The organism is Streptomyces sp. NPDC003077 (genome assembly GCF_040611095.1).
Classification (GTDB): Bacteria; Actinomycetota; Actinomycetes; order Streptomycetales; family Streptomycetaceae; genus Streptomyces.
Map to the genome: position 1 here is coordinate 1 of NZ_JBEXNM010000062.1, position 54,262 is coordinate 54,262.

A 54,262-nucleotide genomic window follows, 5' to 3' on the forward strand; every position below is an offset into this window, starting at 1 on the left:
GCGGCCCCCCCCCCCCCCCCGCCCCCGCCTCCCGCCGCCCCCCCCCACCCCGGGAGCGCGCGTGCGGGCTCGTGGGGTGGGTGGCGGGTGATCTTGAGGGCCCGGTGAACGCCGGGGGCGTTGTCCTCAATCGCCGGACGGGCTTGATTTTGCCGGGCCGCCGTCCTTCGGCAGCGGACGGCTTGGTGGACGGGCCCACCGGCTACCACCGGGCCGGGTGGGGCTGGATATGGCGGCCCACTGACCACCAGCCAGCCGGGTGGGGCTGGAAATGGCGGTCCACCGGCCATCAGCGAGCCGGAAGGGGCCAGAAATGGCGGCCCACGGTCATCGGCGAGCCGGGCGGAGATCGAGATGGCGGCCCGCCGGCCATCAGTGAGCCGGAAGGGCCCCCGGCCCGCTCCCGATGCGAGCGCCCGCAGGGAAGGGCATGGTGGGAGGACCCGTGCGTCCGGCGAGGACCGGGCCGGGGCCCGCCGGGCGGGAACGCCGGGCCCGCGGCCGGGAAGGAGGCAGCCGTGAGCGAGAAGGACGCACTGCGGACCTACCGGCGGAAACGCGACTTCGGCAGGACCGCCGAGCCCCGCGGCGAGGACACCGCCCCCGGGAACGCCCCCCGCTTCGTGGTGCAGATCCACGACGCGAGCCGGATGCACTTCGACTTCCGGCTGGAGGTCGACGGCGTCCTGAAGTCGTGGTCCGTCCCGAAGGGGCCCTCCACCGACCCGCACGACAAGCGGCTCGCCGTTCCCACCGAGGACCACCCCTTGGAATACCGCGAGTTCGAAGGCGTCATCCCGAAGGGCGAGTACGGCGGCGGCACCGTGATCGTCTGGGACCAGGGCACCTATCAGCCGCTGAGCCACGACCGCCGGGGCCGGGCCGTCCCCTTCGCCCGGTCGCTGGAGCAGGGACACGCCACCTTCCGGCTGGACGGGACGAAGCTCCACGGCGGCTACGCGCTCACCCGCTTCCGCGGCGGCGGACGCTCCGGTGGCGGACGAGCGGGCGAGGAGGCGTGGCTGCTGGTCAAGTCCGGCGACGACACGGCGACCCACGACGGCCACGGCACACCGGACCCCCACCGCGCCCGTTCCGCCCGCACCGGCCGCACCTTGCGGCAGGTCGCCGAGGAGTCCGGGAACGGCGGGGGCGAGGCGTAGTCGGCACGGGGCGCCCCCGGCCCCCGGCGCCCCCGGCCCCCGGCGCCCGTGAGCCCCCGGCCGCGGCGCAGCACCACGAGCCCCCGGCCCGTGACCGGCACGACGAACCCCCGCCCCGTACCCCGCGGGACGAACCCCGGCCGACGCCCAAGCCCCCCGACCGCGACAGGCGACGCGACCCCAGGGCCGTCACCCGCAGGCGACGCGACCCCGGGGCCGTCACCCGCAGGCGGCACCAGCCCCCCGGCCCGCAGCACAAGGAGCGCCCCTCATGCCCCACCGGACGCAGGACCACGCCCCGGCGGGCGACGACCCGCCGATCGCCTACCCGCCCCGGCCCCTGCGCGAGTACGCGCTGCTCGCGGACGGGCAGCGGGGGGCGCTGGTCGGGTCGCGGGGCGAGATGGCCTGGATGTGCGCGCCCCGGTGGGACGCCGACGCGGTGCTGTCCACGCTGATCGGGGGCTCCGGGGTGTACGCCGTGACGCCCGTCGAACGGTCGGTGTGGGGCGGGTTCTACGAGGAGGCCACGCTGATCTGGCGGAGCCGCTGGGTCACCGACGACGGCGGGGTGGTGGAGTGCCGGGAGGCCCTGGCCTTCCCCGGGGACCCGCACCGCGCGGTGGTGCTGCGCCGGGTGCTGGCCCGGGACGTCCCCGCCCGGCTCACCGTCCTCCTGGAACCGAGCGCCGGATTCGGCGCCCACCCGCTGACGGAACTCCACCGCGACGAGCGCGGCGTGTGGACCGGGCGGACCGGTGACCTGCGGCTGCGCTGGTCCGGCGGCGCGCGGGCGCACCCGGCCGGTGCTCGGGACCAGCGGCTGCTGCTCGACCTGACGGTGTCACCCGGACGGCCCCACGACCTGGTGCTCGAACTGTCCGACCGGCCCCTCCCGGGCGGCCCGCCACCGGCGGAGCGCGTCTGGCGCGCCACCGAGAGCGCCTGGCGCCACGCCGTACCGGACCTGGAGAACACCATCGCCCCCCGGGACGCCCGGCACTCGTACGCCGTCCTGCGCGGGCTGACCAGCGCCCGGGGCGGCATGGTCGCGGCCACCACGACCAGCCTTCCCGAACGCGCCGAGGAGGGGCGCGACTACGACTACCGGTACGCGTGGATCCGGGACCAGTGCTACGCGGGCCAGGGCATCGCCGCGGCCGGCCCCCACCCGCTGCTGGACGACGCCGTCCGGTTCATCACCGCGCGGCTGCACGAGGACGGCCCGGCCCTCGCCCCCGCCTACACCGCCGACGGCGGCCCCGTCCCGGACCAGCGGCAACTGGCCCTGCCCGGCTACCCGGGCGGCTCGGACCGGGTCGGCAACCACATCGGCACCCAGTTCCAGCTCGACGCCCTCGGGGAGGCGCTGCTGCTCCTCGCGGCGGCGGCCGGGCACGACCGGCTGGACGCCGAAGGCTGGCAGGCCGCCCGGATCGCCGCCGACGCCATCGCCGAACGGTGGCACGAACCCGACACCGGCGTGTGGGAACTGAAGCCCAAGCCCTGGGCACACAGCCGCCTGACCTGCGCCGCCGGGCTGCGGGCCGTCGCGCGGGCGGGCGGGCCCGCGGCCCGGTCCGCCCAGTGGGCCGCGCTGGCCGACACCCTCGTCGCCGACACCGCCGACCGCTGCGTGCACCCGTCCGGCCGCTGGCAGCGGGCCCCGGACGATCCTCGGCTGGACGGGGCGCTGCTGCTCCCGGCGATCCGCGGCGCCGTCCCGGCGGACGACCCGCGGACCGTGCGAACCCTGCGCGCGTACGTCGCCGAGCTCACCGACGACCATTACGCGTACCGGTTCCGGCACGACGAACGGCCGCTGGCGGAGGCCGAGGGCGCCTTCCTGCTGTGCGGGTTCTTCGCGGCGCTGGCCGAGCACCAGCAGGGCAACACGGTCGCAGCGCACCGCTGGTTCGAACGCAACCGCGCCGCGTGCGGGCCGTCCGGCCTCTACTCGGAGGAGTACGACATCGCGCAGCGGCAACTGCGCGGCAACCTCCCGCAGGCGTTCGTCCACGCGCTGATGGTGGAGAGCGCGGCCCGGCTGTCGACGGGCTGACGTTCGATGGCGGGCTGACTTCGCCTGGCGACGGGTTGATCGGCGGGACCAGGGCGGTGCGCTGCGGGGGAGAGCGCGGCGGCGATGATCACGCCCGCGTCCGGCGTCCGGCCGGGTTTGGAACGGCGGCATCGCGGTCACCTGGTACCCGCGTATCCGTACGGGCCCCAGGAGACGCACGGCGGGAGGCCCCGCCGCCCGGTCGGACCCCGGCCGCTCCACGGCGCGCGGCCCGCACGAGGACAACCCAACCGAGGAGGGGCGCACCCATGAGCACGCCACAGGTCGTGGTCGTCACCGGCGCCAGCGGCGGGATCGGCCGCGCGGTGGCGCGGGCGTTCGGGCGGCGCGGCGCGCACGTCGGGCTGCTGGCCCGGGGACGGGCGGGGCTGGACGGCGCCGTGGAGGACGTCGAGCGGGCCGGCGGACGGGCGCTGGCCCTCCCCACGGACGTCGCCGAACCGGCCCAGGTGGAGGCGGCGGCCACCCGTGTGGAGGAGGAGTTCGGCCCCATCGACGTGTGGGTCAACGCCGCCTTCAGTTCGGTCTTCGCCACCTTCTGGGACGTCAGCGCCGAGGAGTACGCCCGCGCGACGCAGGTGACGTACCTCGGTTTCGTCAACGGGACCCGCTCCGCCCTGACCCGGATGCGCCCGCGCGACCGCGGCACCATCGTCCAGGTGGGCTCCGCCCTCGGCTTCCGCAGCATCCCGCTCCAGGCCGTGTACTGCGGCGCGAAGCACGCCATCAACGGCTTCACCTCCAGCGTCCGCACGGAACTGCTGCACGAGAAGAGCAACGTGCACATCACGGTGGCGCAGATGCCGGGCGTCAACACGCCCCAGTTCTCCTGGGTCCTGACCAAGCTCCCCCGGCACCCGCAGCCGGTCGCCCCCGTCTATCAGCCCGAGGTCGCCGCGCGGGGCGTCCTCTACGCGGCCGATCACCCCCGGCGCAAACAGCACTGGGTCGGCGGTTCGACGGTCGCCACGATCACCGCGAACAAGTTCGCCGGCCCGCTGCTGGACCGCTATCTGGCCCGCACCGGCTTCGACTCCCAGCAGACGGACGAACCCGTCGGCCCCGACCGGCCGCACAACCTCTGGGAACCGGTGGACGGCGAGGACGGCCGCGACCACGGCGCCCACGGAATCTTCGACAACAAGGCCCACACCCACTCGGTGCAGCTTTGGCTGGCCCACCATCCGTCCGTGCCCCTGCTGGCCGGGGCGGGGCTGGTGGCTGCGGTGGTGGGTGTGGTGCGGTCCGGTCGACGGTGACGGGGGCGGGGGCGCGGGTGATTTTTGGGGCCCGGTGAACGCCGGTGGCGTTGTCCTCAATCGCCGGACGGGCTTGTTTTGGCCGGGCCGCCGTCCAATGAGCGAGCCGACAGCTCACCTTGGCAATCCGAGCCTGCCACTCGCTGGTCGGCAGTTTGGCAATCCGTGCCTGCCGCTCGCTGGTCGGCAGTTTGGCAATTTGTGCCTGCCACTTGCTGGTCGGCAGTTTGGCAATCCGTGCCTGTCACTTGCTGGTCGGCAGTTTGGCAATCCGTACCCGTCACCTACTGGGCGATGGCCCGCCATTTCCAGCCCGTCCGGCGTTTGAGGACAACGCCCCCGGCGTTCACCGGGCCCGAAGATCACCCGCCACCCACCCCACGAGCCCGCACGCGCGCTCCCGGGGTGTCCTCAATCGCCGGACGGGCTGAAATATGCGGGCTCGGCCCAAGATGCGCGGCTGGCCCTGCCCCGTGACGCCATCGGGCAAAGGCGACTCGTCGCTGGTTCCGTCACCGCGTCCTCAATCGCCGGACGGGCTGGAAGCGGCGGGCCGGGCCTCAAAGGCACCCCCTGCCCCCTCCACCCGGTACCCCCGCTTCGGCACCGTACGGACCAGATCGGCATACGGCCCGAGGGCCGCCCGCAGGCGGCCGACCGCCGTTTCGACCGCGTGGGCGTCGGAGGCGGCGGACGCCCACGGCCAGGCATCGCGCAGGAGTTGCGCGCGGCTCACCACGCGCCCGGGGTGAACGGCGAGCGCACGCAGCACGGCCGCGCCCTGCGGCGAGAGCCAGCGGACCCCCGTCTCCGTCAGCACGGCATCGCCTTGGAGCACCAGCCGCTCCCCCCGGAAGGACAGGGCACGCCCACCCCGCCCGGGAAGCGTGTCGGTCAGCGTCCGCACCATCGCCCCGAGCCGCCCGCGTGACGGCCACACGACCGGCAGCCCGAGGTCGGTCAGCGGCCGGGCGCAGAGCGGGCCGATGGACACCGACAGGACATCCGCGCGCAGGGCGGCCAGCACGTCGTCATGCCGCCCGTCCTCCGAGGCGGCGCGCAGGAACGCGGTGATCGCCGGCGCGCTGGTGAACGTCAGCGCGTGCACCTGGCGGCGCCCGGTCCGCTCGGCCAGCCGCCGCAGGGGCGCCGGGTCGTCCGGTGGCGCCCAGCGGTAGACGGGGACGGACACGACCTCGGCGCCACGCGCACGCAGCGCGGCCGTGAACGATTCCAGCGGGACGCCGTGCTCCTGCACGGCGATCCGGCGTCCGTCCAGCGGCCGGTCCAGTAGCCAAGCCAGGAGCTCGTCGGTGGACTCGGAGGCCGGCGACCAGCCTTCCTGAAGGCCGCCGGCCCGGACGGCACCGGTCGCCTTCGGGCCTCGGGTGAGGACGACGGCCGCGCGGCAGGCGGCGGTCAGGGCCGCCCCGCGGCCCCAGCCGTCCGCCGCGCTCAGCCAGCCGCGCCAGCCGATGCCGGTGGTGGCGACCACGTAGTCCAGGGGCGCGGCCAGGCACCGTTCGGTGGCGCGGCGCAGTTCCGCGTCGTCCTCCAGGGGCAGCAGGCGCAGGGCGGGCGCCTGGACCACGCGGGCGCCGCGCCGGGTGAGCAGCGCGGTCAGCTCGTCGCGGCGGCGCGCGGCGGTCACGCCGATGGTGAAGCCGGTCAGCGGCCCGGGCCGCCCGGTGACGGCGGACACCGGTCCATCGGCGGCGGACTCCGGTCCATCGGCGGTGGACTCCGGTCCTTCGGCGGTGGCGGACATGGCGGCGGACTCCCGTCCTGTGACGGCGGTGTGCATGGCGGCAGGCTCCGGCCCCCGCGTTTCCGGAACGTTGCCCGATCATCTCGCGCATGTAAGCGAATTCGCGTGCCCTGTTACGGCGGCCTCACGCCCACTTCACCTCCGCTCCCCGGGGACGTGAACGACGCGTAGCGCCCGGGCAACACGGCGGACCCGGCCGCGAAACGCCCGGCGACCAGGGTCGGACACATGACGAACACGGTGACCGACACCCACTGCCCGTACTGCGCGCTCCAGTGCGGCATGCGGCTGCGGGCCACGGACACGGGGACGGTGGAGGTGGCGGAGCGGCCCGCCTTCCCGGTGAACCGGGGCGCGCTGTGCGGCAAGGGGCGGACGGCCGCCGCCGTGCTGTCCCCGGCCGCCCGGCTGACCGAGCCGCTGGTCCGCGACGCGCCCGGCGGGCGGCTGCGCCCGGCGGGGTGGCCGGAGGCGCTGGACCGGGCCGCGCGCGGGCTGGCGGCGGTGCGGGAGCGGTACGGGGCCGACGCGGTGGGCGTGTTCGGCGGGGGCGGGCTGACCAACGAGAAGGCGTACCAGCTCGGCAAGTTCGCCCGCGTCGTCCTGGGCACCCCGCACATCGACTACAACGGCCGGTTCTGCATGTCCTCGGCCGCCACCGCGCACCGCCGCGCCTTCGGTCTGGACCGCGGCCTGCCCTTCCCCCTGGAGGACGTCCCCGGCACCGGCTGCCTGATCCTGGTCGGCGCCAACCCGGCCGAGACCATGCCGCCCGCCCTGCGCTACGTCCGCGAGCTGCGGGAGCGCGGCGGCACCCTGATCGTCGTCGATCCCCGCCGCACCCGTACGGCCGAACAGGCGGACCTGCACCTCCAGCCCCGGCCCGGCGGGGACCTGGCGCTGGCGCTGGGCCTGCTGCACCTGATCGTGGCGGACGGTCACGTGGACGAGGAGTTCGTCGCCACCCGCACCACCGGCTGGGAACGGGCGCGGGCCACCGCGATGGCGCACTGGCCCGAGCGGGTGGAGGGGCTGACCGGGGTTCCGGTACCCCAACTGCGGGAGGCGGCCCGGCTGTTCGGGACGGCGCGGACCGGGATGGTCCTCACCGCGCGCGGCGCGGAGCAGCACAGCAAGGGCACCGACACCGTCGGCGCGTGGATCGACCTGTGCCTGGCCACCGGCAAGGCCGGCCGCCCGTACTCCGGCTACGGCTGCCTGACCGGCCAGGGCAACGGCCAGGGCGGCCGGGAACACGGCCAGAAGGCCGACCAGCTCCCCGGCTACCGCTCGATCACCGACCCGGCGGCCCGCGCCCACGTCGCCGGGGTGTGGGGCGTGGACCCCGACTCCCTGCCCGGACCGGGCCGTTCGGCGTACGAACTGCTCGACGGCCTCGGCCGGGACGGCGGCGCCCGCGCCCTGCTGCTGATGGGCTCCAACCCGGTGGTCTCCGCGCCGCGCGCCGCCCACGTCACCGAACGGCTCCGGGCCCTGGACCTGCTGGTCGTCTGCGACCTGGTGCTCTCCGAGACCGCGCGACTGGCGGACGTGGTGCTGCCGACGGCCCAGTGGGCGGAGGAGACCGGCACCACCACCAACCTGGAGGGCCGCGTCATCCTGCGCCACCGCGCCCTGGCCCCGCCGGACGGAGTGCGCACCGACCTGTGGGTGCTGCGCGAACTGGCCGCCCGCCTCGGGGTGACGCACGGCTTCCCGGACGACCCGGAGGAGGTCTTCGCCGAACTCGCCCGCGCCTCGGCGGGCGGCCCCGCCGACTACGCCGGCATCGACCACCGGCGGCTGCGGTCCGGCACCGGCGTCTTCTGGCCGTGCCCGGCCCCGGACCACCCGGGGACCCCGCGCCTGTTCCTGGACCGGTTCGCCACCCCGGACGGCCGCGCCCGCTTCGCCGCCGTCACGCACCGCCCCGCCGCCGAGGAACCGGACGCGGGCCACCCGCTCCACCTGACGACCGGCCGGGTGCTCGCCCAGTACCAGAGCGGCGCCCAGACCCGCCGCGTCCCCGAACTCAACGCGGCGGCCCCCGGCCCGTTCGTCGAACTGCACCCCCGCTTGGCCCGCCGGCTGGCCGTCGCCGAAGGCGACCCGCTGGCCGTCACCAGCCGCCGCGGCCGGGCCGTCGCCCCCGCCCGGATCACCGACACCATCCGCCCCGACACCGTCTTCATGCCCTTCCACTGGCCGGGCGAGGGCCGCGCCAACACCCTCACCAACCCGGCGCTGGACCCGGCCTCGCGGATGCCGGAGTTCAAGGTGTGCGCGGTGCGGGTGGAGCGGGTGGGGGAGGCGCCGCGGTTCGGTGACGAGGCCGGTGCCGGGGCGCCGCTCGGCGAAAGTCCGCCGACCGGTACCCCGGCCCCCGTCGACCAGGCGGGCCACCGATGACCCGCGCCGGGCGGATCGCCGTGGTCGGGGCGGGGATGGCCGCCGCCCGGTTCGCCGAGCGGTACGCGGCGTTCGGCGGCACCGGAACCGTCACCCTCTACGGAGCCGAGCCGCACCCCCCGTACAACCGGGTCCTCCTCACGGACGTGCTGACCGGCCGCTACGACCCCGCCGCCCTCACCCTCCCGGCCGGTCCGGCGCGGCTGCGCCCGGCGATAGAGGTCCGGGCCGTCGACCCGGCCGCGCGCACCCTCGCCCTCGCCGACGGCACCGAGGAGGAGTGGGACGCGCTGGTGCTGGCCACCGGCGCCAACCCCGTCCTGCCGCCCGTCCGCGGGGTGCGCCGCCCCGGCGGCCTGATCGCGGGCGTGCACGTGCTGCGCTCGCTCGCCGACTGCGCCCGGCTCGCCGCGGACGCGGCCGGGGCGCGGCGCGCCGTGGTGATCGGCGGCGGGGTCCTGGGCGTGGGCACCGCCCGCGCGCTGACCGCGCTCGGCATCGCCGTCGAGATCGTGCACCAAGGGCCGCACCTCGTCGAGCGCCACCTCGATCCGGGCGCCGCCGAGGTCCTGCGGGCCGGGCTGCGGGAGCTGGGCGTGGTCACGTACGCGGGCAACCGGGCGCGCGCGGTGTACGGCGCGGGGCGGGTCGAGGGCGTCCGGCTGGCGAGCGGTTTCCGCCTCGACTGCGACCTCGTCGTCCTCGCCTGCGGCGTCCGACCGCGCACCGCGCTCGCGTACGCGGCGGGGCTCGCGGTCGGCACCGGCGTGCTCGTGGACGACGCGCTGGCCACGTCCGCGCCGGGTGTGCACGCCATCGGCGACTGCGCGGAACACGCCGGAACCGTCCACGGCCTCGCCGGACCGGCCTGGGAACAGGCGGACGTCCTGGCGGCCCGGCTCTCCGGCGCCGATCCCGCGGCCCGCTACACCGGGTCGCGCCCGCCGGCCCGGCTGTCGGCGGGGCCGCTGGAATACGCGGCGTTCGGCGAGGTCGACGAGGCCGCCGACCCGGAACTGGACGTCCTGCGCCTGACCGACGCCACCCGCGCCAGCTACAAGAAGCTGCTGCTGCGCGGCGACCGGCTGGCCGGCGCCGTGCTCGTCGGCGACCTGACGGCGGTGGGCACGCTGGCCGACGCGTACGCACGGGACGAACGGGTGCGGGGGGACCCGCTGGAGCTGCTGGTGTCCGGGTGATCAGCCCCGCCCCGCCCCGTCCGTCTCCGTCCCGTCCGCCCCGCCCTTCCCCACCGCCCAGCCCTCAGCCCCCACCCCTCACGCCTCGGAGCCCCCATGACCACACCCCGCACCACTCCGCCCCCGCCGGACACCCCCGCCGACCCCCGCCCCCACCTCGTCCTCATCGGCCACGGCATGGTCGGCCAGCGTTTCCTGGAAGTGCTGGCCGAGCAGCCGGGCGCGACCGGCCGACGCGTCACCGTGCTTGCGGAGGAGCCCCGGCCCGCCTACGACCGGGTCCACCTGACCTCCTGGTTCTCCGGGACCAGCACCGACGAACTGTCCCTGTGCGACCCGGACTTCCTCACCGCCCACGGCATCGACCTGCGCCTGGGCGACCCGGCCACCGCGATCGACCGCGCCGCGCACACGGTCACCACCGCCGCCGGGCACACCCTGCGCTACGACGCGCTGGTGCTGGCCACCGGCTCGTACCCGTTCGTCCCGCCCGTCCCCGGACACGACGCCGAGGGCTGTCACGTCTACCGCACCATCGAGGACCTGGAGGCGATCCGCGCCGACGCCGGCCGGGCGCGGGCGGGCGTGGTGGTCGGCGGCGGCCTGCTGGGCCTGGAGGCCGCGGGCGCGCTCCAGGCGCTGGTGCTGGAGACGCACGTCGTGGAGTTCGCCCCGCGCCTGATGGCCCTCCAGGTGGACGACGGCGGCGGCGCCCTGCTGCGGCGCAAGATCGAGGACCTGGGCGTGCGGGTGCACACCGGCGCGGGCACCCGGGCGATCCTGACCGGGGACGACGGCCGGGTGCGCGCCATGGCGCTCTCGGACGGCCGGGAACTCCCCGTCGACCTGGTGGTCTTCGCGGCCGGGGTGCGCCCGCGCGACGGGCTGGCCCGGGACTGCGGGCTGCCGGTCGGCGAGCGCGGCGGCATCGTCGTCGACGCGCGCTGCCGCACCGCCGATCCGGACGTGTACGCCATCGGCGAGTGCGCCCTGGCCGCCGACGGACGGGTGTACGGGCTGGTCGCGCCCGGGTACGCGATGGCCGAGACGGCGGCCCGCGCGCTGACCGGCGGCGACCCGGAACCGTTCACCGGCGCCGACACCTCCACCCGGCTCAAGCTGCTGGGCGTGGACGTGGCCAGCTTCGGCGACGCGCACGGCACCGCCGACGGCGCGCTGGACGTCCTCTACAGCGACAGCCGGGCGGGCGTCTACAAGAAGCTGGTCATCGGCCGTGACGGTGCGCTGCTCGGTGGCGTCCTCGTCGGCGACACCGAGGCGTACGGCCTGCTGCGCCCGCTGGCCGCCGCGGGCAAGCCGCTGACCACGCCACCCGAAAACCTGGTGCTGCCCGCCGCGGCCGGCGCCCCGGCCGGACCCGTCACGCTCCCCGACGAGGCGGTGGTCTGCTCCTGCCACCACGTCACCAAGGGCGCGATCCGGACGGCCGTCGGCGAGGGCGGCTGCACCACCGTCCCCGAGATCAAGAAGTGCACCAAGGCCGGTACCGGCTGCGGCAGTTGCGTCAAGACGCTCGGCGCGATCCTCACCGAGGAACTCACGGCCGGGGGCACCGCCCCTGCCCCCGGCCTGTGCGAGCACTTCGCGCACACCCGCGCCGAGCTGTACGACATCGTCCGCGTCAAGGGCATCACCACCTTCTCGCGGCTGATCGAGGAGCACGGCACCGGCGAGGGCTGCGCCGTGTGCAAACCCGTCGTGGCGTCGATCCTGGCGGGCCTGGCGGGCGGCCACCTTCTGGACGGTGAGCAGGCCGCCCTCCAGGACACCAACGACCACGTCCTGGCCAACCTCCAGCGCAACGGCTCCTACTCCGTCGTCCCGCGCGTCCCCGGCGGCGAGATCACCCCGGAAGGACTCATCACCATCGGGGAGATCGCCCGCGACCACGGCCTCTACACGAAGATCACCGGCGGGCAGCGGATCGACCTGTTCGGCGCGCGCCTGGACCAGCTCCCCACCATCTGGCGGCGGCTGGTGGACGCCGGCTTCGAGTCGGGGCACGCGTACGGGAAGGCGCTGCGCACGGTCAAGTCCTGCGTGGGGGAGACCTGGTGCCGCTACGGCGTACAGGACTCGGTGGCCCTGGCCATCGAACTCGAACTGCGCTACCGCGGCCTGCGCGCCCCGCACAAGATCAAAGCCGCCGTCTCCGGCTGCGCCCGCGAGTGCGCGGAGGCCCAGGGCAAGGACTTCGGCGTCATCGCCACCTCCACCGGCTGGAACCTGTACGTCGGCGGCAACGGCGGCATGACACCCCGGCACGCCGACCTGCTCGCCGCCGACCTCGACCGCGAGACGCTGATCACCACCATCGACCGGTTCCTGATGTTCTACATCCGCACCGCCGACCGGCTGGAACGCACCGCCGCCTGGCTGGAGCGCGTCGAAGGCGGCCTGGACCACGTACGGGCGGTCGTCGTCGAGGACGCGCTCGGCATCTGCGCCGACCTGGACCACCTGATGGCCCGGCACATCGACACCTACGAGGACGAGTGGGCGGCCACCCTCTCCGACCCGGACCGGCTGCGCCGCTTCGTCTCGTTCGTCAACGCGCCCGGCACCCCCGACCCGGCCGTCACCTTCGTCCCCGAACGCCGCCAGATCCGCCCGGCCCGCCCCGGCGAATCCGGACGCCCGCTGCCCACCCCCGAGCCCCACGTCCTGATCGGCGGCTCCCGGCTGGAGGTGCGGACGGCATGAGGACGCACGAGCGCGCGGAAGCGAAGGACGGAGCGGTGGGGGCCGCGGACGGCGTACGGACGCACGGCGAGGAAACGGCGGCCGGGAGGGCCGGGCCGGACCGGACGGCACCGGCACCCGCCGGCACGGACACCGTCGAACTGCACGACGGCACCCGCTGGCGCCTCGTGTGCGCGTACGCGGACCTGCCGCCCGGCCGCGGGGTGGCCGCGCTGCTCGACGGCGAGCAGATCGCGCTCTTCCGGGACCGGGCGGGCGCCCTGTGGGCCGTCGGCAACCGGGACCCGTTCAGCGGCGCGTACGTACTCGCCCGCGGCCTGCTCGGCAGCCGCGGCACCGCCCCGACCCTCGCCTCGCCCATGTACCACCACGTCTTCGACCTGCGGGACGGCCGCTGCCTGGACGAGGACACCGCGCCCGACGGCACCCCGGCGGTGCTCCGCGTCTGGCCGGTCCGCAGCCGTCCCCGGCCCGAGGATGCCGACGGCCCCGACGATGCCGACGCTCCGAAGGATGCCGACGGCCCCGAGGACGCCGACGACCTTGAGGACGCTGACCAGCCGGAAGTGGCCGCATGAGCACCGTCACCCGCCCCCGGCAGCGCCCTCCGCTCCCCACCCCACCGCGCCCCCGGACGCTCACCCACTGGGACCCGGAAGACGCGGAGTTCTGGGCCCGGAGCGGCGCCCGGATCGCCCGGCGCAACCTCGTCCACTCGGTGCTCACCGAGCACATCGGCTTCGCGGTGTGGAGCCTGTGGTCGGTGCTGGTGCTCTTCCTGGGGCCCGAGTACGGCATCGACGCGGCCGGGAAGTTCACCCTCACCGCGCTGCCGACGGCGCTCGGCGCGGCGCTGCGGCTGCCGTACGCCGCCGCGGTGGCCCGGTTCGGCGGCCGGAACTGGACGGTGTGCAGCGCCCTGCTCCTCCTCGTCCCGACCGTCCTGGCCGGTCTGCTGCTGCGGCCCGGCGTGTCCTACGGCACCCTGCTGGCCGTCGCCTGCCTCGCCGGGGTCGGCGGCGGCAACTTCGCCTCGTCCATGGCCAACATCAACGCCTTCTACCCGCGACGGCTCAAGGGCTGGGCGCTGGGCGTCAACGCGGGCGGCGGCAATCTGGGCGTGCCGGTCGTGCAGCTGGCGGGGCTGCTGGTGCTCGCGACGGCGGGCGCCGGGCATCCGCGGCTGCTGCCGCTGGTGTGCGTGCCGCTGATCGTGCTCGCGGCGCTGGCCGCCGCTTGGCGCATGGACAACCTGGCCGTGCCGCGCGGGGAGCGGGGCGCGCTGCGGGCGGTGGCGGCGCAGCCGCACGGCTGGGCGCTGTGCGCGCTCTACCTCGGCACCTTCGGCTCGTTCATCGGCTTCGGCTTCGCCTTCGGGCAGGTGTTGCAGGTGCAGTTCCCCGACCGGTTCGACACCCCGGTCAAGGCCGCCTGCCTGACCTTCCTCGGTCCGCTGCTGGGCTCGCTGGCCCGCCCGGTGGGCGGCAGGATGGCGGACCGGTGGGGCGGGGCCCGGGTGACGCTGTGGACGTTCGCGGGGATGGCGGCCGGCGCGGGAACGGTGCTGGCCGCCTCGCGGGCCGGGTCGCTCGCGCTGTTCCTGGTCGGGTTCGTGGCGCTCTTCCTGCTCAGCGGCCTGGGGAACGGCTCGACGTACAAGATGATCCCGGCCGTCTGCCATGCCCGGGCGCGGGCAGGGGCGGCGGGAGGGCACCTCGGAGCCGAGGCAGCCGCGCGCGCCGAGAGGACCGCGCGCAGCCACGCGACCGCGCTGATCGGGTTGGCGGGCGCGGTCGGCGCGGCCGGCGGCGTGCTGGTCAACCTCGCCTTCCGGGAGGTCTTCCGCACCAGCCACGGCGGCGACGCGGCCTACGCCGCCTTCCTCCTGGTCTACGCCCTGTGCGCGGCGCTGACCTGGGCGCTGTACGCCCGTCCGGCGGCGGCCGAACGGCTGCCGGGCGTATGAGAACAACGGCGCGGTCGCGAACCCCGATGGTCCGCGACCGCGCCGTCCGTCATGAGGGACTGAGGAGGGCTCAGTGCCCCGCGGGCGCCTGAGCGGCGGCCTCCGACTCCTCCTCGGCCCGGCGCTCCAGCCCGCTCGTGGTCTTGAGCGGCTTCTCCTTGATGAAGATCACCACGAACAGGACGACGGCGGCGAACGGCGCGGCGATCAGGAAGAGGTCACCGGTGGCGACGCCGTAGGCGTGCTCGACGATGTCGCGGATCGGGCCGGTCAGCTTGGACATGTCCGGGACACCGCCCTCGGAGCCCCCGCCGCCCGAGACGGGCACCCCGGCGCTCGCCAGGCCCTTGGTCATCTCGTCGGCGACCCGGTTGGCCAGGATGGCGCCCAGGACGCTGGTGCCGACGGTGCCGCCGAGGCTGCGGAAGAAGGACAGCGTGGAGGTGGCCGCGCCCAGTTCGTGGGCGGGCACGTCGTTCTGGGCGGCCAGGACGAGGTTCTGCATCAGCAGGCCCACGCCGATGCCCATGACCGCCATGTAGACGCTGAGCAGGCCGAAGCCGGTGTCGGCGTCGATGGTGGACAGCAGGGCCAGGCCCGCCGTCATGATCGCGGCGCCGGAGACGAGGTAGACCTTCCACTTGCCGGTGGCGCTGATGATCTGGCCGGCGACCGTCGAGGACACCAGGAGACCGCCGATCATGGGCAGGCTCATCAGGCCGGCCACGGTGGGGGTCTTGCCCAGCGAGATCTGGAAGTACTGCGACAGGAACACGGTGCCCGCGAACATCGCCAGGCCCACGAAGAAGCTCGCGAGGGTCGTCAGCGACACCGTGCGGTTGCGGAAGATCGACAGCGGGATGACGGGCTCGGCGGCCCGCGTCTCCACGAACACCGCCAGGCCGAGCAGGATGACGCCGCCCGCCACCAGCGCGGCGGTCTGCCAGGAAGCCCAGTCGAACTGGTTGCCGGCCAGGGAGGTCCAGATCAGCAGGGCGCAGACACCGGCGACGATGAGGAACGCGCCCAGCCAGTCGATCTTCACCTCGCGGCGGACGGTGGGCAGCCGCAGCGTGCGCTGCAGCAGCGCGATGGCCAGCAGCGCGAACGGCACGCCGATGAAGAAGCACCAGCGCCACCCCAGCCAGGAGGTGTCCACCAGGACGCCGCCGATCAGCGGGCCGGCGACGGTGCCCACGGCGAAGACCGCGCCGAAGATGCCCGCGAACTTGCCCAGCCGGCGCGGCGGGATGACCGCCGCCATCACGACCTGCGCCAGCGCGGTCAGACCGCCGGCGCCGATGCCCTGGATGACGCGGCTGACGATGAGGACGGCGACGTTGTGGGAGAACCCGGCCACCAGGGAGCCGACCACGAACAGCCCCAGCGAGGACTGGAGCAGCAGCTTCTGGTTGAACAGGTCGGCGAGCTTGCCCCACAGCGGCACGGTCGCCGTCATGGCCAGCAGCTCGGCGGTGACGACCCAGGTGTACGAGGACTGGCTCGCCCCCAGGTCGGCGATGATGCGCGGCAGCGCGTTGGAGACCACCGTTCCGGCCAGGATGGCGACGAACATGCCCGCCATGAGACCGGACATGGCCTGGAGTATCTGCCGGTTGTTCATCGAGGTCGGCGCTCTTTCGGGCACCTGGGTTGCGCTCACGCGGGTCGTCCTTACGAGAGGAGGGCGGAAATGACGGACAAGCGGGTGGAACGAAGCGGGGACGCCCGCGCACGGCTGCCGGGAGGGCGGCCGTGCGGCGGGTTTCCACGGGCCGCCGCCGTCGGGACCGGTGCGGTCCGGGCGGCGCGCCCGTGGGGAGCGGTCTTTCAGGCCGCCGTGCTTGACGGCCGGTCCGGGAAGAGGCGGCCGGTCCTAGGCGGTACGACGGCCGGTCTCGGGTGAGGTGACGGCCGGTCTCAGGGACGGGCGGCCTTCGGCGCGGCCCCGGCGGCGGGTTCGCCGGGACGTTCCCGGGATGGCTCGCCCGCACCGGGGGAGGAGGCCGGTGTGTCGGCGCCACCCGTACGGTCCGCCGGATCGGGGACGGGACCAGGGGCGGGGGCGCCGAGCCCCGCGGCCAGCTGGTCGAAAACCCGCCGGAACACCGTCAGGAACCCGACCTTCGGGGTCCGCGCGGACCAGTGCGTCACGGACACGCGGATGGCGGTGCCGGTGACCGCGGCCAGCAGTTCGGTGTAGAGGTCGATGTCACCGTGCGCGGCCGATTCCTGCCGCCGCAGCCGATCGGCGAGGGCGCGGGCGAGCGCCGCCTCCTCGTCCGCCTGCGTCGTCAGGAAACGCGCCGTCAGCTCGGGCGAACGGGAGAGCACCAGGGCCATCAGGTTCCACAGCTCGGGCTTCTCCTCGACCTGGGTCAGCTCCGCGGCCATCGTCTCCCGCACGACTTCCAGGGCGGAGAGGTGGGCGGGGGCCTCCCGGACGGCGCGCCGGATCCGTTTCCCGGCTTCCGGGTCGGCCATCACGAACGCCTCTTCGCGCGTCTTGAAGTAGTTGAAGAACGTCCGCGCCGAGACCCCGGCTTCCTCGCTGATCGCCTCGACCGTGACGTGCTCGAACCCCAGGCGGGCGGCGAGCCGGATCGCTGCCTCGGACAGGGCGAGCCGGGTGGCCCGCTTCTTCCGTTCGCGCAGTCCGGGGCCCTCGTTCACCATGTGTTGCACGGTACTGCAAACGTGCAGAGAGGTGCAAAATTAAGCCATTGGGGGAGACGGGGCCCACGCCGTCCCGTATCGCCGTTCCCGCCGCCTCAGGAGCGGACTGCCTCAAGAGGAGCTGCCTCCACAGCAAGCCGCCTCAAGGGCGACAGGCCCGGTCCAGCACGGCCGCCACCCGGTCGAGCACCGGCATAGGAGGAGTGAAGGGAACCCGCAGATGCCGGCTGAGCGTGGCATCGGCGGCGAACCGTCCGCTGGGGGAGAGGGCGGCCCCCTCCGCCAGGGCCTGCTCCGCCACCGCCCCGGCCCGGGCCCCGGTCAGCCGCTGCCGCAGCTCGGCCCGGCGCCGCCGCACCACCTCGTCCGGATCCCCCAGCAGTTCGGCCGCGGCCAGCTGCTGCATCGGCGCCGCCGACAGCGGGCCGTACAGCGGATGCCTGCCCAGTGCGCCGATCAGCGACACCGGCTCGCGGATCCAGCCCACCCGCAGCCCGCCCCACACCGCCTTGCCGGCGGAGTCGATCAGGACGGACCGGCGGACGCGGGGCGCCGGTCGCGCAGGTCCAGCTCCCGCATGGGCTCGTCCACCACGACCGTGACCTCGTACCGCGCGGCCAAGGCGGCGACGCTCCGGCGGTCCGCCCCGGTCATCAGCGCGCTCCGGTACGAGGTAGGCCAACCGTCCCGGGCGGCGGCGAAGGCTCCGGCGAGCTGGTCCGGGTCCCAGTCCTTCGTGGTGACCCGGCAGCCGGCCGTGCGCACCCCCGACGCCCGCAGCAGGTCGAGCGCGTCGAAGTGCATGGGCAACTCGACGGCCGCCACGCGCGGGCGCAGATGCGCGCACAGCAGGGCGAGCGCCGCCTGCTGGAGGCGACCGGTACCTGCTCGGGCCGGCTGAGCAGGCCCTCCCGGGGGTAACGCGCGGCGAGCGGCGCCCGCAGGACCAGCAGCCCCGGGCCCGGCTCGCCGTCCTCGGCCAGCAGCGGACCGGCGCGCTCCGCGGCCCGCCGGGTGGCGGCCAGGTACGCCGCGGCGGGGCGGCGGCCACCGCCCGGCGCAGGTCGATGACGGGGTCCCGCAGCCGCCCTTTCCCCGTGGCCGAGAGCGGTGCAATCCGCTCGGCGGCGGTGGCCGGAAGCCGCAGCGTGCTCGCGCTACCGTGCCGGGTGCGCACCCAGCCCCCCGCCGCGCAGGTCCGCCAGCGCGGCGGCCACCGTGCCCCGGCTGACGCCCAGCACGGCGGCGGTTCGCCGGCAGCGTACTCCCGCTGCGCACCCGGCCGTCAAGCACCACTTTCCGCACCGTCCCGGCCAGCGCCCGGCGCGCCACCGCCCCTCCAGTCGCCCAGCGCTGTGATCAACTGCTCCCCGCCCACCCGCACGGGGCCACTTTCCCACGATTGGACCAGGCCGCCGGGTGGCCACCGTGGATAGCGTCGCCCCGTCCCGGTGCTGATGCGACGGGCCGCCCCGTCCCTGTCGTACGGATGCGAACGGAACCCCATGCAGCCCCACTTTTCCGCCGACCTCGACCGCCTGCCCGTGCTGCTGGAGGACATCCGGCGGCGCGCCGCGGCGTTGCTCGGTGGCCTCGCGGCCGGCCGGTCCGCCCCGTGGTGGTGCCGCCGGACGCTGCGCCGCTGCCCGTGCGCGCGGCGGGGCTGGACGCGGCGCTGCGGGAGTTCGCCGAGCGGTGGGAGCCCCGGCTGTTGGGTGGGGCGGGGCCGCGTTACCTCGGGTTCGTTAGCGGGGGCGCGACGCCCGCCGCGCTGGGCGGGGACTGGCTGACGGCGGTGGCCGACCAGAACTCCTTCTCGTCGCTGGACGCCGCCGGGCAGCACCTCGAACACAAGACGGTGCGCTGGCTGCGCGACCTCTTCGGCCTGACCGCGCGCCATGAAGGGACTTTCGTCAGCGGGGCGACCATATCCAACACCGTAGGCATGGCCGTCGCCCGGGAGCGGCTCGGGTAGCGGCTCGGCGTCTCTCCGGCCGACGCGGGGGCCGGGGCGCTGGGACCGGTATGGGTGCTGTCGGGCAGTCCGCACTCCAGCGCGGCCAAGGCGCTGTCCTGCTGGGACTCGACCGGGACGTCCTGGTCACGGTGCCGACCCTGCCGGGCCGGGAGGCGGTGAACCCGGACGCGCGGGAACGCGCCTCGCGGGAGACGGACCGGCCCTGCGTCGTCGTGGCCAACGCAGGCGCCGTCAACACCGCCGACTTCGACGACCTGCGAGCCCTGGCTGCGCTCCGCGACCAGTACGGCTTCTGGCTGCACTCCGATGCCGCGTTCGGCGGCTTCGCCGCCCTCTCCCCGGACCACGCCCACTTGGTCGCGGGCCTGGACGCGGCCGTCTCAGTCTGCGTCGACCTGCACAAGTGGCTCAATGTGCCGTACGACAGCACGGTCCAGTGCACCCGCCGACGGGACCTCCAGGCCCGGGTGTTCCGCAACGCGGCCGACTACCTCGGCCCGCTCGGCGGCATCCCCGACCTCGTCCGCCTCACCCCGGAGAACTCCTGGCAGCTGTGCCCCCCTCGCGGCCTGGTTTACCCTGCGCGCCTACGGACGCGACGGCCACCGGGAGATCGTTCGAACGGAACGCCGCCTGCGCGCGCCTGATGGGCCAGGCTGTCGCCGCCCTCCCCGGCCTCCGGCTGCTGGCCCCGGTCCGGCTGAACGTCGTGTGCTTCCCCCTCGCCGACGACCCCACGTCCGACAGGCTTGCCGCCTTGACCACACGCTGGCAGGGGAGGCCCTCCTCACGCCCACGGTGTACGCCGGGGTGCTGGCGCTGCGCGCTGCGTTCAGCAACTGGCGGACGACGGTGGCGGGCACCCGGTGGGTCGTCCGCGCCCTGGAGGCCACCGTGCGCCCGCACGTCTGACGGACCCCGGCCCACCCCCTGTCAGCCGCGAGCCCGCACCCGCAGCAGTACACCGGCGAGTATCAGCGCGAAGGCGCCGCCGACGAGGAGCAGGATCCATGCCGGGGACAGGCCCAGGCCGGTGGCGGCCAGCGCGCCGCCCCCCGCTCCGAGGGTGGGACCGGTGAGCGGCTTTCCGTACATGCGGTTTTCCCGTTCTTAAAATGGGCGGAGTTGCATCTGGTTCGGCATTCCGCACGGTGCGAGAGATGAGCGTAAGGCTAATGGATGGCGCGCCCTACGGAGTCCCCATCCCCGGCGCGCGGCAGGTCGCCAACGCTGCGCATGATGGCGCATTTGCACCGCACGTGCAACGGCGGGCCCCCGAAAGCGCCATGATGCCTACTCGTTGTCATGCCCCCACTCGTCCGGGATCTCCGCGGCCAGATCCTCTCCTCCGTAGCCGACGAACACTTTCTTCAGGACACCGAGCAGATCACGGCGATTCTCTACGCTGAGCCCGGAAAGAAACATCTCCGTCAGGCGCGCGACGTGCACCCAGCGGCTATCGTTGCTCCACATGCTGGCCTGTCCAACGAGGTCGAGCCAGGTCCCCTCATCCGCGATCTCCGACGTTGGACTCCTGAGCAGCCAGTGCAGGCGAGCATTCACGGGATCACGGAGTATCTCCTCTCTCATGAAGGCGACTTGGGCCGAGCTTTGCTGGCGGTTCAGGTTGTCCAGTTCCAACTGGCGCCGCATGGCCAAGCGCCTTTCTGCCTGTTCCAGGACACCTTCCTCGACGTCCAGGGTGACGCTAGCTCTCAGCACCCTTACCGGGCCGTCTTCGTGAGGCAGTCGAATTGCCAATTCGTGATTGATCGCATTCTCCGTGGCTTCTCTCCGGAGAACTGTGGCCTCACCGGCCATCTTCTCGGCGATCATTTGAGTCCACATCGAGGCGGCAACTCGAGAGTCAGCCCCGGCGAAATCTCCCAGAATCTCCCACTCAATACGAACGGACGCCCGAAAGTGTAGCTCGCTGTCCCGGCTTGGCCAGAGATCCTGGAACTCCCACCCCCATTTCCTGGGGGTGGGAGCAGGCTTTTCAACGACATCATCCTGGGCGCTCCGCCGTTGTCTCCTACCGATCATCCCGCTCAACTTCCACTCCCTCGCGGGAGTCCAGGCATTGCGTCTGCGGGAGAAGGTCAAGCGCGCGGGCCTTATCGGAGTGCACTGCATCTTCTATCTCGCGTCGGAGATCTTCCCGCCGCCGCTGCTCTTCTGTCTTGGGGAACGGAGGTTGCCAGATGTTCATTCGGTCAATCAGCCTGTGCCTCGGGCGAGCCTGCCGCGTATCTTCAGGTTCGTCTTGAACTGCCTTGCGTAGTACTCTCACCGCGGTCTCGCGGATCTCCGTATCTTCCAGTGCTGCGTTCAACCAGAGATCCAGTGCGCCACGGCATTGTTCCTCATCGACGCTCGGGTCAAGGGCGGCCCGCCAGCCTGTGGCGAGGTCGTCTCTTGCCGGTATCCAACCCATGGAATCATGTGCAGCGAGAAGAGCGGGGAGCGGCGCCCCTTGCTCGTCCACTGCAAGTTCGGCCAGCGCGACGAAACTTCGACGGCCAGCTGCCTGGCGGCTTTCATCGGTCGAAGCGCACCATTTGATCACTTCGCTGAAGAGTGTGCTGCGTACCGAGTCTTCTTCCCAGAGCTTCTGGACAGCCGTGTTCACTGCCTGGATGACGTCCGGATCCGACGAGGTAGCTACATGACGCAAACGCACCAGAGCCTTGCCCGGATAGGTAATTCCAAATTCTCCGGCACATGCGTCGGCCACGGCTGCTTTCAACGAAGCATCCTCGTTGGGCTTCCGCGCCCAATCGTAGAGAACTTGGTGGGTGTCACGACCGATCACAGGATGGAGCGCGGCTGCTGTGACCAAGCGCACAGCGGCCTGCTCCAGTGTCTTGTCCTTGCGCCAGGCAGTAACGATCGTTGACAGATTCTCCGGTGTACCATGACGCGCAGCCCACCGAAGGGTGAAGAACGCCATGCGCTCTGCCAGAAGAGCGCGCTCATCAGAGTTGAATTCCTTGACACCTTGAGTGGTGGACCGCAAAGGCGCCTTCGCCATCCATTTCAAGAACCCTTCCCGCCCGAGCGGCCGATCTCGCCAGAAATAATCCAGGACGGCCTCATCCCACCCGGGCTTGGAGAATTCGACATAATCACCACTCAAGCGGGCATCGACAGAATCGACGAGCTGGATCACGCCGATATCGTCCTGCCCCTGCAGCTCGGGCTTTTGCCCTCCGATCATTTCTGCCAGCGCACCAGTCTGACTGTAGATATGGCCGATCGGCGCCCCGCGCAAGGCGGCTGCAACCACAAGGAAGTTGCGCTCAAATCCTGTGCGCTGAGGATTCTTGTGCCATTTGAGAAGTTGCGAGAACCAATTCTTGCGGGCTGATACAACGCTGAGGACTCTTCTATTGAATTCCTCATCAACCGTCACATCCAAAGCTCTGTCAGTCGATTCGGTGTCCGAATCGGCCTCGGAGAGATCATCGAATGATGTGCTGCATGCCTGGAGAATGAGATCGACCATTTCCATGGCCGCGCTCGGACTTTGGCCGACCAGGAACGGCCGGATCCGATGATCGTCAGTCCACCGGCGAGCAGTGCCGTCGGAGAGATCTAGGCGAAGCCACGCCCTGGCGATATTGACTGCATCCGGCCGTTCCAGTTCCCGGGCAATGACGGTTGAGCCGCTTCCCACGCGTTCCCACTGATCCCTGTCCGTAAGGACGACGAGTCGGGACGACGTACTTCGAAGAATTCCAGCGATCTCATCCAGCGTTCGCCCAAACTTAGTCGAAACCGAGAACTCGTCCTCGTCCGGGGGCAGTTCGAGTAGGAATGCGCAGTTTTCTATACGTGGCATTCGGCGCGCTTGAAAGTTACTGTCTATTCCGTAGCTGAGGGTACGAACAGACATTCCGGCTCGGCGGAGCTCGGCGAGCAAGTGGACCGCAGCCGTCTTTCGCCCCGATCCCATGTCGCCCGAGATGACCGAAATGGAACCAGGAGCCGCCAGGTCCGTACGGATCTTTTCGTATCCTCGAGGTCGGACAAACACTGCCCGAATTAGATCCAGGTGATCATCATCCAGTTGCTGGTGATCAGCCATCTGATCGATTACCGCGGTGAGCTCCACGCCAGTGACGCGGCCGAAGTTGAAGCCAACAGCCTGCCGTACCAGGGCAGCGAGTTCTGCCAGGCGAGGGATCTCTGTCAGCAGTTCAGTTGGAACACCTGGCAGCGACTCGTGTAGGGAGTTCTCGCCCGCCGGCAAATTGCTACCACCGGCGGGAACCGATGGATCGCCGGGTTCCGACGTCGAAAGCCACACACTGCTTTCCGAAGCACGTTCGGCATTATCTGCCGACTCAGCCGGACCAGCCGTCTCCGCTGTCCAGTCGGAGTAGTCTGCCGCCGTATTGGCGGCAGACTTGCTAGCGCCAACTCCTGAAGCTGCAGTGGTTGAACTCCCCGACTCTTCCGAAATCCTAGCATCATCGGGTTGGGCTTCTTCTCCAGTATCGACTCCCGTTACGGCGGCTGGGCTAATCTCGGGAGAAGGTCGATCAGTCCCGTCCGCGCTCTTGCCAAGCCACTCTCCACCGGACCGACCAAAAAGACTTGGATTTATACTTTCGTTCGGGTTCTTAACCTCCGAAGCCCCTTCGTGGCTTAGGTATGCACCCACCTCATTGTTTTCCGAACTTTGCCCAATGGGATAGGCTTCTCGGTCTGGCGCCTGATCGCTATAGGCCTGGTCGGGAAAAGATGATGCCCCTGCCACAGGGGTATTCGGTGGCATGGCATAAGGATCCTTGATACCCTGCCTTTCGTCTACCGTGAGTGAATATCCACCACCAGCGTCATTTTCTTGCGAGTCCTGCTCTTCCGTAACGTCTTGATTGGCTGTACGGTCCGAGGTGTCTCGACTGAAGAAGCTAGGCCTCCAGCGTCCGGCTGACCTGCCAACTACGGGGATGCCGCCGTCGCGCTCTTCGTTTTCCGCGTTCATCCAATTCCCCCGAATTTCAAGCGACTATCCATAGTTCTGTAGGGCACTCTGCTATCCGAGATGTTTGATGCGGGCCCCGACAATCTTCGATCCCTTGTGCGCCGTATCAATGTCTTGGTTAACTTCGGCCCGAGCCGATGCCCCAGCAGATTCCACGTCGATTCCGGTCACCTCGTCGTGAGCGTTGGCGACTTTCTGGCAGACCCTGATTCCAGACTCGGATGAGTCATCGTCAGAAAATGTGAACTCGAGGCCATAGATCTCTTCTAGGGCGCGACGCACGCGCCCTAGATTGCGTCGAAGCCGTACATCCTGGCCGTCAAGTTCAGTCGCCCCTACGTACTCTTCCAAGGCTTCCGCCAAGAGTTCGAGCTCCGGGCCCCGCCGTTCAAGGATCGTGTCATCGGGTCGGAACCGGTCAACCGACGAAGCCGCGATCTCTGTTCCCGCTACCGGAGCTTCCTCCGCTGGCACGGCTACTCCAGCTCGCCGGTCTCGCCGACGCTGCAAGAGAGCCCCCAGCTGACCGTAGAGGAATCCGAAGGCCTGAGTGGCGGCAGACGCCGCCAAGACCGGAAAGTCCAATTCGCTCACTTTGTCCACCCCTGTGAAGTGCGGCGTTCTCCACGCCGGAGTGCCCCCATGAATATCAGGAGGACAGGTTCGTGTCCTCAAATACCCCTGAAGTTGGCTGAGAACGCTACGCCAGTCCAAGGCAAGGTGGTGCGCAGTCCCCTGAGCGCCGACTGCATGCGAGAGCTCAACAGTGAAGACATCAACTGCCCGCTGGCTGCTGGCGCCTCTCAGCAGCTGGCGAGCCCGACGCCTGGTAAGAGGGCACGGTGGAACGTACTCCTACGAGATCGCCTGGCAGACAGTTCGGCTACGCCAACACCCAGATGAAATGCCGTACGCCCTCCATGTCTCTCGATACGCAAAGCAGGGACCAGATGCTCCGCCGTACCCGGAGCAGTGATCATTCCTCGATGGCGACGGAGCCGCCGGCCGTGATCGGCTCGGCGTTGCGGCGGGTCTTGGCCCAGCCGGTGCGGCCCCGGAGGATCCGTACGAACGCGCGTGCGGAGACCAGGAAGAGATGGTACGCGTACAGCCATAGGGCCAGCCCCCACAGCAGGCCCGTCAGCCGGGACCGGCCGGCGGCCCGCTCGCGCCGGTATACCGGGCCCCACAGGACGAACGGGCCGATCGAGGCGAGCGCGAGGATCAGCGACAGCGGCCACACGGCGACCATGCGGCCCAGCACCGTGCCGCTCCCGTCGTCGGCCAGGGCCAGGCCGAGCAGCGACAGCAGCGTGGCGCTGACGACCAGCGACACCAGGTGGGCGACCGGCTGGACGAAGGTGTAGAGGGTCTCCAGGACGCCGCGCGCCGAGTAGTGGCGGGAGGCGATGACGCGGGAGGCGTAGCGCACGCACTGGAGGTTGCCCTGTGCCCATCGGGTGCGCTGGGTCAGCAGGCGGCGCAGGTGCGGCAGGCCCTCCTGCGAGACCCAGGTGTCGGCGACGTGGCTGACGCGGTAGCCGCCCAGGATCATGTGCAGCCCCAGCTCGTAGTCCTCCAGGAGCGCGCCGCGCTGCCAGGGGCGCCGCTCGGCCGCCGCGATGCGGTCCAGGGCGGTCAGGCGGGTGAACTGGCCGTTGCCGCCGAGCCCCACCGAGCCGGTGCGGTTGCGCAGGAGCTGCATCCCGGCGTTGGACACGGTGAACTCCATGTCCTGCACCCGCACCAGCAGCCGGGCCAGCGCGTTGCGCAGCCGGCCGTGATCGGGCAGCGGGCGCGGGTCGTCGACGTTGCGCATGCGCACGGTCACCTGCACCCCGCCGATGTCCGGGTCGCCGAACGCGGCCGGGCCGCTGACCACGGGAAGCGCGCCCGGGTCCAGCCGCCCGTCGGCGTCGATGACGCAGACGACGACGCGGGAGCGGTCCGCGTCCTCGGGCAGGAACGCGTCCAGGGCGTCGTACGCGCTGTTGAGCGCGGCGCCCTTGCCGGCACGGGCGTGCGGGCGGCGGCGCCGAACCAGGTGCACGTAGGGATCGGTGGCGGCGTGCGCGGTGACGATCGCGCCGGTGGCGTCGTCGCTGTCGTCGTCGATCACCCAGACGTGACAGGCCGGGAAGTCGCCCCGCAGCCGCGACACGGTCGTCCCGATCACGGCCTCCTCGTCCCGGCAGGGCACGAAGAAATGCCAGTCGAAGCCGGCCGGGTCGCCGGGCTCGGCGGCGGGCCGGGACAGGTAGGCGTGCCGGGCGCCGGCCCAGTACAGGAGGAAGCAGAGCAGGAGCGCGCAGGAGAAGGCGAACAGCGCGAGGCTGCCGGGGGTGACAGGCATGGAGGAAGGTCCTTGGCAGGAGGGAAGGCGAAGAGGATGGGCGGGGCGCGGCCGGGATGGGTGGCCGGTGCGGACGTTGGGTCCACCACCGGCCGGTCGTCCGCACCGGCGGCGGCGCCCTACGCGGCGGTGGCCAGCTCCGGCGCGCGGCCTTCCTCGATCGCGCGCGTCCCCGCCAGCTCGCCCAGCAGCCCGGCGATCCGCCGCGAGGCCGAGCCGTCGCCGAACGGGCTCGGCAGCGCCGCCAGCCGCTCCCGCTCGTCCGCGCCCCGGGTCAGCCGGGCGCGGGCGGCCCGGCCGAGCTCCGGGCCGGGGGAGACGAGATCGGCGAAGTCGGACATGGCCTCGGGCCGCTCGGTGGAGGCGCGCACCACCACCAGCGGACGGCCGAGCACGGTGACCTCCTCCTGCACGCCGCCGGAGTCGGAGACGATCAGCGCGGCGTGCCGGGCCAGCGCCAGGAACGTGCCGTACCCCAGCGGCCGGGTCACCCGCAGCCGGTCCAGCAGGGGCAGCAGCCCGGCCGCCTCGATCCGGGCGCGGGTGCGCGGGTGCAGCGGGAGGAGGACCGGCGTGCCGTCGGCGGCCAGCGCGTCCAGTTCGGTGAGCACCGCGCGCAGCGCCGCCGGGTCGTCGGTGTTCTCGGGACGGTGGACGGTGGCCAGCAGGTACCCGTCGGCCCGTACGCCGTACGCGTCCAGCAGCGCGGCACGGCGGCCGGCGTCCGGCAGGTGGCGGCGCACCACCTCCACGACCGTGTTGCCGGTCAGCGCGATCCGCTCGGCGGGCACCCCCTCGGCCAGCAGGTTGGCGCGGTTGTCGGGAGTGGCGGCACACAGGACGTCCGCGAGCTGGTCGATCAGGACGCGGTTGTGCTCCTCGGGCATGTTCCGGTCGCGGCTGCGCAGCCCCGCTTCGACGTGCAGCAGCGGAAGCGAGCGGGCGTTGGCGGCCAGCGCCCCGGCCAGCGCGGCGTTGGTGTCGCCCTGCACCACCACGGCCCGCGGCGGCCGGGCGGTGAACAGCGCGTCGAGCTGCGCGAGGGCCGCGCCGATCTGCACGGCGCGCGGCTGCCCGCCGACGCCCGTCAGGTAGGTCGGCTCGGGGATTCCCAGCTCCTCCAGGAAGCGGCCGGACAGTTCCTCGTCGTAGTGCTGCCCGGTGTGCACGACGTGCGCGGCCGGGCCGAGGAGGCGGATCAGGTCGGTGAGTTTCACCAGTTCCGGGCGGGTACCCAGGACGACGGCGACGGAGCGGGGGGCGAGCTCGGGCAAGGCAGGTCCTCGGCGGCGATCGGGGATAGGGGCAACCCGGTGGGCGCGTCGGTGCGCGAGGTGAGAGCGGGCCGCCACAAGTTTGCGAGTGCCGGGTGGTGTCCACCGTTGTCCTTTCGTTGCCGCTTGGTTGCTGTTTGCCCGTAACGACGAGGTCAGGGCGTTGGTCCCGGACCTTCGCCCCTCCCGTTCCCGCTGTCGGTCCCCTCCGGCGGCCGGTAGCGGTAGCCCATGCCCCGGACGGACTCCACCGGGGGTGGCGGCTGGGGGCCCGCCGCGCGCCGGAGCTTGCGGCGTACCCGGAGGACCGCGAACTTCACCCGGTCCCGCCCGACCCCTTGCGGGTCGTCCCACACCCGCGTGAGCAACTGCTCGGTGGTCACCACGCGCTCGCGGTTGCGCACCAGGACCTGGAGCAGCCGGTACTCCAGGGGGCTCAGCCGCACCTCGGCGCCCTGCCAGACCACCGACCGCCGGTCCGGCACCAGGCGCAGCCCCTCGCCGGCGGGCTCACCGGACCAGTGCGCGGTACCGGCGCGCCGCAGCAGCGCCTCGACGCGGGCCAGCAGCTCGTCGTCGGCGAACGGTTTGCTCAGGCAGTCGTCGGCGCCCGCGCGCAGCCCGCGCACCCGGTCCCGGACCTTGCCGGGCGGCGGGAGGAGCAGGACGGGCAGATCCGTCAGGTCGCGGGTGCGCTCCAGCACCTCCCAGCCGCTGAGCGCGGGGAGCGAGGTGTCCACGATCATCAGGTCGGGTCGCTCGGCGAACAGCAGGCGCATGCCCTCGCGCCCGTCCGCCGCCCGTACGACGTCGTGCCCGGCCCGGGTGAGCAGGGCGCGGAGCGCCCGCGCGAGGGCGTCGTCGTCCTCGATGAGGAGCAGCCGGGTCATGGCCGAAGGGTCCGGAGCGGATGTCTCCGGGGGCCGTCGCGGTCCGGGGCCGGGGGCGCGGTCGGGGGGCGGGCGTGGTGCGTTCTCATGCCGGGGTGCGATCTTCGTACGTCTGACGAGATGGGGAGCCGGTGGTTCCCGTCCCACCGTAGGACCGGGGACGAGAGCCCGCGCTCCGTGCGCGGCCGAAGGGCGGGGCACGCGGCGGCGGCTTCGGGGGATGGACCCTCGAACGCGGAACTCCCACCCCTTATACGGGGCCCCACACACGGCAACGGGCCGGAGGAAGAACCACCGGCCCGCGTCCCGCTCTACGAGGCCGCCCCGACCCCGTCGTCGTCCCTCACGGCCGCCCCGTCCCCCGGTCCGAGCGGAACAGCACCCACAGCAGGAAGGGCCCGCCCAGGACACTGGTGACCACCCCGACGGGGATCTCGACCGGCGCGATCACCCGGCCCAGCGCGTCGGCACCGGCGATCAGCGCGCCGCCCACCAGCCCCGAGGCCAGCACCGGCACCCGGGCCCGGCCGCCGAGGTACGTGGCGATCACGGGCGCGGCCAGCGCGACGAAGGCGATCGGCCCGCCGATGCCCGCGGCCACGCCGGAGAGCGCCACCGCGAGCGCCAGGGCGAGCGCGCGGACCCGGCGGACGGGCACGCCGAGCCCGGCGGCCGTGTCGTCGTCGAACCGCAGCAGTTGCAGACGGCTGCCGGCGACGAGCGCGAACGGGAGCAGCACGAGCAGGATCAGCAGCAGCGGCGTGCCCACCGACCAGTCGCGTCCGCTGAGGCTGCCGACCGTCCACAGGAAGACGCCGCCGGCGGTGTTGTCGTTCTGACGGGACATCACGAGGTCGGTGACGGCGCCGATGACGGTCGAGACGCCGATGCCGACGACGAGCACGCGGTAGCCCCGGCTGCCCGCGCCGCCCGCGCACAGGACCACCAGCGCGGCGGCCAGCACCGCGCCGATCGGCCCGAACCACCACTCGCCGATCATGCCGGTGGACGAGCCGACCACGGAGGCGACGACGGCCGCCGTGGCGCCCTCGTTCACGCCGATGACGTCCGGGGTGGCGAGCCGGTTGCCGGCGAGCGTCTGGGTGAGGCAGCCGGCGATGCCCAGCGCCGCGCCGACCATGACGCCGACCGCGATCCGCGGCAGCCGGAAGTCCTGCACCAGCATGACCGTGGCCGAGTCGCCCGTGCCGAGCAGGCCGGAGAGCGTCTCGGAGAAGCTCATGCCGGTCGAACTGGCGAAGGTGGCCAGGGCGACGAGGAAGAGGATGACGATCCCCAGCGCGACCGCGACCAGCGAGCCCCGGCGCGGGAACAGCCAGGAGAAGGCCCCGGTCCGCACGACGAGGCTGTCGGGCGGGGTCACGTCCGGATCGGTGGGGGGTTCCGTGGTGGCGGACGGGTCGGCGGGGGATGCCGTCTTTTCCAGGAGGGACGGGAGGCGCGTCTCCTTGGACGCCGACGGGGCCGCGTCACCAGAGGATGAGGCCCGCACGTCCGCGTCACCGGATGAGGACCGCACGTCCGCGTCACCGGAAGGGGCAGGCACGTCCATGTCCACCAAAGCACCCTGAACCGCATCCGCATCCACGTCCAGCCCCACATCCCCAGCCGCCCGGGGCACCCCCGTCACGACCGGCACCGCGGGAGAGGACGCGTCCGGAGCCGCGGGCGCCATCCGGCCGTCCGCCGTCGGGTCCACCGCCGGGTCCGTCATCGATTCGGCCGTCGGCTCCGTCGTCGATTCCGTCGTCCGCTCCGTCACGCCGCACCCCCCGCCGTGGACATCCGCCGGGAGCGGGCGATCCAGATCAGCAACGGTCCGCCGACGAAGGCGAGGAGCACGCTCACGGGGGTCTCCCAGGGGCGGATCGCGACGCGGGCGAAGATGTCGGCCGCGATCATCACGTTCGCGGCGATGAGCGCGGAGAGGGCGAGCTGCGCGGCCATGCGCGGGCCGGTCAGGGCGCGGGCGGCGTGCGGGGCCATCAGGCCGAGGAAGGCGATGGGTCCGGCGATCGCCACCGCCGAGCCGGCCAGCAGGGTCACGGCGCCGGCGACGACGAGCCGGACCCGTCCGGGGTGGTGCCCCAGCGCACGCGCGCTGTCGTCGCCGAGCGCGAGGGCGGCCAGCGGGCGGGCCGCGCCGAAGGCGACGAGCAGGCCGACGGCGATGAGCGGGATCAGCGGGTAGGTGTCCGAGGTCTTGATGCCGGCGAGGGAGCCGATGGTCCAGTAGCGGAAGGTGTCGAACGTGGACTGGGTGCTCAGCAGGACGTAGGAGGTCATGCCGTGGAAGGTGGCGCCGAGCGCGGACCCGGCGAGTACCAGTCGCAGGGGGGAGGCGGCGGCGCGGCCGGAGGCGGCCAGCAGCAGGACGATCGCGCTGGCGGCCATTCCGCCGACGAGCGCCCAACCCAGCAGCGCGTAGGAGGATTCGACGCCGAAGTAGGTGAGTCCGATGACGACGCCGAGCGCCGCGCCGGAGTTGACGCCGAGGAGTCCGGTTTCGGCCAGGGGGTTGCGCGTGACGGCCTGGAGGAGGCACCCTGCGGCGCCGAGGGAGACTCCGACGAGGACGGCGGCGAGGGTCCGCGGCAGCCGCACGTCCACGACGGCCAGCCGGAGTTGGGCGTCGGCGCGGGCGGCGGGGTCGCCCAGGAGGAAGTCCCACGCGCGCGCGATGGGGCTGGACCCGGTGCCGATGAGCAGGGACAGCAGCACCAGGCCGGCCAGCAGCACGGTGAGGGCGACAGCGGCCGTCAGGATGCGCCGGCGGGGGCCGGGCTCCTTTGACGGAGGGGGCTCGGCACCGTCCACGGGGGCCCCGGTCTCTTGCGCAACCAACATGAGGTTAGCCTAACCTAAGCCGTAATCGGGGCTTCTGCCGCGTACCGAGCCCGGACACCCGTGTTCCCTCGGCGTGCCCCGAAACGGCCGTTCCGTCAAACGCCGCCCGCGGCGCCGAACTTCACCTCTCGGAGAAAACAGACATGTCCACGCACTCCCAGTCGCGCGTCCGCCTGACCGCGGCGGCCGCCGTCACCACCGCTCTGGCGCTGGCCCTCACCGCCTGCGGAGGGGACAAGTCGGGCGACTCCGACAAGGCGAAGACCGGCGGCGACGCTCCGAAGGTCACCGTCACCGACGCCACCGGCACCAAGGTCGAGGTGCCCGCCAAGCCCTCCAAGGTGGTCGCGCTCAGCGAGATGGACCTCGACTCCTCCCTGGCCCTCGGCGTCAAGCCGATCGGCCTCACCGCCGGCCGCGGCCAGAAGGGCGCCCCCGAGTACCTCGCCGACCGCGCCAAGGACATCCCGGTCGTCGGCGCCGTCACCGGCCCCGACATCGAGAAGGTGCTGCGCGCCAAGCCGCAGGTCATCCTCGCCGGCCAACTCGCCGACCAGAAGGTGCTCGACCAGCTCCGGGCCATCGCCCCGACCGTCGTCACCATCGGCAAGGACAAGGACTGGAAGAAGGCCCTCGACCTCACCGGCCAGGTCCTCGGCAAGAAGAACGAGGCCAAGAGCTTCCTCGACGGCTACGACGCCAAGGTCGCCGACCTGAAGAAGAAGCTCGGCGACAAGGCCGGCGCCACCGTCTCGGTCGCCCGCTACTCCGCCAAGGGCACCGCCGTCATGCAGCAGGGCGTCTTCATCAGCGACCTCCTCAAGGACCTCGGCTTCAAGCGGCCCGGCATCCAGAACGACCGCGGCCAGGGCCACTCCACCCCCCTCAGCGACGAGGACATCAAGCAGATCGACGCCGACTGGCTGTTCATCGGCACCCTCGCCTCCCGGGGCAAGGACGCCGACCTGTTCTCGGAGCTGAAGTCCAAGCCCGCCTACCAGCAGCTCGGCGCCGTCAAGGACAAGCACGTCACCGAGATCGACGGCTCCAAGTGGACCAGCCTCGGCGGCGGCCTGGCGGCCATGTCCGTGCTGGACGACATCCAGAAGGCCATGGTCAAGTGACGGACGGCCCGCGGCCGGACGGGGACACGCCCCGGACGGCCGGCGCCCCTCCCGTACCCGGCGCCCCGGCCGACCGCCGGAGCGCCGGCCACCCGGCCCCTTCCCGGCCGACCGGCGCGGCCCCCACCGCCGCCGGCCACACGCTCAAGGAGAACCACCAGCCATGGCACTGACCATCGACCACCTGCGCGCGGACGTCGCCGACGTGCTCGGCGAGGACCCGGCCGACATCCCCCTCGACGAGAACCTCGTCGACTACGGCATGGACTCGGTCCGCATCATGGCGCTCCTGGAACGATGGCGGCGCGACCACGGCACCCAGGCCGGCTTCGTGGACCTCGCCGAGCAGCCCGCCATCGAGGCGTGGGCCCGCGTCCTGGGTGTGGTCTCGTGACGGCGGTCCTGGACACCGGCGCGGACGGCCGCCTGACGGCCGAGGGCCTGCCGCTGACGGCCGCGCAGAGCGGCCTGTGGTACGCGCAGGCCCTGGATCCGGCGAGCCCCGCGCAGAACACCGCGGAGTACCTGGAGATCCACGGACCGGTGGACCCGGCGGTGTTCGCCGACGCGCTGCACCAGGTGGTCGCCGAGGCCGACGCGCTGCGCGTCCGCATCGTCGAGACCGACGGCGGCCCCCGCCAGCTCCCCCTGACCACCTGCCCGGCGCCGCTGCCGCTGCACCTGGCGGACCTGCGCCGCGAGGCCGACCCGGACGCCGCGGCGCGCGCCTGGATGCGCGCCGACCTGGCCGAGCCGTTCGACCTGGCCGCCGGGCCGCTGTTCGCGCACGCGCTGTTCCGCGTCGGCGACGCGCGCTGGCTGTGGTACCAGCGCGTCCACCACGTCGTCATGGACGGCTTCGGCTACTCCCTCCTGGCCCGCCGCACCGCAGAGGTCTACTCGGCGCTGGCGGCCGGTGAGCCCGTCGGCCCCAGCCCCTTCGGGCGGCTGACCGATCTCGTCGCCGAGGACGCGGAGTACCGTGCCGGCGAGACGTACGAGGTCGACCGCGCGCACTGGAACGAGGCGTTCGCCGACCGCCCCGAGGCCGTCAACCTGGCCGGGCGCACCGCGCTGCCCTCCCGCACCCACCTGCGCCGCACCGCCCACCTGGGGCCCGAGGGCACCGAACGGCTCAAGGAACTCGCCTCCTCCGTCCGCGCCACCTGGCCCGACGTGCTGATCGCCGCCCAGGCGCTGTACCTGTCCCGGGCCACCGGCGCCGAAGAGGTCGTCCTCGGGCTGCCGATGATGGGCCGCATGGGCTCGGTGGCGCTGCGCGTCCCCGGCATGGTCATGAACATCCTGCCGCTGCGGCTGACCGTCGGCCCGCGCGCCACCTTCGCCGAACTGACCCGCCAGGTCGTCCTCGGCATCCGCGCCGCCCGCCGCCACCAGCGCTACCGGTACGAGGACATCCGCCGCGACCTCGGGCTGCTCGGCGCCGACCGGGCGCTGGTCGGGCCGCTCGTCAACGTCATGCCGTTCGACTACGGGCTGGACTTCGCGGGCGCGCCGACGACCGCGCACAACCTGACCACTGGCCCCGTCGAGGAACTGACGGTCAACGTCTACGACCGCGCCGACGGCCGCGGCCTGCGCGTCGACTACGACGCCAACCCCGCGCTGTACGAGGACGCGGACGTGGCCCGCCACCAGCAGCGCTTCATGGACCTGCTGTCCCGGCTGGCGCAGGCCGACCCGCACGCCCCCCTGGCCGCGCACGGCATCGCCACGGCGGCCGAACGGACCCTCGTCCTGGAGACGTTCAACGCCACGGCCAAGGCCCTGCCGCCCACCACCCTCATCGGGCCCATCGAGGCGCAGGCCGTCCGGACCCCCGGCGCCACCGCGCTGGTCTTCGGCGACACCTCCTGGACCTACGCCGAACTCGACGCCCGCGCCAACCGCCTGGCCCGCCACCTGGCGACCCTCGGAGTGCGCCCCGGCACGCTGGCCGCCGTCGCCGTGCCGCGCTCGGCGGACCTGGTCCTCGCGCTGCTGGCCGTCCTCAAGGCGGGCGGCGCCTACCTGCCGCTGGACCCCGACTACCCCGCCGACCGGCTCGCGTACATGCTCGACGACGCCCGGCCGGTGTGCGTGATCACCGACCGGGACGACCGCGTCCCCGACGACGCGCGGGTGCCCGCCGTCGTGCTGGACGGCCTCGCGCTGGACGCCTACCCCGGCACCGTCCCGCCCCGTCCGCTCACCCCGGACCACCCCGCGTACGTCATCTACACCTCCGGCTCCACCGGCCGCCCCAAGGGCGTCGTGGTCAGCCACCGCGCCATCGACAACCGGCTGCGCTGGATGCAGGGGCAGTACGGGCTGGAGCCGGGCGACCGGGTGCTCCAGAAGACGCCGTCCGGCTTCGACGTGTCCGTGTGGGAGTTCTTCTGGCCGCTGCGCCAGGGCGCCACACTCGTCGTCGCCGAGGCCGGCGGCCACAAGGACCCCGCCTACCTGGCCCGCGTCATCCGCGAACAGGCCGTCACCACCTGCCACTTCGTGCCGTCCATGCTCCAGGTCTTCCTGGCCGGGCCGGACGCGGCGACCTGCACGGGGCTGCGCCGGGTGTTCTGCAGCGGCGAGGCGCTGCCGCGCGAGACGGCCCGGGAGTTCGCGCGGGCGCTGCCCGGCGTGGAGCTGCACAACCTGTACGGCCCCACGGAGGCGGCCGTCGACGTCACCCACCACGCCTGCGCGCCCGACGGCGACGGGCCGGTGCCCATCGGGGCGCCCGTGTGGAACACCCGCCTGTACGTCCTGGACGCGGCCCTGCAACCCTGCCCGCCCGGCGTCCCCGGCGAGCTCTACCTCGCCGGCGTCCAGCTCGCCGACGGCTACCTGGGACGGCCCGACCTGACGGCGACCCGCTTCGTCGCCGACCCCTACGGGCCCGCCGGAAGCCGCATGTACCGCACCGGCGACCTGGCCCGCTGGACCGCCCGCGGCGAACTCCTCTACCTCGGCCGCACCGACCACCAGGTCAAACTGCGCGGCCAGCGCGTCGAACTCGGCGAGATCGAGGAGGCGCTGGCCGCCCGCCCCGCCGTCGGCGCGGCCTGCGCGCTGGTGCGCGAGGACCGGCCCGGCGACCAGCGGCTGATCGGCTACGTCACGCCGGACGGCGATCTCGCCCCGGACCCCGAGGAACTGCGCGACGCGCTCGCCCGCACGCTGCCCGAGCACATGGTGCCCAACAGCGTCATCGTCCTGGACGCGTTCCCGCTCAGCCCCAACGGCAAGCTGGACCGCAAACAGCTCCCGGTCCCCTCCTTCGAGGCGGGCCCCGGCCGCGCCCCGCGCACCCACCGGGAGGAAACCCTCGCCCGGCTGTTCGCCGAGGTGTTGGGCGTGCCCCGGGTCGGCGTGGACGACGCGTTCTTCGACCTGGGCGGCACGTCCCTGCTGGCGGCCCGCCTGATGGCCCGTATCCGCGACACGCTCGGCGCCCACCTGGCCATCGGCGCGCTCTTCCAGGACCGCACCCCGGCTGCGCTCGCCGCCCGCCTGGACGGCGACGGGGGCGGCGGCGACGCGCTGGACGTGCTGCTGCCGCTGCGCCCGGTGGGGGAGCGCACCCCGCTGTTCGTCCTGCACCCGGCGGGCGGCATCAGCTGGTGCTACTCGGGCCTGCTCTCCCGGCTCGACCCCGCCCAACCGGTCTACGGCCTCCAGGCCCGCGGCATGGCCCGCGACGAACCCCTCCCGGCCACGATGGAGGAGATGGCCGCCGACTACGTGGCACAGCTGCGCACCGTCCGGCCGCACGGCCCCTACCGGCTGCTCGGCTGGTCCGTGGGCGGCGTCCTCGCCCACACGGTCGCGGTTCTGCTCCAAGAGGCGGGGGAGGAGGTCGAGTTCCTCGCCCTCCTGGACGCCTACCCCTCCGACCAGTGGCGCGACCAGGCCGTCCCCAAGGAGACCGACGCGCTGACCGCCCTGCTGCGGATGGCGGGCTTCGAGCGCACGGACGAGCTGACGCGCGCGGACGTGCTGGAGACGCTGCGCCGCGAGGGCAGCGCGCTGGCGGGTCTGTCCGACCGGACGCTCTCCGCCGTCGTCGACATCGTCGTCAACAACGCCCGGCTGATGCGCGAGCACGAGCACCGGGTGTTCGAGGGCGACGTGCTGTTCTTCACCGCCGCGGCCCCGCGCCCGGAGGACTGGCTGACGCGGGACGCCTGGATGCCGTACGTGAAGGGCGAGGTGGTCAACCACGACGTGGACTGCCTGCATCCGCAGATGACGCAGCCGCGGTGGATGGACGGGATCGCGGCGGTGGTCGCGGAACGGTTGGGGGAGCTGGATTCCTGAGCCGGACCCATGAGGTGGGTTCCTGGACCGGGCCCATGAGATGGGTTACTGAACCGGATTCCTGAGCCGGGTTCCTGAGCCGGAGTCCTGATCGTGGCGGGGGAGTCGGGGTCGCTGTTCCCCGGCGGCCCCGCCTCCGGCACCCGCTTCTTCGCGCTTCCTTGTCCGCACCCCGTCGTTCCCGGGTCCGCACCGCTCGCGGGCCGGGAACGGCGGGGTGTCGCGCGTTCCGACGCCTTTTGAGTGGCCGACGACCCCCCTCGAAGTGCAACTTAGGTAAGGCTAAGCTAACCTTTGATCGTGTCGGGCGGATTACCCCCGACTTCCCTCTCGTGCCTGCCTCTTCAGGAGGAGTGTCCCCACCATGAGCCCCACCCAGCCGCTCAAGTCCCGCGCCGCGACCCATCGCCTCGTCTGCCGCGCCACCGCCCTCGCCGTCGCGGCGGGCAGCGTCCTCGCGGTGAGCGGCACCGCCGTCGCGCACGACCGGCCCGCGCACGCCCGGCACGCGCACCAGGCGACGTACCGCGTGGACAGCGCCCAACTGGCCACCGGGCTCTACCAGTCGGCCTACTCCGAGCGGCACCACGTCCTGTGGGCGACCACCGCCGTCGGCCGGCCGCCGGTCAAGCAGTCGCAGCTCCTGAAGGTCGACCCGAAGACGCTGAAGGTCAAGGCCGCCTACACCCCGCCGGTCACCGACCCGGCGACCGGCGCGGTCGAGGCCGTCTACGGCGTGGCCGTGGACGACGAGCACGACACCGTGTGGACCACCAACACCCGTAACAACTCGGTGTCCGTCTACAGCCAGCGCACCGGCAAGCACCTCGCCAGCCTGCCGAACGTCGCCCACGCCCGCGAGATCACCGTGGACGAGCGCCACAACCTGGCCTGGGCCAGCGGCTTCGGTGACGGCTCCCTGGTCGCGTTCGACACCCGCACCTTCAAGGAGAAGAAGCGGGTGAAGGTCGAAGGCGCGGGCACCGCCGGGGTCGCGGTCGACAAGCGATCGGGCACCGCCTACGCCACCGACCTGAACAACAACCGCATCATCGCGGTCAGCCCGTACAAGTCCGAGCCGCGCTTCATTCCCACCGGCGCCGGGCCCATCGGCATCGCGCTGTCCGCCAACGGCCGCACGGCCTACACCGCCGACCAGAAGGACGGCATGCTGTCCATCGTGGACCTGCGCAAGGGCGCGGTCACCAAGACCGTTCCCACCGGCGCCGGTGCCCTCTCCGTGGACGCCGACCACCGCTCCGGCCGGGTCTTCGTCGCCAACCGGGGCACCGGCACCACCACCGTCGTGGACCCGAAGAAGGGCACCGTCCTCGCCGACCTGGCCACCGGCCCCAACCCGAACCACGTCACGGTCCACCGCGGCACCGCCTACGTCGTGGACAAGTCCGCGGCCGGCGCCGACCGGATCGACTCGGTGCACCGCATCAGCCTGACCCGCTCCCACTGAGCTCCGGCGGTCCGGGCGCCGTCCTGCGGGGGCGGCACCCGGACCGTTCCGGGAAAGACCGTGCCGGGGCGGGAGCCCCTGATGGCCGGCGTCCGTGAAGTCTGCCCGCCCTGCCGTCCGGAACCTCCGGACGGCGCCGCGGACGTCCCGGCCGTCCGGCACCCGGACCGGCACGGGGCCACCCCCCACCGAGGCCCGGCCGCCGCGTGCGGCCGGGCCTCGTCGTGCGTGCGGGGGGCTCGTCGTGCGTCTGGCGGTGCGGGTGGGGCTGGCCGGGCGTCCGGAGTCGGGGCGGGGCCGGGCGTTCGGGCGCGGGCGCGGGTGGGGCAGGCCGGGTGTGGGTGCGCCGGGCGTTTCCGAGGAGCGCCCGGCGTGCGTCAGCCGACCGCCGTCCCCGCCGCCCCCAGTCCCAGCAACTCGCACAGCCCATCGGCCAGTTCCGTGCGCCAGCACAGGTAGTCGTGGCCGCCGTTGAACTCGCGGTACACCGCGTCGTCGTACCCCTTGGCCGCCAGCGTGTCGCGCAGCCGGCGGTTGGCGGGCAGCGCGATCCACTCCTGCTCGCCCGCCGACAGGCGGAAGCGCACCGGGAGCCGCGGGGACGCCGCGATGTGGTCCGTCAGCCACTGCGCGCCCGGGCCGTTCGGCCACCAGAACGAGCCGGACTGCGCCAGGACGCAGCCGAACCGGCCGGGAGCGCTCACCGCCGTGTACGCGGCGGTCAGGCCGCCCAGGCTCTGACCGGCCACGACGGTCCGGGCCGGGTCGGTGGTCAGCGGCAGGTCCGCCGCGGCCCAGGGCAGCAGCTCGTCCGCGAGGAAGCCGGCGAACGACGGGGCGCACGTCATCTCGTCCCAGCGGGTGTCGGAGCCCAGGGACTCGGGCAGCAGCGCGACCAGCGGCGGAATCCGGCCATCCGCGATGAGGTTGTCCAGCAGCGTGGCCACACCGAGCCGCGGCTGCCACATCTCCCCGTCGAGGAGGACGAGGACGGGCAGTTCCGCGCCGGACGTGACCCCGCGCGCGGGCTCGTACCGCCACACCCGGCGCTTGTTGCCGAGGAGGGCGCTGGGCACGGTGTGTTCCGAAACGGTGCCCCGGGGCACGCCGGGCCGCTCCTGCCAGCCTTCGGGGCGCGGCGCGTCGGGCAGTTCGACGTACGGGACGGGGGTGCCGCCCCAGCGGGGGGCGAGGGCGCGCGGATTGAGCGGGTCGGGGCGCTGCCGGGTGCGCAGCCACGGGAGGTACGCGGAGTCGCCGGGAGCGGGGCCGTCGCCCTCGTCCACGCACAGCGTGTAGGTGGCGCGCCAGTCCCGGCGCATCCGGACCGACCAGTGCCAGACGTCCGTCCCGGGAACGCGCTCCATGAGGTTGCCGGCCGGATCGCGCGGGTCGGCGAGCTTGTTGGGCGTCACGAGGACCGCGCGGGTGGCCGGGGAGCCGCGCCACAGGAACGTGACGAGGGCGTGGTCCGCCGCGCCCTCGGGGTCCGGCCCGACCAGCGGCGTGCCCTCCCGCTCGACCGCCCGCCAGAAGTCCGCCGCGGGCAGCTCCGCCGCCCGGTGGACCACGCGCTCGTCGGTGACGCGCGGGACGGGGGAGGGGCGCGGCGTCCGGGGCGGGTGACGGGGCGTGTCGGCGGGGGGCGCGATGGCGGTCATCGGGGCGGTCTCCGGTTCCGTGGTGCAGGGGGAGAGGCGTTCGGGCGGTCTGGATCGAGTCGGTCTGACGACCGGTAGATTCGGTCTGGCTGGTAGGTAAGGTCAGGCTTACCTTATCGTTGTGGGTTTCGTGTGCCGTGTCGCGGCCGGACGGAAGGACGCAAGCCCCATGGACGTGCGACTGCTCGACCCGCGGGAACCGCTCGCCGCAGCCGCGGTGGAGGCGATCCGCACCGGCGACGTCACCGGACTCCGCACGCTGCTGCGCCGACACCCCGGTCTCGTCACGGCCCGGATGGGCGACGGCAAGGAATCCCGGACGCTGCTGCACATCGCCACCGACTGGCCCGGGCACTTCCCCCGGGGCAAGGAGGTGGTGGCGGCGCTCATCGCGGCCGGCGCCGACGTCGGCGCCCGGTTCGTGGGCCCGCACACCGAGACGCCGCTGCACTGGGCGGCCAGTACGGACGACGTGGCGGTGCTGGACGTCCTCCTGGACGCGGGCGCCGACATCGAGGCCGACGGCGCCGTGATCGCGGACGGGACGCCCCTGGCGGACGCGGTGGCGTTCGGGCAGTGGCGGACGGCGCGCCGACTGGTGGAGCGCGGCGCGCGCACCACCCTGTGGCAGGCCGCGGCCCTCGGCGAGACGGCCCGCGTCGAGGCGTACTTCGCCGATCCCGAGGCGGCTCCCGACGCCCAGGACGTCACCGACGCCCTGTGGTGCGCCTGTCTCGGAGGGCAGCGGGCGGTGGCCGCGTATTTGCTGGAGCGGGGCGGCGACGTCGACTGGATCGGTTTCGACGGGCTCACCGCGCTGGACGTCGCCCGCCGCGAGGGCCACGAGACCCTGGCTGCCTGGCTCCTCGCGCGCGGGGCGCGGTCGGCCGCGGATCCGGGCTGAGGGGCGCGCGGGAGGGGATCAGGGAACGGGCTCACCTGGCCGAAAGGCAGCGAGACGGTGGGGAAATACTGACGAACGACTCGCTCGTCGGCGTTAGGTTCCGGGCATGGACGAACAGGAACTGCTCAAACGCTCCGACGGACCGGTCACCCGCGGCCGACTGGTCCGGGACCTGAAGGCGCTCGGCCTCGCCGAGGGCGACGTGGTCATGTTCCACACCGAGATGTCCGCCCTCGGCTACGTCGCGGGCGGCCCCTCGACGATCATCGGAGCGCTCGGCGACGTCGTGGGCGCGTCGGGCACCTTAATGGTGACCTGCGGCTGGAACGACGCGCCTCCGTACGACTTCGTGCACTGGCCGCAGGAATGGCAGGACGCGCTGCGCGCCGAGCACCCGGCCTACGACCCGGAGCTGAGCGAGGCCGACCACAACAACGGCCGACTCCCGGAAGCGCTGCGCCGCTGGCCGGGGGCCGTCCGCAGCCGGCACCCCGACGCCAGCTTCGCCGCGCTCGGTGCGGCGGCCGGGGAACTGATGGCCGACCACCCCTGGGACGGCCCGCACGGACCCGGCAGCCCCCTGGCGCGCCTGGTCGAGAGGGGCGGGCGGGTGCTGCTGCTCGGCGCCCCGCTGGACTCCATGACGCTGCTGCACCACGCCGAGGCGCTGGCCGAGGCGCCCGGCAAGCGCTTCGTCGAGTACGAGCAGCCGATCATGGTCGACGGCCGCCGCGTCTGGCGGCGCTTCCACGACATCGACTCCGAGGACGGGGCCTTCGACTACTCCTCCGTGGTGCCCGAGGGGGTGTGGCCGTTCGAGGTGATCGCCCAGGACATGCTGGCCGCCGGCATCGGGGTGCGGGGCACGGTCGGAGCGGCGCGGAGCTTCCTGTTCGACGCCGGCGCCGTGGTCCGCTTCGGAGTCGACTGGATGGAGCGCAAGCTCGGCGGGGGCGCCGCCGATTGACCAGGCCGCGATGACGCGGCGTGGTGGGGCACGGCCGTGACCCTGTGGCCGTGTCTCGCCGGATGAATGACGCCCTCTTGCGTGTGGTGGCCCCGTCCCGGCCGGGGCTGCCGCACCACCCCTCCACGCGGCGGGAACGCCATTCCTCCCCGCGGCCATGGCCGATTACCTCCCCTGTATTTCCCGAATACCGGACAACGGTGGCGCGGAGCCGGTAATTCGCTAGGATCACGGCATGGTTACGGCCCGGTCGTCATTCGGCACGCCGCGGACCCGCCTTACGGCCGGTCCCTTGCGGCTGCTGTGGCTGGCCTTCCTGCTGACCGGCATCATGCTCTCGCACGGAATGAGCGCCGAAAACGCCGAAGGCCACGTCCTGACGGGAACGACCGCGGCTGCCCTCGCCTCGTCCCCGGACACGTCGGCGACCGACGCCGAATGGCCCGACCGCACCGGACCGGAGAACTCCCCGAGCGACGGGGACGATTTCTCGCACACCGGCGAGGAATGCGTCTCCGGCCTCCCCCAGCAGGGTTCGGTACTGGGTGCGCCGTGCCTGGCCCCCGTGGCCGGGGACACCGCTCCGCCCGCCGGCTTGCCGGGGCCGTTCCCCGGTGACCGGCGCGCCGGGGCGGACACCCCGTGGACGGACGCCAAGAGCTCGATCGTCCAGCAGGTTTAGGCCCGCGAACGCGGAACCCCTCCCGGTCGTCCCGGAGGCGCTCGGACGGACCCGGACTCCTACGGGACCACCGCACACGGTGCCTTACGTCGCCGCGCCGCGCGACGCCCCCGCCCGATTCCCGTTTTCCCGCTCTCCCGGCCCGGCCCGGCGCGGGAAGCCGGAAAGGCGTCGAATTCCCGGTCAACCCATCGCCGAATGGCGCTGCCGTGCGCCCGGATTCCCGCGCCGAGGGATTCCGTTGCCTTTTCACGTCTTCTCCGATCAGTCCTGCTGACGCAGTACCGCTTTCCTGACGCCCCGCACCGGCGCGGCACTAGGGAAAGCGGCCATTCCCCGGAGGACCCGTGCCCTTCCCTTTCCCTGCTCCCTTATCCGCTTCCCCACGGGCAGGTTCCGTGCAAGCCACTTCGCAAGCCACTTCCCAGGGCTCCGCCCACGTACAAGTCTCCGCCCCTTTACGGCCCTTCCCCGCCGCCGCGACCGAAGGCCGCGGGCCCCGTCCCCCCGGCCTCCGGTCGCGCCGCGCGCCGAGGCCCCGCCGGACGACCGCCGCGCTCATCGGCGGTCTGCTGCTGGCCGCCTTGATGTGCCTCGTCACGCACGGCGGTAGCCACCACATCCTCGACGGCCCCGAACCGACGGCCTCGGCCCATCCCGCGTCCGTACCGGCGGCGGCCGGGCCCCTGCTCCCCGACGTGCCGCCCGACGAGCCGGGGTGCGTGCTGAACGCGCTCACCCGGGTCGTCCAGACGCTCGCGGACCCGCTGGTGGCCGTGGGCCTCCTGGCCACGCCGGCCGCCGTCGCCCCGCACCTGACCGCACGGGAACCCACGGCCCGACGCGCCGCGCGGCGGGCCCGGCCGGTCCGTCCGGGGCGGGCCGTGCTCACCGCCTCCTGCCGGTGGCGGATCTAGACCGATCCGCGCAGCCGACCCAGCGGCTGCCGCGTGTCCGTGCCGCGCCGGGGCGCAGCCCCACCGCGTGGCCGCACGCGAGACGACCCCACCCGGCAGTCATCGAACGAGAGCGGAAACACGATGCGACCTTCTCTGCCATCCCTGCTCGACCCCGCCGTCCCGCCCGCCCGCACCGCCCTGTCCGGGCTGGTGGGCAACACCCCCGTGCTGCGGGTGTCCGAACCGCTGGCACCGGCCGGCCGCGGCTTCTGGGCGAAACTGGAGGGCTTCAACCCCGGCGGGATCAAGGACCGGGCCGGCCTGCACATGGTCGAACGGGCGCGCGCCCGCGGCGCGCTCCGTCCCGGCGGCCGGATCATCGAGTCCACCAGCGGCACCCTCGGCCTGGGGCTCGCCCTGGCCGGAATGGTCCACGGGCACCCGGTCACCCTCGTCACCGACCCCGGCCTGGAGGAGTCGATGACCCGGCTGCTGACGGCCTACGGGGCCCAGGTGGACATCGTCGACGAGCCCCATCCGGCCGGCGGCTGGCAGCAGGCCCGCCGCGACCGCGTCACCCGCCTGCTGGCCGAACACCCCGGTTCCTGGTGCCCGGACCAGTACCACAACCCGGACAACATCGCGGCCTACACCCCGCTCGCCCTCGAACTGGCCGCGGAACTCGGCCACATCGACGTCCTGGTGTGCAGCGTGGGCACCGGCGGCCACTCCGCCGGCGTCTCCCGTGTGCTGCGCCAGCTCTACCCGGGGCTGCGCCTGGTGGGCGTGGACACCATCGGCTCGACCATCTTCGGGCAGCCCGCCCGCGCCCGGCTGATGCGGGGACTGGGGTCGAGCATCTACCCGCGCAACGTCGCGTACGGCAACTTCAGCGAGGTGCACTGGGTCGCCCCTGCCGAAGCCGTGTGGACCTGCCGCCGGCTGGCCTCCTCGCACTACGCCACCGGCGGGTGGAGCGTGGGCGCGGTCGCCCTGGTGGCGGGCTGGCTGGCCCGGACGCTGCCCGCCGCGACCCGTATCGCGGCGGTCTTCCCCGACGGGCCGCAGCGCTACCTGGGGACGGTGTACGACGACGCGTACTGCGAGCGGCACGGGCTGCTGGACGCGCCACCGGCCGCCGAACCGGAGGTGATCGGCCGCCAGGACGAGAAGGAGGTCCACCGGTGGACGCGGTGCGCGGAGGTCGCCGACCCGCTCGCGGGTTCCGGGTCTGTGCCGGTCCGCGACCCCGGCTCCGACCTGGCCATACCGGGTTCCGACCCGGCCGTACCCGGTCCCGCCGCTTCCGGTGCCCCCGCCGCTTCGGAGGAGACCCGGTGAAGGGAACCTTGGCCCAGTTCCGCTCGTATCCGGGCACGGTGCGGCTCCTGATGGCGAACCAGTTCACCATCAACCTCGGCTTCTACATGCTGATGCCCTACCTGGCCCAGCACCTGGCCGGAACGCTGGGGCTGGCCGGCTGGGCGGTCGGACTCGTCCTGGGCGTACGGAACTTCAGCCAGCAGGGCATGTACCTGGTCGGCGGCACGCTCGCCGACCGGCTCGGCTACAAGACCATGATCGTGACGGGGTGCGTGCTGCGCACGGTGGCGTTCGCGGTCCTCGGCTTCGTGGACGCGCTGCCCGCGCTGATCGCCGCGTCCGTGGCCACCGGACTGGCCGGGGCGCTGTTCAACCCCGCGGTGCGCGCCTACCTCGCGGCCGACGCGGGGGAGCGCAGGGTCGAGGCGTTCGCCCTGTTCAACGTCTTCTACCAGGCCGGCATCCTGCTCGGCCCACTGGTGGGCATGGTGCTGACCGGCGTCGACTTCCGCGTCACCTGCCTGGTGGCGGCCTCCGTCTTCGGCCTGCTCAGCGTCGTCCAGATCCGGGCGCTGGCCGCGCGCAGGCCCACGGACGAGCGGTCGCCGGGAGAGCGGACGGGCGTGCTGTCCCAATGGCGCACGGTGGCGGCCAACCGGCCCTTCCTGCTCTTCTCCGCCGCCATGATCGGCTCGTATGTGCTGAGTTTCCAGGTCTACTTGGCCCTGCCCCTGGAGGTGCGACGACTGGGCGGTGACGGGGAGGCCGGGACGGTGGCCGTCGCGGTGCTCTTCGCGGTGTCCGGGCTGAGCACCGTCCTGGGCCAGACCCGGGTGACCGCCTGGTGCAAGGCCCGATGGGGCGACGGCCGGGCGCTGACCTGGGGGCTGGTGGTGATGGGGCTCGCGTTCGTCCCCCTGCTGCTCGCCACGGCCGTCCCGGTGCCCGGCGGGGGAGCGGGACGGTGGCTGCTGGCCGCGCTGCCGCCGGCGCTCGCCGCGCTGCCGCCGGCGCTCGCCGCGCTGCTGCTGGCCCTCGGCCAGATGATCGCGTACCCCTTCGAGATGGACACCATCGTCCGCCTGAGCGGCGATCGCATGGTGGCCACCCACTACGGGCTCTACAACACCATCTGCGGCATCGGCATCACCCTCGGGAACCTGCTCACCGGCGTCGCGCTGGACGCGGCCCGCGCCGCTGGCCTGTCCGCGCTGCCCTGGGCCGTCCTGACGGCCCTCGGCCTCGCCTGCGCCGCGGCCCTGTACGGGCTGCACCGTTCGGGCAACCTGACGGCGCCGGCCGGCCCCGCGCCGCGGCCGGTGACGCTCTGACGGTGGGGCCGGGCCCTTCCGGTAAGGGCCCGGCCCTGAGGGTGGGCGGGGGTGCCCCGTCGACAGCGGAGACGTACGCGGGGTGCCTCGCTCGGGGACCGGGCGGCCGGGCCGCCATCCGCCACGACCGCGATGGTGCCCGCGTACGCGAAGCCGGGGGACACGCACGGGGACCGGTCCACTCCGGTAGGGACACGCACGGGGACCGCTCAACTCCGGTGGTGCCCGCTTACCCGGAGACACGGAACGCGTACCGCGCCCCGTCAACCCCGGTGAGGTCCACGCTCCGTCAACCCCGCTGGTGCCCACGCGCCCGATACGCGAAGACATCGGACACGCCGTTGGTGTCGCCGGGGACGAGATCCGCGGCGGCGGAGCTGAACAGCACCGCCCGGCCCCGGGCGCCGAACGCCCCGGGCACGGCCGTACCCTCGGCGGCGACGACCGTCTCCGCGCCGCTGTTCCGGTCCAGCAGCCGCAGCCCGCCGCCCCGGGCGAGCAGCACCCGCCGCCCGTCCCCGCTCACCGCGGCGATCCGGTCCCCCTCCGCGCCCACCCGCTCGGTGCCACCGGTCCGCAGGTCGCGCACGTAGCCCCACTCCCCGGTCGCGGGCTCGGGCAGCAGGTTGCCGGCCGAGGAGTGGAAGAAGACGTACCGGCCACCGGCGCTCATAGCCACCGGGCGGCTCGGCCCGTCGGCAGGGGCCCCGTCGTGCGTCACGTCGATCTGGCGGACCTCCCCGGTGGCGCGGTCCCGCACGAAGACGTCGGCGGGGTCCGGGACGTCCTGGGTGCGCTGGACGACGCCGAAGGCGACGTACCGGCCGTCCGTGCTCATGCCGCCGCCCGTGGCATACGGCGTGCGCCCCGGCATGTCGGACGGGCTGATCCGCTCGTCGGCGCCGGTGACCAGGTCCCGGACGAAGACGGCGTCCGGGGAGTTCCCGTTCCGGTTCCACAGCACCATGGCGGCGTACCGGCCGTCGGCGCTCAAGGAAGTGACGCTGCCGTACTCGAACCCTCCGGCGCCCTGCTGGGGCCATACCTCGCGGACCTCGCCGGTCACCCGGTCGTACAGGCGCGGTCTGTCCCGGTAGGTGCCCGCGCCGAACCCGAGGTACCGGCCGTCGGCGCTAAGGGCGGTGGCGTGGGTGCCGTAGGAGACGCCGCCCGGCACCCGCGTCAGGGCGCCGGTGACCAGGTCCTTGAGCATGAGCTGGTGGAAGTACCCGTCGGGTTCCTTGATCCAGAAGGCGGCGTACCGGCCGTCGGCGCTGAGCGTCGCCGACCGGGACGTCCCGTCGAGCTGGGCACCGTCCGCGGCGGTGCTCACCCGCTCGACGCGCGGTGCGGGCCCGGCCTCCGCGCGCCCCGCCGGAGCGATGACCGCCGACCCCGTCAGGATCGCGGCGCACGCCGCCGCACCCAACAACTTCCGCATGATTCCCCCCAGTTACCCCGCCCCCGCCCTGCGCGGAGGGCTCGGGAGCATGCAAGCGGACGGGATTGTCAGTGGTCAATGAGAGGGTGTCCGCACGATCGGAAATTTCTTCGGATCCAGGATCCACAGGTGCCAACGCCCCACCGCCGTATGAGGAGTGAGGAACCATGCCCGCCGCCCAGCCCGGCCGTTCGTCGGCCGCCGCGGACCAGCACACCGTCATCCAGGTCCGCGGCGCGCGGGAGAACAATCTCGCCGACGTGTCGCTGGACCTGCCCAAGCGCCGGCTCACCGTCTTCACCGGCGTGTCCGGATCGGGGAAGTCCTCCCTCGTCTTCGGGACCATCGCCGCCGAGTCCCAGCGGCTGATCAACGAGACGTACACCGCGTTCATCCAGTCGTTCATGCCGAGCCTGGGCCGCCCGGACGTGGACGCGCTGCACAACCTCAGCGCCGCGATCGTCGTCGACCAGGAGCGGATGGGCGCCAACTCCCGCTCCACCGTGGGCACCGCCACCGACGCGTACACCATGCTGCGGATCGTCTTCAGCCGCCTGGGCACGCCGCACATCGGCACCTCCCACGCCTTCAGCTTCAACAACCCCGAGGGCATGTGCCCCCGGTGCGAGGGCGTCGGCCAGGTCTCGGACATCGACCTCGACCAGCTCGTCGACCGCGAACGCTCCCTGAACGAGGGCGCGATCACGGTCCCCAACTTCGCCGTGGACTCGTGGTACTGGCAGGTCATGGCGGGCTCCGGCTTCTACGACCCCGACAAGAAGCTCAAGGACTTCACCGAGCAGGAGTGGGAGGACTTCCTCCACCGGCCCGCCACGAAGGTGAAGAACGCCACGCACAACACCACCTACGAAGGGCTGCTCGTCAAGGTCAAGCGCCTGTTCCTCGCCAAGGACCGGGAGTCCATGCAGCCCCACATCCGGGCCTTCGTGGACCGCGCCGTGGTCTTCGGCGACTGCCCCGAGTGCGGCGGCGCCCGGCTGAGCCAGGCCGCGCTGTCCTCCACCATCGACGGCGTCAACATCGCCCAGTGCTCGTCGATGCAGATCAGCGACCTCGCAGCCTTCCTGCGCACCATCGACGACCCGTCCGTAGGGCCGCTGCTCGCCAACCTGCGCCACCTCCTGGACTCCCTGGTCGAGATCGGCCTCGGCTACCTCAGCCTGGACCGCCCCTCCGGCACCCTCTCCGGCGGCGAGGCCCAGCGCGTCAAGATGGTGCGGCACCTGGGCTCCAGCCTCACCGACGTCACCTACGTCTTCGACGAGCCCACCGTCGGCCTGCACCCGCACGACATCCAGCGCATGAACGACCTGCTGCTGCGGCTGCGCGACAAGGGCAACACGGTGCTCGTCGTCGAGCACAAACCCGAGGTCATCGCGATCGCCGACCACGTGGTCGACCTCGGCCCGGGCGCCGGCGAGAACGGCGGGCGGATCTGCTACGCCGGTGACGTGGCCGGGCTGCGCGCCTCCGGGACGCTGACCGGGCGGCACCTGGAGCACCGGGCGCGCCTGCGCGAAACGGTCCGCACCCCGCGCGGCTCCCTGCACATCAAGGACGCCGACCTGCACAATCTGCGCGACGTCAGCACGGAGATACCCCTCGGCGTGCTGACCGTGGTCACCGGCGTCGCGGGGTCCGGCAAGAGCTCCCTCATCCACGGCTACGTGGCGGGCCGGGAGGGCGTGGTCGTCGCCGACCAGTCGCCGATCCGCGGCTCGCGCCGCTCCAACCCGGCCACGTACACCGGTCTGCTCGGGCACATTCGTACCGCCTTCGCCAAGGCCAACGGCGTCAAGGCCGCGCTGTTCAGCGCCAACTCCGAGGGCGCCTGCCCCCGCTGCCAGGGCATCGGGCTGGTCTACACCGACCTGGCGATGATGGCCGGGGTGGCGTCGGTGTGCGAGGAGTGCGAGGGCAAGCGGTTCACCCCGGAGGTGCTGACGTACAAGCTGCGCGGCAAGGACATCAGCGAGGTCCTGGGGATGTCCGTGGCCGAGGCGCACGCCTTCTTCCCCTCCGGCCAGGCCCACACCGTCCTCGGGCGGCTCAACGACGTCGGGCTGGGCTACCTGCGGCTCGGCCAGCCGCTCAACACCCTCTCCGGCGGCGAGCGGCAGCGCATCAAGCTCGCCATCCACATGGCGGAGAAGGCCGCGACGTACGTACTGGACGAGCCGACCACGGGGCTCCACATGGCCGACGTGGACCAGCTCCTCGCCCTGCTCGACCGCCTGGTGGACGACGGGAACTCCGTCATCGTCATCGAGCACCACCAGGCCGTGATGGCGCACGCCGACTGGATCGTGGACCTCGGCCCCGGCGCCGGTCACGACGGCGGCCAGGTGGTCTTCAGCGGCACCCCGGCCGATCTCGTCGCCCACGGCGACACGCTCACCGCGCGGCACCTGCGGGAGTACGTGGGGATACGTGGGGAGGTGAGCGGACGGGGCTGACACACCGGCCGGTTCCGGGGGCCAGGCCGGGGGTTTCGGACGGAAGGGGGCCCTGACCGGGCCGGGGGATCGGGTGCCCGGAGGCGGGTGGCGGGGGGCACCGGTCCGCTCAGGCAACCGGCCCGGCACGGTCAGGACATCCGGCGTCCCTCAGAAAGCGGTGCGGCGGGCGGCGTACACGGCGCCGCCGCCGGCCGCGACCAGGGCCGCCGCGATGCCGGCCAGCACGCCGCTCGGCATCGCGGCGCCGGTCGCGGCGAGGGTGGCGGTGTCCGGCCCGCCCGCCGACCCGCCGCTGAACCGCGCCCCGGTGGCGACCGCCCCGGAGCCACCGCCCGCTCCGGCGTCGTCGGAGCGCGCTTCGAGGGCGCCGCTGCCGCCCGGCAGCCGGGCGCCGGCGCCGACGGACACGGCGAGGGTCACCGGATCGAGCGCCTGGCCCGCCTGGTACATGTTCTCGAAGGTCTTGGCGCCGGCGGCCGTGAGCGTGGCGGGGAGGGAGTTCAGCGCGATGACGCCGTTCTTGACGGTGACCGCCCCGGCGGGGACCTTCAGGTTCGCGACGGTCAGGCCGGGGGTGTGCACGGGCCGTCCCGTCGCCCGGGACTTGCTGGTCACATCGGCGACGAGGGTGCCCTTGGTCCCGTCGATCTTCACGGTGAGGTCGCGGAATGTCATGTCCAGGGCGCCCGCGTGGGCGAGGAAGCGGACGCTCCCGTTGAAGGCGGCGGTGACCGTGGACTTCCCGGTGTCGTAGGTGCCGTGTCCCTTCGGGAAGCGGTAACCGTCGCCGGCCTTCACGGCGCCTCCGGCCAGTTGGACCGTGCCGCCGCCGATGGGGCCGGTGACGTAGTCGCGGAAGGACTTCTTCACGCCCCAGGTGGCGGCGCCGTCGACGACCTTGCCGGAGGTGGCGGCGGGCTTCGCCCCCGTACCGGCGCCACTGGGACCGGGCTGCGGCCGGGCGGTGGCCGTCCACGCCGGGGTGGGCTTCGCCTCGGGCTCCGGCGCGGCATGCCCGGTCGGCCGCGTGGACGGCTCGGTGGCCGGACGCGTCGCCGGTTCGGTGCTCGGCCGCGTGCCGTGATCCGTGGGGCGTCCGGGCGCGGGCGCCGGGGAGGGCGGAGCGGAGGCGGCCTTGACCGAGAGGGTGGCCGGGTCCAGTTCCTGGCCCGCCTGGTACATGTTGTTGAACGCCTTGGCGCCCTCGGCGGTGAGTTTCGCCGGAATCCCGGCGAACGTCACGGCGCCGCCGGGGCCGCTGCCCGGCTTCATCCCGGTCAGGTTCAAGGTGGCCAGCGGGACGTCGTTCCGCGTGGCGCCGGCCGCGGTGATGTCGGCGGTGATGCGGCCGGAGGTGCCCTGGGTGGACACCTTGAGGTCCGCGAGCCGGATGTCGAAGCCGTGGGGCTGGGAGACGAAACGGACGCTGCCCTGGAAAGCGGCGGCGACACCGTGCGTGGCCAGGTCGTAGGTGCCGGTGCCCCCGGTGAAGGTGAAGGGCCCGTTGCCCGGGGCCTGCCGTGCCCCGCCGGTGGCGGTGACGGTGCCGTGGGCGATGCCGGTGACGTAGTCGCGGAAGGACTTCTTGACGCCCCATTCGAGCGTGCCGTCCTTCAACTCCAGGGTGGGCGCGGCCTGGACGCCGTCCGCCGCCAGGGCGGTGGCCGGGAGGACGAGGGCGGTGGTGGCCGCGGCGGTGGCGACGGCTGCCGCGAGGGCGAGCGAGCGGCGTATGGCGGTCATGGGCGTGGGTGCTCCTTCGGAGGACGGAGGTCGAGCCGGGATGGGGATGGGGCGGTCTTGGGGGATGGAGACGGGTCGATCTCTGGGGACGGGAATGGGCCGGTTGCCGGGATGGGAATGGGCCGGTTGCCGGGGCGGGGGCGGGACGGTCTCCGGGGGACGGGTGTGGGGATCGGGGACGGCTCGGTTGCGAGGGCACGGACGGATCCGTCGCGCTGGTGCGGGACAGGGCGGTCGCGAGGGGATGACGCCGGGTCAGTCGCCATGGCCGGAACGGCGGCGCCGTTCGCCGCCGTGCCGCAGCGATGACGGGGATGGACCGGTCATGGCGCGTCCGGACCGGCTCCGGCGCGCGCTTCCCGTCGGCGGCGGGAGCGCAGCGTGAGGAAGGCCGCAGCGGCGACGAGCAGCAGGCCGCCGGCGACCGCGACGGACAGGACGGCCGGGGGCACGGACGAGGACGAGGCCGCGGTGGCCACCTGGTCCGGGTCGGGCTTGTGCGGGGCACCGGTCTTCTGCGGCGGGCCGGGGGACTTCGGGGCGCCGGTGGGCGCCGGGCCGCTGCCGGCGTCGGGCAGCGCGGGGAGGGCGGCGCGGCGGTCGAGGGCGACGGACAGGGAGACGGGGTCCATGTCCGTGCCCGCCCGGTACAGCCCGCCCAGGGCCCGGGCGCCCGCCGCGGTGATCTTTGCCGGGGCCTCGGTGACGGTGAGCAGCCCGCCCTTGGGCGCCGGCTTCCCGGCCCGGAAGGTGACCAGCGGGAGGTGCCGGGCGACCGAGCCGCCGGTGGTGACGTCCGCGAAGAGGGTGCCCTCGCCGTCCTCGACGGTGACGCCGACCTTGCCGAGCGCGAGGTCGAGGTGCTCACCGGTGAACCGCACCGTGCCCGCGAACTCCGCCTTCACCGTGCCGTTCTCGGCGTCGTACGTCCCCGAGCCCCGGGAGAAGCGGAACAGCGCGCCGCCGTCCCGCGCGCCGTCGGCCACCGTCCAGGCGCCCCGGTTCAGGCTCCCGGTGACGTACTCGCGGAAGGTGCGGCGCACGCCCCAGTCCACGGCGGCGTCGGCGATCGTGCCCGGGGGAACGGGGTCCCGGGGCTCCGTGGGCGGGGCCGTCGGACGTGCCGTCGTCCGGACGTCCGCCGACAGGCTGAGCGGGTCCAGCGCCGTTCCGGCCGGGTAGTAGCCCGCGAACGCCTTCGCCCCCTGGGACGTCAGACGCGTCGGTACGTCGGTGAGGCCGATGGGCGTGCCTCCGCCGCGGGTGTCCACGGCGGCGAGGTCGAGGGAGGCCAGCGGCACCGCCTCGGCCGAGGTGACCTCGCCGGTGCCCTTGGCCTTGCTCGTCACATCGGCGTACAGGGTGCCCCTGCCGCCGGAGACGACGACCTTCGGCCTGCCGACGGTGAGGTCGAGTTCGTGGGTGCCGTCCGGCCGGCGGTGGCCTGTGAAGCGGACGCCGCCCGCGAACGCGGCGGTCAGCGCGCCGCTGTCCGGATCGTAGGAACCGGTGGCCGAGGGGAAGCGGAACCGGCTGTTGCCCACGGTGGCCGCGCCTCCGGTCAGGGCCCAACCGCCGTGCGCCACGGGCCCGGTGATGTACGCCTGGAACGAGGACTTGATCCCCCAGTCGAGCCGCCCGCCGGAGAGCGCGCGCCCCTCCGCCCGGGCCGCACCCGCGGGCAGGAGGGCGCCCAGCAACCCCGCCATCAGGATGGTGAGGAGGGGGACGAGCGGGGGACGGCGGCTTCGGGCGGCGGCGTGCCGGTGGCGAGGCAAAGGGGCGTGCGTGCGGCCCTTTCCGGCGTGCCCGCAGTCCCTTCCGCCGGCCCCGTTTCCCTGCCCGGAGTGCTCGCGACCGTCCCCGACGGGCACGGCGCGGTGCTCCCCGATGGCACGGCGTCCGGGGCCTCGGCGTCTGTCGCCACCGCCTCCGGAATCTCCCGCCTCTCCGGCCCGTGCGGGCAACAGCATCAGGAACCCCTTCCACCCGGGTAGTTAGGTAAGGCTAACCTAATGCACATCCAGCTCGGGGAGGCAACACCGCCACCGGAACCCCGCCCCCGGGCACGGTGCCGAGAAGAAAGGCGGGACAGTGACAGCGACCCTTCGGGAGTCCTGCCGGGGCCGGACGCGACCCGGCGGACTCCTCGCCGCCGTACTGGCGTTGACCCTGCTGCTCGCGGGCTGCGGCACGGCGGCAGGCGGCGCCGCCGACCCGCCCACCACCGCCGCCAAGCCGGCCGCCGGACGCGTCCAGCCGCCCGCCCGCCCCGCCCCGGTAGATAGGGATAGCACACCTCAGAACACACTC

At 73.2% G+C, this 54,262-nt stretch carries 37 protein-coding genes and 2 pseudogenes; 21 read left to right on the top strand and 18 right to left on the bottom strand.

Features of this window, described 5'->3' with window-relative positions; genetic code table 11:
- The first annotated feature begins 518 nt into the window (after positions 1–518).
- The 3 genes from ABZX96_RS30080 to ABZX96_RS30090 all read left to right on the top strand — a co-directional run bounded on the left by ABZX96_RS30080 (position 519) and on the right by ABZX96_RS30090 (position 4,505).
- Complete coding sequence (locus ABZX96_RS30080; RefSeq protein WP_355550469.1) at positions 519–1,163, top strand: DNA polymerase ligase N-terminal domain-containing protein; 645 nt, start codon at positions 519–521, stop codon at positions 1,161–1,163.
- Between the two features lie 271 nt (positions 1,164–1,434).
- Positions 1,435–3,225 carry a glycoside hydrolase family 15 protein gene (locus ABZX96_RS30085; protein ID WP_355550471.1) on the top strand — a complete coding sequence of 597 codons (1,791 nt, stop codon included), beginning with the start codon at positions 1,435–1,437 and terminating at the stop codon, positions 3,223–3,225.
- Between the two features lie 269 nt (positions 3,226–3,494).
- Complete coding sequence (locus ABZX96_RS30090; protein ID WP_355550473.1) at positions 3,495–4,505, top strand: SDR family oxidoreductase; 1,011 nt, start codon at positions 3,495–3,497, stop codon at positions 4,503–4,505.
- Positions 4,506–5,028: 523 nt separating this feature from the next.
- On the opposite strand, the gene ABZX96_RS30095 is transcribed toward ABZX96_RS30090, so the two are convergent.
- Positions 5,029–6,309, bottom strand: coding sequence for a uroporphyrinogen-III synthase (locus ABZX96_RS30095; protein ID WP_355550475.1), 1,281 nt, complete (start codon positions 6,307–6,309; stop codon positions 5,029–5,031).
- A gap of 192 nt (positions 6,310–6,501) precedes the next feature.
- On the opposite strand from ABZX96_RS30095, the gene ABZX96_RS30100 reads away from it, so the two are divergent.
- The 5 genes from ABZX96_RS30100 (at position 6,502) to ABZX96_RS30120 (ending at position 14,571) form a co-directional block, all read left to right on the top strand.
- A complete protein-coding gene (locus ABZX96_RS30100) occupies positions 6,502–8,682 on the top strand; it encodes a molybdopterin oxidoreductase family protein (RefSeq protein WP_355550477.1) in 2,181 nt (726 codons plus the stop codon).
- Entirely contained in the window at positions 8,679–9,881 is a 1,203-nt protein-coding gene (locus ABZX96_RS30105) for an FAD-dependent oxidoreductase (protein ID WP_355550479.1), read from the top strand. Before ABZX96_RS30100 ends, ABZX96_RS30105 begins: the two co-directional genes overlap by 4 nt.
- Before the next feature lie 96 nt (positions 9,882–9,977).
- Positions 9,978–12,605 (top strand): nitrite reductase large subunit NirB, encoded by a 2,628-nt coding sequence (gene nirB, locus ABZX96_RS30110; RefSeq protein ID WP_355550481.1) that lies wholly within the window; start codon positions 9,978–9,980, stop codon positions 12,603–12,605.
- Complete coding sequence (locus ABZX96_RS30115; RefSeq protein ID WP_355550483.1) at positions 12,602–13,183, top strand: nitrite reductase (NAD(P)H) small subunit; 582 nt, start codon at positions 12,602–12,604, stop codon at positions 13,181–13,183. Before nirB ends, ABZX96_RS30115 begins: the two co-directional genes overlap by 4 nt.
- Entirely contained in the window at positions 13,180–14,571 is a 1,392-nt protein-coding gene (locus ABZX96_RS30120) for an MFS transporter (RefSeq protein ID WP_355550485.1), read from the top strand. Before ABZX96_RS30115 ends, ABZX96_RS30120 begins: the two co-directional genes overlap by 4 nt.
- 70 nt (positions 14,572–14,641) lie before the next feature.
- Here ABZX96_RS30120 and ABZX96_RS30125 read toward each other — a convergent pair whose 3' ends face one another.
- From ABZX96_RS30125 to ABZX96_RS30140, 4 genes are all read right to left on the bottom strand, one after another.
- The gene (locus ABZX96_RS30125) at positions 14,642–16,195 is read right to left on the bottom strand and encodes an MDR family MFS transporter (RefSeq protein ID WP_355550531.1); all 1,554 of its coding nucleotides are present in this window, start codon (positions 16,193–16,195) and stop codon (positions 14,642–14,644) included.
- Between the two features lie 296 nt (positions 16,196–16,491).
- Entirely contained in the window at positions 16,492–17,247 is a 756-nt protein-coding gene (locus ABZX96_RS30130) for a TetR/AcrR family transcriptional regulator (RefSeq protein ID WP_355550487.1), read from the bottom strand.
- A gap of 142 nt (positions 17,248–17,389) precedes the next feature.
- On the bottom strand, positions 17,390–17,734 hold the full coding sequence (locus ABZX96_RS30135; protein WP_355550489.1) for a hypothetical protein: 345 nt from the start codon (positions 17,732–17,734) through the stop codon (positions 17,390–17,392).
- Positions 17,735–17,772: 38 nt separating this feature from the next.
- Entirely contained in the window at positions 17,773–18,051 is a 279-nt protein-coding gene (locus ABZX96_RS30140) for a hypothetical protein (RefSeq protein ID WP_355550491.1), read from the bottom strand.
- A 701-nt stretch (positions 18,052–18,752) separates the two neighbouring features.
- Between ABZX96_RS30140 and ABZX96_RS30145 the strand changes: the two are divergent.
- Positions 18,753–20,137: pseudogene (locus ABZX96_RS30145) on the top strand (pyridoxal-dependent decarboxylase).
- Between the two features lie 21 nt (positions 20,138–20,158).
- On the opposite strand, the gene ABZX96_RS30150 reads toward ABZX96_RS30145, so the two are convergent.
- The 9 genes from ABZX96_RS30150 to ABZX96_RS30190 all read right to left on the bottom strand — a co-directional run bounded on the left by ABZX96_RS30150 (position 20,159) and on the right by ABZX96_RS30190 (position 31,603).
- The gene (locus tag ABZX96_RS30150; RefSeq protein WP_355550493.1) at positions 20,159–20,320 is read right to left on the bottom strand and encodes a hypothetical protein; all 162 of its coding nucleotides are present in this window, start codon (positions 20,318–20,320) and stop codon (positions 20,159–20,161) included.
- Positions 20,321–20,518: 198 nt separating this feature from the next.
- Positions 20,519–21,280 (bottom strand): hypothetical protein, encoded by a 762-nt coding sequence (locus ABZX96_RS30155; RefSeq protein ID WP_355550495.1) that lies wholly within the window; start codon positions 21,278–21,280, stop codon positions 20,519–20,521.
- Positions 21,261–24,218: a hypothetical protein gene (locus ABZX96_RS30160; RefSeq protein WP_355550497.1), complete on the bottom strand. Its 2,958-nt coding sequence runs from the start codon at positions 24,216–24,218 to the stop codon at positions 21,261–21,263. The genes ABZX96_RS30155 and ABZX96_RS30160 overlap by 20 nt, the downstream gene beginning before the upstream one ends.
- A gap of 51 nt (positions 24,219–24,269) precedes the next feature.
- Positions 24,270–24,692 (bottom strand): hypothetical protein, encoded by a 423-nt coding sequence (locus ABZX96_RS30165; RefSeq protein ID WP_355550498.1) that lies wholly within the window; start codon positions 24,690–24,692, stop codon positions 24,270–24,272.
- Between the two features lie 502 nt (positions 24,693–25,194).
- On the bottom strand, positions 25,195–26,571 hold the full coding sequence (locus ABZX96_RS30170; protein WP_355550500.1) for a glycosyltransferase: 1,377 nt from the start codon (positions 26,569–26,571) through the stop codon (positions 25,195–25,197).
- A gap of 119 nt (positions 26,572–26,690) precedes the next feature.
- Positions 26,691–27,845, bottom strand: coding sequence for a UDP-N-acetylglucosamine 2-epimerase (non-hydrolyzing) (wecB, locus tag ABZX96_RS30175; RefSeq protein ID WP_355550502.1), 1,155 nt, complete (start codon positions 27,843–27,845; stop codon positions 26,691–26,693).
- Between the two features lie 155 nt (positions 27,846–28,000).
- Entirely contained in the window at positions 28,001–28,735 is a 735-nt protein-coding gene (locus tag ABZX96_RS30180) for a response regulator transcription factor (protein ID WP_355550504.1), read from the bottom strand.
- Between the two features lie 343 nt (positions 28,736–29,078).
- A complete protein-coding gene (locus tag ABZX96_RS30185; protein ID WP_355550533.1) occupies positions 29,079–30,119 on the bottom strand; it encodes an iron ABC transporter permease in 1,041 nt (346 codons plus the stop codon).
- A 395-nt stretch (positions 30,120–30,514) separates the two neighbouring features.
- Positions 30,515–31,603: an iron ABC transporter permease gene (locus ABZX96_RS30190; protein ID WP_355550506.1), complete on the bottom strand. Its 1,089-nt coding sequence runs from the start codon at positions 31,601–31,603 to the stop codon at positions 30,515–30,517.
- Between the two features lie 143 nt (positions 31,604–31,746).
- Between ABZX96_RS30190 and ABZX96_RS30195 the strand changes: the two genes are divergently transcribed.
- The 4 genes from ABZX96_RS30195 (at position 31,747) to ABZX96_RS30210 (ending at position 38,518) form a co-directional block, all read left to right on the top strand.
- Positions 31,747–32,727 carry an iron-siderophore ABC transporter substrate-binding protein gene (locus ABZX96_RS30195; protein WP_355550508.1) on the top strand — a complete coding sequence of 327 codons (981 nt, stop codon included), beginning with the start codon at positions 31,747–31,749 and terminating at the stop codon, positions 32,725–32,727.
- A 163-nt stretch (positions 32,728–32,890) separates the two neighbouring features.
- Positions 32,891–33,121 carry a phosphopantetheine-binding protein gene (locus ABZX96_RS30200; protein ID WP_355550509.1) on the top strand — a complete coding sequence of 77 codons (231 nt, stop codon included), beginning with the start codon at positions 32,891–32,893 and terminating at the stop codon, positions 33,119–33,121.
- Positions 33,118–37,050: an amino acid adenylation domain-containing protein gene (locus tag ABZX96_RS30205; RefSeq protein WP_355550511.1), complete on the top strand. Its 3,933-nt coding sequence runs from the start codon at positions 33,118–33,120 to the stop codon at positions 37,048–37,050. The genes ABZX96_RS30200 and ABZX96_RS30205 overlap by 4 nt, the downstream gene beginning before the upstream one ends.
- A 364-nt stretch (positions 37,051–37,414) precedes the next feature.
- Positions 37,415–38,518: a YncE family protein gene (locus ABZX96_RS30210; RefSeq protein WP_355550513.1), complete on the top strand. Its 1,104-nt coding sequence runs from the start codon at positions 37,415–37,417 to the stop codon at positions 38,516–38,518.
- 377 nt (positions 38,519–38,895) lie between these two features.
- On the opposite strand, the gene fes is transcribed toward ABZX96_RS30210, so the two are convergent.
- Positions 38,896–40,179 (bottom strand): enterochelin esterase, encoded by a 1,284-nt coding sequence (fes, locus tag ABZX96_RS30215; protein ID WP_355550515.1) that lies wholly within the window; start codon positions 40,177–40,179, stop codon positions 38,896–38,898.
- A gap of 169 nt (positions 40,180–40,348) precedes the next feature.
- On the opposite strand from fes, the gene ABZX96_RS30220 reads away from it, so the two are divergent.
- The 6 genes from ABZX96_RS30220 to ABZX96_RS30245 all read left to right on the top strand — a co-directional run bounded on the left by ABZX96_RS30220 (position 40,349) and on the right by ABZX96_RS30245 (position 46,285).
- Complete coding sequence (locus tag ABZX96_RS30220; RefSeq protein WP_355550516.1) at positions 40,349–41,083, top strand: ankyrin repeat domain-containing protein; 735 nt, start codon at positions 40,349–40,351, stop codon at positions 41,081–41,083.
- A gap of 106 nt (positions 41,084–41,189) precedes the next feature.
- A complete protein-coding gene (gene aac(3) / locus ABZX96_RS30225; RefSeq protein ID WP_355550517.1) occupies positions 41,190–42,050 on the top strand; it encodes an aminoglycoside 3-N-acetyltransferase in 861 nt (286 codons plus the stop codon).
- A gap of 235 nt (positions 42,051–42,285) precedes the next feature.
- Entirely contained in the window at positions 42,286–42,732 is a 447-nt protein-coding gene (locus ABZX96_RS30230) for a hypothetical protein (protein WP_355550518.1), read from the top strand.
- A gap of 587 nt (positions 42,733–43,319) precedes the next feature.
- On the top strand, positions 43,320–43,649 hold the full coding sequence (locus tag ABZX96_RS30235; RefSeq protein ID WP_355550520.1) for a hypothetical protein: 330 nt from the start codon (positions 43,320–43,322) through the stop codon (positions 43,647–43,649).
- Between the two features lie 123 nt (positions 43,650–43,772).
- Complete coding sequence (locus ABZX96_RS30240; RefSeq protein ID WP_355550521.1) at positions 43,773–44,972, top strand: PLP-dependent cysteine synthase family protein; 1,200 nt, start codon at positions 43,773–43,775, stop codon at positions 44,970–44,972.
- Entirely contained in the window at positions 44,969–46,285 is a 1,317-nt protein-coding gene (locus ABZX96_RS30245) for an MFS transporter (RefSeq protein WP_355550522.1), read from the top strand. Before ABZX96_RS30240 ends, ABZX96_RS30245 begins: the two co-directional genes overlap by 4 nt.
- Positions 46,286–46,574: 289 nt before the next feature.
- Here ABZX96_RS30245 and ABZX96_RS30250 read toward each other — a convergent pair whose 3' ends face one another.
- Positions 46,575–47,726 (bottom strand): hypothetical protein, encoded by a 1,152-nt coding sequence (locus tag ABZX96_RS30250; RefSeq protein WP_355550524.1) that lies wholly within the window; start codon positions 47,724–47,726, stop codon positions 46,575–46,577.
- Between the two features lie 167 nt (positions 47,727–47,893).
- Here ABZX96_RS30250 and ABZX96_RS30255 point away from each other — a divergent pair, with 167 nt between their 5' ends.
- Positions 47,894–50,203: an excinuclease ABC subunit UvrA gene (locus ABZX96_RS30255; RefSeq protein WP_355550526.1), complete on the top strand. Its 2,310-nt coding sequence runs from the start codon at positions 47,894–47,896 to the stop codon at positions 50,201–50,203.
- Between the two features lie 150 nt (positions 50,204–50,353).
- Here ABZX96_RS30255 and ABZX96_RS30260 read toward each other — a convergent pair whose 3' ends face one another.
- Together ABZX96_RS30260 and ABZX96_RS30265 are read right to left on the bottom strand one after the other, a co-directional pair.
- Positions 50,354–51,949 carry an HtaA domain-containing protein gene (locus ABZX96_RS30260; RefSeq protein ID WP_355550528.1) on the bottom strand — a complete coding sequence of 532 codons (1,596 nt, stop codon included), beginning with the start codon at positions 51,947–51,949 and terminating at the stop codon, positions 50,354–50,356.
- A gap of 323 nt (positions 51,950–52,272) precedes the next feature.
- Positions 52,273–53,727: an HtaA domain-containing protein gene (locus ABZX96_RS30265; RefSeq protein WP_355550529.1), complete on the bottom strand. Its 1,455-nt coding sequence runs from the start codon at positions 53,725–53,727 to the stop codon at positions 52,273–52,275.
- Between the two features lie 316 nt (positions 53,728–54,043).
- On the opposite strand from ABZX96_RS30265, the pseudogene ABZX96_RS30270 reads away from it, so the two are divergent.
- Positions 54,044–54,262 (top strand): annotated as a pseudogene (locus ABZX96_RS30270) (hypothetical protein); the annotation flags it as partial.

Bases quoted from the DNA above. Each gene is read 5' to 3' on its own strand.
- ABZX96_RS30085 (WP_355550471.1), top strand. From the start codon at position 1,435: ATGCCCCACCGGACGCAGGACCACGCCCCGGCGGGCGACGACCCGCCG.
- ABZX96_RS30090 (WP_355550473.1), top strand. From the start codon at position 3,495: ATGAGCACGCCACAGGTCGTGGTCGTCACCGGCGCCAGCGGCGGGATC.
- ABZX96_RS30095 (WP_355550475.1), bottom strand. From the start codon at position 6,309: ATGCACACCGCCGTCACAGGACGGGAGTCCGCCGCCATGTCCGCCACC.
- ABZX96_RS30100 (WP_355550477.1), top strand. From the start codon at position 6,502: ATGACGAACACGGTGACCGACACCCACTGCCCGTACTGCGCGCTCCAG.
- ABZX96_RS30105 (WP_355550479.1), top strand. From the start codon at position 8,679: ATGACCCGCGCCGGGCGGATCGCCGTGGTCGGGGCGGGGATGGCCGCC.
- nirB (WP_355550481.1), top strand. From the start codon at position 9,978: ATGACCACACCCCGCACCACTCCGCCCCCGCCGGACACCCCCGCCGAC.
- ABZX96_RS30115 (WP_355550483.1), top strand. From the start codon at position 12,602: ATGAGGACGCACGAGCGCGCGGAAGCGAAGGACGGAGCGGTGGGGGCC.
- ABZX96_RS30120 (WP_355550485.1), top strand. From the start codon at position 13,180: ATGAGCACCGTCACCCGCCCCCGGCAGCGCCCTCCGCTCCCCACCCCA.
- ABZX96_RS30125 (WP_355550531.1), bottom strand. From the start codon at position 16,195: ATGAACAACCGGCAGATACTCCAGGCCATGTCCGGTCTCATGGCGGGC.
- ABZX96_RS30130 (WP_355550487.1), bottom strand. From the start codon at position 17,247: ATGGTGAACGAGGGCCCCGGACTGCGCGAACGGAAGAAGCGGGCCACC.
- ABZX96_RS30140 (WP_355550491.1), bottom strand. From the start codon at position 18,051: ATGCACTTCGACGCGCTCGACCTGCTGCGGGCGTCGGGGGTGCGCACG.
- ABZX96_RS30150 (WP_355550493.1), bottom strand. From the start codon at position 20,320: ATGTACGGAAAGCCGCTCACCGGTCCCACCCTCGGAGCGGGGGGCGGC.
- ABZX96_RS30160 (WP_355550497.1), bottom strand. From the start codon at position 24,218: ATGAACGCGGAAAACGAAGAGCGCGACGGCGGCATCCCCGTAGTTGGC.
- ABZX96_RS30170 (WP_355550500.1), bottom strand. From the start codon at position 26,571: ATGCCTGTCACCCCCGGCAGCCTCGCGCTGTTCGCCTTCTCCTGCGCG.
- ABZX96_RS30180 (WP_355550504.1), bottom strand. From the start codon at position 28,735: ATGACCCGGCTGCTCCTCATCGAGGACGACGACGCCCTCGCGCGGGCG.
- ABZX96_RS30190 (WP_355550506.1), bottom strand. From the start codon at position 31,603: ATGTTGGTTGCGCAAGAGACCGGGGCCCCCGTGGACGGTGCCGAGCCC.
- ABZX96_RS30195 (WP_355550508.1), top strand. From the start codon at position 31,747: ATGTCCACGCACTCCCAGTCGCGCGTCCGCCTGACCGCGGCGGCCGCC.
- ABZX96_RS30200 (WP_355550509.1), top strand. From the start codon at position 32,891: ATGGCACTGACCATCGACCACCTGCGCGCGGACGTCGCCGACGTGCTC.
- ABZX96_RS30210 (WP_355550513.1), top strand. From the start codon at position 37,415: ATGAGCCCCACCCAGCCGCTCAAGTCCCGCGCCGCGACCCATCGCCTC.
- fes (WP_355550515.1), bottom strand. From the start codon at position 40,179: ATGACCGCCATCGCGCCCCCCGCCGACACGCCCCGTCACCCGCCCCGG.
- ABZX96_RS30220 (WP_355550516.1), top strand. From the start codon at position 40,349: ATGGACGTGCGACTGCTCGACCCGCGGGAACCGCTCGCCGCAGCCGCG.
- ABZX96_RS30230 (WP_355550518.1), top strand. From the start codon at position 42,286: ATGGTTACGGCCCGGTCGTCATTCGGCACGCCGCGGACCCGCCTTACG.
- ABZX96_RS30235 (WP_355550520.1), top strand. From the start codon at position 43,320: ATGTGCCTCGTCACGCACGGCGGTAGCCACCACATCCTCGACGGCCCC.
- ABZX96_RS30240 (WP_355550521.1), top strand. From the start codon at position 43,773: ATGCGACCTTCTCTGCCATCCCTGCTCGACCCCGCCGTCCCGCCCGCC.
- ABZX96_RS30250 (WP_355550524.1), bottom strand. From the start codon at position 47,726: ATGCGGAAGTTGTTGGGTGCGGCGGCGTGCGCCGCGATCCTGACGGGG.
- ABZX96_RS30255 (WP_355550526.1), top strand. From the start codon at position 47,894: ATGCCCGCCGCCCAGCCCGGCCGTTCGTCGGCCGCCGCGGACCAGCAC.
- ABZX96_RS30260 (WP_355550528.1), bottom strand. From the start codon at position 51,949: ATGACCGCCATACGCCGCTCGCTCGCCCTCGCGGCAGCCGTCGCCACC.